The organism is Kosakonia sp. BYX6 (assembly GCF_038449125.1).
GTDB classification, from domain to species: Bacteria; Pseudomonadota; Gammaproteobacteria; order Enterobacterales; family Enterobacteriaceae; genus Kosakonia; species Kosakonia calanthes.
Map to the genome: position 1 here is coordinate 3,781,378 of NZ_CP151800.1, position 57,671 is coordinate 3,839,048.

General features: G+C 54.5%; 49 protein-coding genes (1 of these 49 running past the window's edge). 17 read left to right on the forward strand and 32 right to left on the reverse strand.

Features of this window, described 5'->3' with window-relative positions; genetic code table 11:
- The 20 genes from tilS to rpsB all read right to left on the reverse strand — a co-directional run.
- On the reverse strand, positions 1-270 hold the start of the coding sequence (gene tilS, locus AAEY27_RS17815; protein ID WP_342325629.1) for a tRNA lysidine(34) synthetase TilS. 1,026 nt of this gene lie to the left of the window's left edge; only the first 270 of its 1,296 coding nucleotides appear in the window; it begins with the start codon at positions 268-270; its stop codon lies off the left edge, out of view.
- Positions 271-333: 63 nt separating this feature from the next.
- Complete coding sequence (locus AAEY27_RS17820) at positions 334-723, reverse strand: VOC family protein (RefSeq protein WP_342322136.1); 390 nt, start codon at positions 721-723, stop codon at positions 334-336.
- Positions 724-781: 58 nt separating this feature from the next.
- A complete protein-coding gene (locus AAEY27_RS17825) occupies positions 782-2,920 on the reverse strand; it encodes a lysine decarboxylase LdcC (RefSeq protein WP_342322137.1) in 2,139 nt (712 codons plus the stop codon).
- Positions 2,921-3,029: 109 nt separating this feature from the next.
- Entirely contained in the window at positions 3,030-3,989 is a 960-nt protein-coding gene (accA, locus tag AAEY27_RS17830) for an acetyl-CoA carboxylase carboxyl transferase subunit alpha (protein ID WP_342322138.1), read from the reverse strand.
- Positions 3,990-4,001: 12 nt separating this feature from the next.
- The gene (gene dnaE, locus AAEY27_RS17835) at positions 4,002-7,484 is read right to left on the reverse strand and encodes a DNA polymerase III subunit alpha (RefSeq protein ID WP_342322139.1); all 3,483 of its coding nucleotides are present in this window, start codon (positions 7,482-7,484) and stop codon (positions 4,002-4,004) included.
- 38 nt (positions 7,485-7,522) lie between these two features.
- Positions 7,523-8,119: a ribonuclease HII gene (rnhB, locus tag AAEY27_RS17840; RefSeq protein WP_342322140.1), complete on the reverse strand. Its 597-nt coding sequence runs from the start codon at positions 8,117-8,119 to the stop codon at positions 7,523-7,525.
- Entirely contained in the window at positions 8,116-9,264 is a 1,149-nt protein-coding gene (gene lpxB, locus AAEY27_RS17845) for a lipid-A-disaccharide synthase (RefSeq protein WP_342322142.1), read from the reverse strand. Before lpxB ends, rnhB begins: the two co-directional genes overlap by 4 nt.
- Complete coding sequence (lpxA, locus tag AAEY27_RS17850) at positions 9,264-10,052, reverse strand: acyl-ACP--UDP-N-acetylglucosamine O-acyltransferase (RefSeq protein WP_342322144.1); 789 nt, start codon at positions 10,050-10,052, stop codon at positions 9,264-9,266. The genes lpxB and lpxA overlap by 1 nt, the downstream gene beginning before the upstream one ends.
- A 3-nt stretch (positions 10,053-10,055) precedes the next feature.
- The gene (fabZ, locus tag AAEY27_RS17855; protein WP_007373234.1) at positions 10,056-10,511 is read right to left on the reverse strand and encodes a 3-hydroxyacyl-ACP dehydratase FabZ; all 456 of its coding nucleotides are present in this window, start codon (positions 10,509-10,511) and stop codon (positions 10,056-10,058) included.
- A 172-nt stretch (positions 10,512-10,683) separates the two neighbouring features.
- Positions 10,684-11,712 carry a UDP-3-O-(3-hydroxymyristoyl)glucosamine N-acyltransferase gene (gene lpxD / locus AAEY27_RS17860; protein ID WP_342322145.1) on the reverse strand — a complete coding sequence of 343 codons (1,029 nt, stop codon included), beginning with the start codon at positions 11,710-11,712 and terminating at the stop codon, positions 10,684-10,686.
- A gap of 3 nt (positions 11,713-11,715) precedes the next feature.
- Positions 11,716-12,210, reverse strand: a complete 495-nt coding sequence (gene skp, locus AAEY27_RS17865) for a molecular chaperone Skp (protein ID WP_342322147.1) — start codon at positions 12,208-12,210, stop codon at positions 11,716-11,718.
- A 117-nt stretch (positions 12,211-12,327) separates the two neighbouring features.
- Entirely contained in the window at positions 12,328-14,742 is a 2,415-nt protein-coding gene (gene bamA, locus AAEY27_RS17870) for an outer membrane protein assembly factor BamA (RefSeq protein ID WP_342322148.1), read from the reverse strand.
- Positions 14,743-14,773: 31 nt separating this feature from the next.
- On the reverse strand, positions 14,774-16,123 hold the full coding sequence (gene rseP / locus AAEY27_RS17875) for a sigma E protease regulator RseP (protein ID WP_342322149.1): 1,350 nt from the start codon (positions 16,121-16,123) through the stop codon (positions 14,774-14,776).
- Positions 16,124-16,134: 11 nt separating this feature from the next.
- Complete coding sequence (gene cdsA, locus AAEY27_RS17880; protein WP_342322150.1) at positions 16,135-16,992, reverse strand: phosphatidate cytidylyltransferase; 858 nt, start codon at positions 16,990-16,992, stop codon at positions 16,135-16,137.
- A 12-nt stretch (positions 16,993-17,004) separates the two neighbouring features.
- Positions 17,005-17,763 (reverse strand): (2E,6E)-farnesyl-diphosphate-specific ditrans,polycis-undecaprenyl-diphosphate synthase, encoded by a 759-nt coding sequence (gene ispU, locus AAEY27_RS17885; protein WP_342322151.1) that lies wholly within the window; start codon positions 17,761-17,763, stop codon positions 17,005-17,007.
- A gap of 186 nt (positions 17,764-17,949) precedes the next feature.
- A complete protein-coding gene (gene ispC / locus AAEY27_RS17890; protein ID WP_342322152.1) occupies positions 17,950-19,146 on the reverse strand; it encodes a 1-deoxy-D-xylulose-5-phosphate reductoisomerase in 1,197 nt (398 codons plus the stop codon).
- Positions 19,147-19,243: 97 nt separating this feature from the next.
- Positions 19,244-19,801, reverse strand: a complete 558-nt coding sequence (gene frr, locus AAEY27_RS17895) for a ribosome recycling factor (protein WP_342322153.1) — start codon at positions 19,799-19,801, stop codon at positions 19,244-19,246.
- Positions 19,802-19,950: 149 nt separating this feature from the next.
- Positions 19,951-20,676 carry a UMP kinase gene (pyrH, locus tag AAEY27_RS17900; protein ID WP_342322154.1) on the reverse strand — a complete coding sequence of 242 codons (726 nt, stop codon included), beginning with the start codon at positions 20,674-20,676 and terminating at the stop codon, positions 19,951-19,953.
- 146 nt (positions 20,677-20,822) lie between these two features.
- Positions 20,823-21,674, reverse strand: coding sequence for a translation elongation factor Ts (tsf, locus tag AAEY27_RS17905; RefSeq protein WP_342322155.1), 852 nt, complete (start codon positions 21,672-21,674; stop codon positions 20,823-20,825).
- A gap of 140 nt (positions 21,675-21,814) precedes the next feature.
- On the reverse strand, positions 21,815-22,540 hold the full coding sequence (gene rpsB / locus AAEY27_RS17910; RefSeq protein ID WP_342322156.1) for a 30S ribosomal protein S2: 726 nt from the start codon (positions 22,538-22,540) through the stop codon (positions 21,815-21,817).
- Between the two features lie 309 nt (positions 22,541-22,849).
- Between rpsB and map the strand changes: the two genes are divergently transcribed.
- The 4 genes from map to AAEY27_RS17930 all read left to right on the forward strand — a co-directional run bounded on the left by map (position 22,850) and on the right by AAEY27_RS17930 (position 27,843).
- Positions 22,850-23,641, forward strand: a complete 792-nt coding sequence (gene map / locus AAEY27_RS17915) for a type I methionyl aminopeptidase (RefSeq protein ID WP_342322157.1) — start codon at positions 22,850-22,852, stop codon at positions 23,639-23,641.
- A gap of 156 nt (positions 23,642-23,797) precedes the next feature.
- Positions 23,798-26,473 (forward strand): bifunctional uridylyltransferase/uridylyl-removing protein GlnD, encoded by a 2,676-nt coding sequence (glnD, locus tag AAEY27_RS17920; protein WP_342322158.1) that lies wholly within the window; start codon positions 23,798-23,800, stop codon positions 26,471-26,473.
- Positions 26,474-26,507: 34 nt separating this feature from the next.
- Positions 26,508-27,332, forward strand: coding sequence for a 2,3,4,5-tetrahydropyridine-2,6-dicarboxylate N-succinyltransferase (gene dapD / locus AAEY27_RS17925; RefSeq protein WP_342322159.1), 825 nt, complete (start codon positions 26,508-26,510; stop codon positions 27,330-27,332).
- 121 nt (positions 27,333-27,453) lie between these two features.
- Positions 27,454-27,843 (forward strand): DUF3461 family protein, encoded by a 390-nt coding sequence (locus tag AAEY27_RS17930; RefSeq protein ID WP_017457991.1) that lies wholly within the window; start codon positions 27,454-27,456, stop codon positions 27,841-27,843.
- Positions 27,844-27,927: 84 nt separating this feature from the next.
- Here AAEY27_RS17930 and cdaR read toward each other — a convergent pair whose 3' ends face one another.
- From cdaR to dgt, 3 genes are all read right to left on the reverse strand, one after another.
- Positions 27,928-29,085 (reverse strand): DNA-binding transcriptional regulator CdaR, encoded by a 1,158-nt coding sequence (cdaR, locus tag AAEY27_RS17935; protein ID WP_342322160.1) that lies wholly within the window; start codon positions 29,083-29,085, stop codon positions 27,928-27,930.
- A 160-nt stretch (positions 29,086-29,245) separates the two neighbouring features.
- Positions 29,246-30,679, reverse strand: a complete 1,434-nt coding sequence (degP, locus tag AAEY27_RS17940; protein ID WP_342322161.1) for a serine endoprotease DegP — start codon at positions 30,677-30,679, stop codon at positions 29,246-29,248.
- A 135-nt stretch (positions 30,680-30,814) separates the two neighbouring features.
- Positions 30,815-32,329: a dGTPase gene (gene dgt, locus AAEY27_RS17945; RefSeq protein WP_342322162.1), complete on the reverse strand. Its 1,515-nt coding sequence runs from the start codon at positions 32,327-32,329 to the stop codon at positions 30,815-30,817.
- Between the two features lie 105 nt (positions 32,330-32,434).
- Here dgt and mtnN point away from each other — a divergent pair, with 105 nt between their 5' ends.
- From mtnN to AAEY27_RS17960, 3 genes are read left to right on the forward strand one after another with little or no spacing between them, the layout of a single operon-like run.
- Positions 32,435-33,133, forward strand: coding sequence for a 5'-methylthioadenosine/S-adenosylhomocysteine nucleosidase (gene mtnN, locus AAEY27_RS17950; RefSeq protein ID WP_342322163.1), 699 nt, complete (start codon positions 32,435-32,437; stop codon positions 33,131-33,133).
- On the forward strand, positions 33,126-33,926 hold the full coding sequence (btuF, locus tag AAEY27_RS17955; protein WP_342322164.1) for a vitamin B12 ABC transporter substrate-binding protein BtuF: 801 nt from the start codon (positions 33,126-33,128) through the stop codon (positions 33,924-33,926). Before mtnN ends, btuF begins: the two co-directional genes overlap by 8 nt.
- 14 nt (positions 33,927-33,940) lie before the next feature.
- Complete coding sequence (locus AAEY27_RS17960; RefSeq protein ID WP_342322165.1) at positions 33,941-34,564, forward strand: TRIC cation channel family protein; 624 nt, start codon at positions 33,941-33,943, stop codon at positions 34,562-34,564.
- Positions 34,565-34,633: 69 nt separating this feature from the next.
- Here AAEY27_RS17960 and erpA read toward each other — a convergent pair whose 3' ends face one another.
- Positions 34,634-34,978, reverse strand: a complete 345-nt coding sequence (gene erpA, locus AAEY27_RS17965; RefSeq protein ID WP_039057398.1) for an iron-sulfur cluster insertion protein ErpA — start codon at positions 34,976-34,978, stop codon at positions 34,634-34,636.
- Positions 34,979-35,059: 81 nt separating this feature from the next.
- Positions 35,060-36,466 carry a H(+)/Cl(-) exchange transporter ClcA gene (clcA, locus tag AAEY27_RS17970; protein ID WP_342325630.1) on the reverse strand — a complete coding sequence of 469 codons (1,407 nt, stop codon included), beginning with the start codon at positions 36,464-36,466 and terminating at the stop codon, positions 35,060-35,062.
- Between the two features lie 146 nt (positions 36,467-36,612).
- Here clcA and hemL point away from each other — a divergent pair, with 146 nt between their 5' ends.
- The gene (gene hemL, locus AAEY27_RS17975; protein ID WP_342322166.1) at positions 36,613-37,893 is read left to right on the forward strand and encodes a glutamate-1-semialdehyde 2,1-aminomutase; all 1,281 of its coding nucleotides are present in this window, start codon (positions 36,613-36,615) and stop codon (positions 37,891-37,893) included.
- Positions 37,894-38,006: 113 nt separating this feature from the next.
- Here the strand turns inward: hemL and fhuB are convergent, their stop codons facing one another.
- The 6 genes from fhuB to hrpB form a co-directional block, all read right to left on the reverse strand.
- The gene (fhuB, locus tag AAEY27_RS17980; protein ID WP_342322167.1) at positions 38,007-39,989 is read right to left on the reverse strand and encodes a Fe(3+)-hydroxamate ABC transporter permease FhuB; all 1,983 of its coding nucleotides are present in this window, start codon (positions 39,987-39,989) and stop codon (positions 38,007-38,009) included.
- Positions 39,986-40,876 carry a Fe(3+)-hydroxamate ABC transporter substrate-binding protein FhuD gene (gene fhuD, locus AAEY27_RS17985; protein ID WP_342322168.1) on the reverse strand — a complete coding sequence of 297 codons (891 nt, stop codon included), beginning with the start codon at positions 40,874-40,876 and terminating at the stop codon, positions 39,986-39,988. Before fhuD ends, fhuB begins: the two co-directional genes overlap by 4 nt.
- Positions 40,876-41,673, reverse strand: a complete 798-nt coding sequence (gene fhuC / locus AAEY27_RS17990) for a Fe3+-hydroxamate ABC transporter ATP-binding protein FhuC (protein WP_342322169.1) — start codon at positions 41,671-41,673, stop codon at positions 40,876-40,878. Before fhuC ends, fhuD begins: the two co-directional genes overlap by 1 nt.
- A 47-nt stretch (positions 41,674-41,720) precedes the next feature.
- On the reverse strand, positions 41,721-43,895 hold the full coding sequence (gene fhuA / locus AAEY27_RS17995; RefSeq protein ID WP_342322170.1) for a ferrichrome porin FhuA: 2,175 nt from the start codon (positions 43,893-43,895) through the stop codon (positions 41,721-41,723).
- Between the two features lie 281 nt (positions 43,896-44,176).
- Positions 44,177-46,693: a bifunctional glycosyl transferase/transpeptidase gene (gene mrcB, locus AAEY27_RS18000; protein ID WP_342322171.1), complete on the reverse strand. Its 2,517-nt coding sequence runs from the start codon at positions 46,691-46,693 to the stop codon at positions 44,177-44,179.
- 117 nt (positions 46,694-46,810) lie between these two features.
- Positions 46,811-49,240, reverse strand: a complete 2,430-nt coding sequence (hrpB, locus tag AAEY27_RS18005) for an ATP-dependent helicase HrpB (protein ID WP_342322172.1) — start codon at positions 49,238-49,240, stop codon at positions 46,811-46,813.
- A 73-nt stretch (positions 49,241-49,313) separates the two neighbouring features.
- On the opposite strand from hrpB, the gene thpR reads away from it, so the two are divergent.
- From thpR to panD, 9 genes are all read left to right on the forward strand, one after another.
- Entirely contained in the window at positions 49,314-49,844 is a 531-nt protein-coding gene (gene thpR / locus AAEY27_RS18010; RefSeq protein ID WP_342322173.1) for an RNA 2',3'-cyclic phosphodiesterase, read from the forward strand.
- Between the two features lie 9 nt (positions 49,845-49,853).
- A complete protein-coding gene (gene sfsA, locus AAEY27_RS18015) occupies positions 49,854-50,579 on the forward strand; it encodes a DNA/RNA nuclease SfsA (protein WP_342322174.1) in 726 nt (241 codons plus the stop codon).
- Between the two features lie 152 nt (positions 50,580-50,731).
- Positions 50,732-51,187 (forward strand): RNA polymerase-binding protein DksA, encoded by a 456-nt coding sequence (gene dksA, locus AAEY27_RS18020; protein ID WP_012016093.1) that lies wholly within the window; start codon positions 50,732-50,734, stop codon positions 51,185-51,187.
- Between the two features lie 91 nt (positions 51,188-51,278).
- Complete coding sequence (gene gluQRS / locus AAEY27_RS18025; RefSeq protein ID WP_342322175.1) at positions 51,279-52,175, forward strand: tRNA glutamyl-Q(34) synthetase GluQRS; 897 nt, start codon at positions 51,279-51,281, stop codon at positions 52,173-52,175.
- Positions 52,176-52,229: 54 nt separating this feature from the next.
- Positions 52,230-53,627 (forward strand): polynucleotide adenylyltransferase PcnB, encoded by a 1,398-nt coding sequence (gene pcnB / locus AAEY27_RS18030; RefSeq protein WP_342325631.1) that lies wholly within the window; start codon positions 52,230-52,232, stop codon positions 53,625-53,627.
- Positions 53,624-54,103 (forward strand): 2-amino-4-hydroxy-6-hydroxymethyldihydropteridine diphosphokinase, encoded by a 480-nt coding sequence (gene folK, locus AAEY27_RS18035; RefSeq protein WP_342322176.1) that lies wholly within the window; start codon positions 53,624-53,626, stop codon positions 54,101-54,103. The genes pcnB and folK overlap by 4 nt, the downstream gene beginning before the upstream one ends.
- 108 nt (positions 54,104-54,211) lie before the next feature.
- A complete protein-coding gene (panB, locus tag AAEY27_RS18040) occupies positions 54,212-55,003 on the forward strand; it encodes a 3-methyl-2-oxobutanoate hydroxymethyltransferase (RefSeq protein WP_342322177.1) in 792 nt (263 codons plus the stop codon).
- An 11-nt stretch (positions 55,004-55,014) separates the two neighbouring features.
- Positions 55,015-55,869 (forward strand): pantoate--beta-alanine ligase, encoded by an 855-nt coding sequence (gene panC, locus AAEY27_RS18045; RefSeq protein WP_342322178.1) that lies wholly within the window; start codon positions 55,015-55,017, stop codon positions 55,867-55,869.
- A gap of 125 nt (positions 55,870-55,994) precedes the next feature.
- On the forward strand, positions 55,995-56,375 hold the full coding sequence (gene panD / locus AAEY27_RS18050) for an aspartate 1-decarboxylase (RefSeq protein ID WP_342322179.1): 381 nt from the start codon (positions 55,995-55,997) through the stop codon (positions 56,373-56,375).
- A 4-nt stretch (positions 56,376-56,379) separates the two neighbouring features.
- Here panD and AAEY27_RS18055 read toward each other — a convergent pair whose 3' ends face one another.
- On the reverse strand, positions 56,380-57,624 hold the full coding sequence (locus AAEY27_RS18055; protein WP_342322180.1) for a polysaccharide deacetylase family protein: 1,245 nt from the start codon (positions 57,622-57,624) through the stop codon (positions 56,380-56,382).
- Positions 57,625-57,671 lie beyond the last annotated feature (47 nt).

Consider the following 57,671-nt stretch of genomic DNA (forward strand, 5'->3'; position numbering starts at 1 on the left):
TATCCCTTCCCCTCCATCCACCAGCGTGACGCGAACAATAGACAGCGGAATCTGCCAATGCTCGCAAAGGCGCTGGCAATGCGCAGCCCAGCTATCGGCATGCGGACTCAGCCCGTGATGGACATGAATCGCCCGCAACTGGATATCAGGTTGTTGCGCTCGCCAAAGCATCAGCTTATGCAGCAGAACGGTGGAATCCAGCCCGCCGCTAAACGCCACCAGAAACTGGCGCGAAGAGGTCGGCAACGGCGTGAAAAATGGCGTGGTCATAGCGGTTATCAAAACGGAAGCAATGCCCGGCACGTTACCGGGCATTCGCAGAAGTGGCAAGTGTTACTGCTGGTAAAGCTCCAGCGGCAGGCCATCCGGATCGTTAAAGAAGGTGAAACGTTTGTCGGTGCAAGGGTCGATGCGAATCTCTTCACACTTCACACCGTGCGCTTCGAGATGCGCCACCGCTTGGTCAAGATCATCGACGCTGAAGGCCAGATGGCGCAGCCCACATGCTTCCGGGCGACTGGGGCGCACAGGCGGGAACGGGAACGAAAACAGTTCAATCACATACTGCCCGTTTAACGCAAGATCCCCTTTCCAGGAGTCGCGCTCTTCACGATACACCTCGCTTTGCAGCGTCAACCCGAGGATATCGCAGTAGAAGGCTTTGCTTACGGCATAATCCGTAGCAATGATGGCAATGTGATGTACCTGTTTTAGACCCAGCATAATCTCTCCTTTTCGTCATGCCAGAACGTTACCCCCGCCCGCGTTGACCCGCAATAGTTCAGGGCGTTTTTAGGACTCGTACGTGGTATACGCCCTCTTCATCCCGTTTCGCGCCGTGGATATCCGTTTCGAACCCCGGATAGTGGCGGCCAATCGCGCACAGCATCAAAAGAAAATCGAGCACCGCGCGGCTGGCATCGGTGATCATTTCGCCCGGCATCACCAACGGCACGCCAGGCGGGTAAGGCAGGATCATATTGGCCGAAATGCGCCCGATAAGCTGTTCTAGCGCGATGGTTTCCACTTCGCCCTGAATCTGCCGCTGCCAGGCCTGGTGCGGTGTCAGTTTCATCTCCGGCAAGACGTCAAAGGCTTGCAGCATCAGGCGAGGGAGATCGTGCTGACGGATCAATTTGTGGATCCCCTGCGCCAGATCCTGAATGCGCATATTGCGGTAGAAGTCAGGATCTTCGGCATAGAGATCCGGCAGCATGTTTTTCACCCGCAGATTGAGATCGTAAGCGCGTTTGAACTCCATTAGCCCGCGCAGCAGCCCCATCGCACGGGTTTTATCGATGCCAATACTAAACAAAAACAGCAGGTTGTACGGACCGGTTTTCTCAACCACCACGCCGCGCTCGTCGAGGAACTTCGCCACCAACGCCGCCGGGATCCCCTCTTCGCTCATATTGCCCGCTTCATCCATGCCAGGCGTCAGAATGGTGACTTTGACCGGATCGAGGAACATATGATCGTTATCCGCTTCACGGAAACCGTGCCAGCGCTCGCCGGACGCCACCGGCCAGCAGGCGGCTTCATCGATCTCTTCCGGTTGCCAGATATCAAAGAACCAGCCGTCAGCTTCCTCTTTAAGGCGCTGCACCTCTTTGCGAAAGTGTAACGCGCGCTCCACCGAACGGTTGATCAGCCGCTTGCCGGGGTTACCGCGCAGCATCGCCGCCGCCGTTTCGATGGAGGCCACCAGCGGATAGCTCGGTGATGTGGTGGTGTGCATCATAAACGCTTCGTTAAAGGCATCTTCATCGTATTCGCCCTTAATATGGATAAGCGAAGCCTGGGAAAATGCAGCCAACATTTTGTGGGTCGACTGGGTTTCATAAAACACTTTCCCGGCGATGCGCTCGCCGCTCATACCGCTTTTCCCGGCGTAGATCGGATGGAAATTGGTGTACGGCACCCAAGCCGAATCGAAGTGGATCGACGGCACATCCAGCGTCTTTTTGATCCAGTCCGTGTTATACAGCAGCCCGTCATAAGTGGAGTTGGTGATCACCGCATGCACCGGCCAGCGTGCGCCGTCTGTTTTCGCGATCTTCTGCTCAATGCTGACTTGAGTAAATTCGCGCCGCGGAATGCCGCCGAGAATACCCAACGCGTTGCGTCCCGGTTTCAACCACAGCGGTGTGATATCACTCATCATCAGCAAATGGGCGAGGGATTTATGACAGTTACGATCGATAAGCAGCGTGCTCCCGGCGGGCGCGGCGTACATGCCGACAATCTTATTCGAGGTGGACGTGCCATTGGTGACCATATAGCTTTGCTCGGCCCCAAATGTGCGGGCTATGTACTCTTCGGCCTCCAGATGCGGGCCGGTATGATCAAGCAGCGAACCCAATTCGGTGACCGAAATCGAGACGTCCGCTTTTAAGGTGTTGCCGCCGAAAAAGTCGTAAAACAGGCAACCCACCGGGCTTTTTTGGTACGCCGTGCCCGCCATATGCCCTGGCGTACAGAAGGTATATTTCCCCTCTTTGACATAGGTAAACAGCGCCCGGGTGAACGGCGGCGTAATGTTTTCCAGGTACTCTTTGGTGTACTGATCGATGCGCGTCGCAATATCACTGGCCACGCCAAGTGAATACTCGAAAAACCACAGCGCCATGCGCATATCGTGGGCGCTAACATCCAGTGTCGAATGTGTATTGATAAAAGCATACAGCGGAAGATATTCGTTAAGCTGATTGATCTCGCTGCATAGATCGAGGTTGTACTCGTCCCAGTCAAAGATCACGCCGCAAATGCGCGGGTTATGCTCAATAAATTTCAGTAAGTCGGTGCTGTTTCTGGGCCAGATAATTTGAAACCCTTGCGCGTGTAACGCCTGCTCCAGCTCCTTAATTGGCTCATCTTTATAGAAAACGCCATGGGGTCCCATGATGGCAATAATATTCACAGCTACCTCCGTTAAAAACCTACGCTAAGCATAGCTGAGGGAAACGGCAGACATAAAAAAAGCCGCACCTGAGGTGCGGCTCATCATATCTTGTCGGATGGCGCTTCGCTTAGGCGTAGCCGTAGCTCATCAGACGCTGGTAACGGCGGTTACGCAGATCTTCTTTGCTCAGCACATCCAGATCGGCCAGATCGGCCAGCAGTTGCGCTTTCAGTGAAGCGGCAATCGCTTCCGGGTTACGGTGAGCGCCGCCCAGTGGTTCTGGAATAATGGAGTCGATCAGTTTCAGCTCTTTCAGACGTGGCGCGATGATACCCATCGCATCAGCAGCCAGCGGTGCTTTGTCGGCGCTTTTCCATAGGATCGACGCACAACCTTCCGGGGAGATAACGGAATAGGTGCTGTATTGCAGCATATTCACTTTATCGCCCACGCCAATCGCCAGCGCGCCACCGGAGCCACCTTCGCCAATCACGGTGCAGATAACCGGCACGCTCAGGCGAGACATTTCACGCAGGTTGCGGGCGATCGCTTCAGACTGACCACGTTCTTCCGCACCGACGCCCGGGTAAGCACCAGGGGTGTCGATAAAGGTGATGATCGGCATATTAAAGCGTTCTGCCATTTCCATCAGACGCAGCGCTTTGCGGTAGCCTTCCGGTGCCGGCATACCAAAGTTGCGGCGAATTTTCTCTTTGGTTTCGCGGCCTTTCTGATGACCAATGATCATCACCGGGCGATCGTCCAGACGCGCGATGCCGCCAACAATGGCTTTATCGTCTGCATAGGCGCGGTCGCCAGCCAGTTCGTCAAATTCATCGAAAGCCAGGCGGACATAATCCAGGGTGTATGGACGCAGCGGATGGCGAGCCAACTGAGCAACCTGCCATGCGCCAAGATCGGCGAAAATTTTGCGTGTCAGCTCGACGCTTTTTTCACGCAGACGATGCACTTCTTCGTCGATGTTAATATCCAGTTTTTCATCCTGACGGCCAACGGCGGTCAGAGAATCGATTTTCGCTTCCAGCTCAGCAATAGGCTGTTCGAAATCAAGGAAATTCAGACTCATAGTATTCCTGTATTAGTCAAACTCCAGTTCCACCTGCTCCGAACCAATGAGGCCACGCAGATCGTTAAGTAAACGATCGCTCGGAGAGACACGCCACGTTGCGCCGAAACGTAACCGCGCGCGCGCATCCGCCCTCTGATAGTAGAGATGTACTGGAATGGTTCCCGAACGGTGGGGTTCCAGAGACTGACGGAGTCGGTTTAAAAGCTGGTCATCAATTTGCCTGTCCGTCAGCGAGATAGCAAGCCCGCGGGCATATTTTTCCCGGGCTTCGTCAATGTCCATAACTTCGCGGGCGGTCATTTTAAGCCCCCCGCTGAAGTCATCAAAGCTGACCTGTCCGCTGACGATGAGTATGCGGTCTTTTTCCAGCAACTGCTGGTATTTATCCAGCGCGTCAGTGAACAACATCACTTCCAGACGCCCGGAACGGTCATCCAACGTACAGATGCCGATACGATTGCCGCGCTTGGTGACCATAACCCGCGCGGCAATGACGAGCCCCGCCGCCGTGGTGACTTTCCCACGGTCGGTCGGATGCATGTCTTTCAGCCTGTAGCCTCCGACATAGCGCTCAATCTCTTTTAAATACTGGTTAATCGGATGGCCCGTCAGGTACAAACCTAACGTTTCGCGTTCGCCATCCAACTGCACTTGTTCCGGCCACGGCTGACAATTGGCGTAAGACTGCTCTATTTGCTCCGGTTCTTCCGCCAGCACACCGAACATATCCGCCTGGCCGATCGCTTCCGCTTTCGAATGCTGATCGGCGGCTTTTAATGCATCGCCCAGCGAATTCATCAGCGCCGCGCGATGCGGTCCGAGGCGGTCAAACGCCCCGGACATAATCAGTTTTTCCAGCACCCGGCGATTGAGCTTTTTGATATCGGTCCGTGCGCAGAGATCAAACAGTTCGCGGAAATAGCCGCCGTTGTTACGCGCTTCAATGATCGCTTCAATCGGCCCTTCGCCCACGCCCTTAATCGCGCCGATACCGTAAACAATTTCCCCGTCATCGTTGACGTGGAAATGGTACAAACCGGAGTTGATATCAGGCGGCAGGATTTTCAGGCCCATGCGCCAGCACTCATCCACCAGGCCAACCACTTTCTCGGTGTTGTCCATATCGGCAGTCATGACCGCCGCCATAAATTCGGCCGGATAATGCGCTTTCAGCCACAGCGTCTGGTATGAAACCAAAGCATAGGCGGCGGAGTGCGATTTGTTAAACCCGTATCCGGCGAATTTTTCCACCAGATCGAAGATTTTCATCGCCAGTTCGCCGTCGACGCCGTTTTTCTTCGCGCCTTCTTCAAACGTACCGCGCTGCTTCGCCATCTCTTCCGGCTTTTTCTTACCCATTGCGCGACGCAGCATATCCGCGCCGCCGAGGGTGTAGCCAGAAAGCACCTGGGCAATCTGCATCACCTGTTCCTGATACAGGATGATGCCGTAGGTCGGCTCCAGTACCGGTTTCAGGCTTTCGTGCTGCCATTGTACGTCCGGATAAGAGATCTCTTCGCGACCATGCTTACGGTCGATAAAGTTATCTACCATGCCGGATTGCAGTGGCCCAGGGCGGAACAGCGCCACCAGTGCGATCATATCTTCGAAGCAGTCTGGCTGCAGACGCTTGATCAAATCTTTCATGCCGCGCGATTCAAGCTGGAACACCGCAGTGGTTTCCGAGCGTTGCAGCATGTCGAAACTTTTCTTGTCATCCAATGGGATGGCGGCGATATCCAGTGGCGGCTCGCCCTGTTTCTCGCGGCGAGCGTTGATCATCTCCAACGCCCAGTTGATGATGGTCAGCGTACGCAAACCGAGGAAGTCGAACTTCACCAGGCCCGCGTATTCCACGTCGTTTTTATCAAACTGGGTGACCGGATGCTGACCGGCTTCATCGCAGTAGAGCGGCGCAAAATCGGTGATTTTGGTCGGCGCGATCACCACACCACCGGCGTGTTTACCGGCGTTTCGCGTTACCCCTTCCAGCTTGCGCGCCATATCAATCAGCGCTTTGACTTCTTCGTCCGCTTCGTAGATTTCCGGCAATTGCGGTTCGGCTTCAAACGCTTTGGCCAGCGTCATCCCCGGATCCGGCGGCACCAGTTTGGAAATCCGATCGACAAAGCCGTACGGATGACCCAAAACGCGGCCCACGTCGCGGATAACTGCTTTCGCCGCCATCGTACCGAAGGTGATGATCTGCGAAACCGCGTCGCGCCCGTACATATCCGCCACATGTTCGATAACCTGGTCGCGCTTCTCCATACAGAAGTCGACGTCGAAGTCGGGCATGGATACGCGTTCCGGGTTAAGGAAACGTTCGAACAGCAGGTCAAACTCCAGCGGATCAAGGTCGGTAATTTTCAGCGCATACGCCACCAGCGAACCCGCACCGGAACCACGTCCCGGGCCTACAGGTACGCCGTTATCTTTCGACCACTGGATAAATTCCATCACGATGAGGAAGTAGCCAGGGAACCCCATCTGGTTGATAACTTGCAGTTCAATATCCAGACGCTCGTCGTAAGGCGGGCGTTTTTCGGCGCGCACGGCCGGATCCGGGAAGAGGAATTCCAGACGCTCTTCCAGACCCTCTTTGGATTTCACAACGAGGAAATCTTCGGTGGTCATGTCCCCGGTCGGGAACTGCGGCAGGAAGTATTCGCCCAGCCGCACAGTGACGTTGCAGCGTTTGGCGATTTCGACCGTGTTTTCCAGCGCTTCCGGAATATCGGCAAACAGCTCGCACATCTCCTCTTCGCTGCGCATATATTGCTGCGGCGAGTAGTTGCGCGGACGTTTGGGATCGTCGAGGGTAAAGCCGTCGTGGATGGCAACGCGGATTTCATGCGCATCGAAATCACCTGCATCGATAAAACGCACATCGTTGGTAGCGACCACGGGCACGCCGTGTTCTTCCGCTAGCGCGACGGCGGCGTGCAGATAATTCTCTTCGTCGGTGCGGCCGGTACGGATCAATTCCAGATAGTAGCGATCGCGGAAATGCTGTTTGTAGAAATCGAGGCACTGTTCGACCAGCGCGCTGTTACCGCGTATCAGGCTTTTGCCGACGTCGCCCATGCGACCGCCTGACAACAGAATCAGCCCTTCGTTAAGCTCCACCAGCCAGTCGCGGTCGATCCACGGGCCTAACGCGCCGTAACCGCGCTGATAAGCACGCGAGATAAGCAATGTCAGATTCTGATAGCCGGTATTGTTGGCGGCGAGAACGGTCAGTTGCGTGAACTCATCGCCGAACAGATCGCTTTGCACATGGAAGTCGGCACCGACGATCGGCTTGATCCCGGCACCGTGCGCTGTTCCGTAAAACTTCACCAGACCACACAGGTTGGTGAAATCCGTGATCGCCAGCGCGGGCGAGCCAAGCGCGGCCGCTTTTTTCACCAGCGGCCCGGTTTTCGCCAGCCCGTCAATCATGGAATAATCGCTATGCACCCGTAGGTGTACGAAACGTGGTTCAGCCATTTTTAGATTCCAGCCTGGTTATTTCACGTTCTCAAGGATCAGGACACGAGGCCTAACGCGCGTTTCACCGGCGCGAAACTGCGTCGGTGATGCTCGGTTGCACCGTGTTCCGTCAGCTTCTCCAGATGGAAAGCAGTGGGATAGCCTTTGTGCTGCGCAAAGCCATATTGCGGAAAGACCAGATCAAGCGCAGCCATCTCTGCATCTCGCGTGACCTTGGCGAGGATCGACGCCGCGCTGATTTCTGCCACCCGGCTATCGCCTTTGACCACCGCCAGCGAAGGCATCGCCAACGTCGGGCAGCGGTTGCCGTCAATCAGCACATATTCCGGTGTGATGGTCAGCCCAGCGATAGCGCGCTGCATCGCCAGCATGGTGGCATGCAGAATATTGAGTTCATCAATTTCATGCGGCTCTGCGCGGCCCAGGCTCCAGGCCAGCGCTTTCTCTTTGATCTCATCGTAGAGCGACAAACGGCGTTTTTCGGATAATTTTTTTGAATCGTTAAGGCCGAAAATCGGGCGCTCAGGGTCGAGGATCACCGCAGCCGTCACGACCGCGCCCACTAATGGGCCACGCCCTACTTCATCCACACCCGCCACTAAATGCGTATGCGGATAAACAAACTCGATCATTTTGCTAACTCCAGTACGGCGTCAGCCGCCTGCTCATCGGCGTTGCAGCGAATCTGCTGATGCAGCTCACGAAAAATGTCATGCATCTGATGGCTGGTTTTGCCATTCGCCAACAGCGGATCTAACGCGGCAGCCAGCGCCTGCGGCTGACATTCGTCCTGCAACAGTTCTTTCACCAGTTCGCGCCCGGCCAGCAAGTTTGGCAGCGAAACATACGGCGTTTTCACCAGCCGTTTCGCCAGCCAGAACGTGAACGGTTTCATGCGGTAACCGACCACCATCGGACATTTCGCCAGCATGCACTCCAGCGCGGCGGTGCCTGAAGCCAGCAGTGCGGCGTCTGCGGCAATCATCGCTTCGCGCGCCTTGCCGTCGAGCATATGCACCGGCAACTCTGGCGCAACCTCTGCTTTGATATGCTCAAACTGCTCACGGCGTTTCGCATTCACCAGCGGCACAACCACTTCAAGATCGGGGTAACGCTCGCGCAATAGTTGTGCAGTGCGCAGGAAGTCCGCGCTAAGCATTTCCACTTCCGCGCCGCGACTTCCGGGCAGCAGCGCCAGGCAGTGCACATCCCGGCTGATACCGAGATGATCGCGCGCCGCGCCTTTGTCCGGATCCAACGGCATGGCATCCGCCATGGTATGGCCGATAAACCGGCACGGTACGTTAAATTTGTCGTAAAACGCTTTTTCGAAAGGCAGAAACGCCAGCACCAGATCGGTGGCTCTGCCAATTTTGAAAACGCGTTTTTGTCGCCACGCCCAGACGGACGGACTGACGTAATGAATGGTTTTGATACCCTGCTTTTTCAGATTGCCTTCGAGGGTAATGTTGAAATCCGGCGCGTCGATACCGACGAAAACATCCGGTTTCAGTTCGCTAAAGCGACGGGTCAGATCGGCGCGGATATGCAGCAAACGGCGCAAACGGCCCAGCACCTCAACGATGCCCATTACCGCCAACTCTTCCATTTCATACCAGGCTTCACACCCTTCAGCCTGCATACGTGGCCCGGCAACGCCGACAAAACGGGCGTTGGGGACGCGCACTCTCAATGCGCGGATAAGACCGGCACCAAGAATATCGCCGGAGGTTTCTCCGGCGACCAAGGCTATCGTAAGAGGACGATTGTCGCCCATTAACGAATCAGACCACGCGTTGAACGCGCGAAGAACTGCATAAACGCGTCAACTTCCGGATGCTTCGCGGCAAGCTCAGCGATTTCCGGTTTTGCCTCTTCCAGCGTTTTACCGCTGCGGTACAACAGTTTGTACGCGTTACGGATAGCCACTAACGCTTCTCTGCTAAACCCGCGACGTTTCAGGCCTTCAATGTTCACACCAAACGGTGTGGCATGGTTGCCCTGAGCGATAACGTATGGCGGAACGTCCTGCGCAACACCGGAGCAGCCACCAACCATCACGTGCTCGCCGATAATGCAGAACTGGTGTACAGCGGTCATGCCGCCGATGATAGCAAAGTCACCGACGGAGACGTGCCCCGCCAGCGTCGCGTTATTCGCGAGGATACAGCGATCGCCAATCGTGCAGTCATGAGCGACGTGCGCGTTGATCATCAGCAAGTTATCGCTGCCCACCTTCGTCAGTCCAGCGTCCTGTACTGTGCCACGGTGAATGGTGACGCTTTCGCGAATGCGGTTGCGATCGCCAATTTCCACACGGGTCGGTTCACCAGCATATTTCAGATCCTGGTTAACTTCGCCGATGGAGGCGAACTGATAAATCTCGTTATCGCGACCGATTTTTGTGTGGCCATTTACGACAACGTGAGATTTCAGTACGGTGCCCTCACCAATTTCTACGTGAGGTCCCACAATACAAAACGGGCCAATATGAACGTTAGCGCCAATAACGGCACCCTCTTCAACAATGGCAGTAGGATGAATAAAGGCGGTTTTATCAATCACGTATCAGGCCTCCCGGCTACGTGCACACATCATAGTAGCTTCACAAACAACTTTGCCGTCTACCAGCGCAACACCTTTGAAACGGGTGAGGCCGCGGCGCGTTTTCTCGAAAGTGACTTCCATGATCATCTGATCGCCTGGTACAACAGGACGCTTGAAGCGCGCTTCGTCGATACCGGCGAAGTAATACAACTCACCCGGTTCCAGTTTGCCAACGCTTTTAAACGCCAGAATACCGGTTGCCTGCGCCATTGCTTCAAGGATTAGCACGCCGGGGAAAATCGGTTTGCCAGGGAAGTGTCCCTGGAAAAACGGTTCGTTTACCGAAACATTTTTGACTGCGCGCAGAAAACGACCCTCTTCAAAATCCAGCACACGGTCTACCAGTAAGAATGGGTAGCGGTGCGGCAGAAGTTCCAGGATCTCTTCAATGTGCAGAGTATGAGTGTCAGTAGTCAAAATACTCTTCCTGTCTAAATATACTAAAAAGCAATAATAACACGGCCCGCGGCAGTCTTTAGAATGCCCACAGGCCGGGAAGTATATACACTTTGTTCTTCGAGTTGCAGAGGCGTTACGCCGCTTTTTCTGTCACTCGAATTCTTTTGTGTACAAGTGTCAGGCGGATGAATTATTCGTCTTTCTGATTAACCTTGCGCTCGACAGCTTTCAAACGCTTGCTCATATCATCGATATTCATCACCAAGGCCGCGGTTTTGCGCCACACTTTGTTCGGTTGTAACGGAATACCCGAGGAGTAAATTCCTGGCTCGGTGATAGGTCGCATAACCATCCCCATCCCCGTTACGGTAACCTTGTCGCAAATTTCCATATGCCCGTTGATTACGCTGGCGCCACCAATCATGCAATAGCGGCCAATTTTCAAACTACCCGCCATGATGACGCCACCGGCAACCGCGGTATTGTCGCCAATCACAACGTTATGTGCAATCTGACACTGGTTATCGATAATCACGCCGTTGCCAATAATGGTATCGTCGAGCGCACCACGGTCAATCGTTGTACACGCACCGATTTCGACGTTATTACCAATGATCACGCGACCAAGTTGTGGGATTTTAACCCAATTACCGCGATCGTTGGCATAACCAAAGCCATCAGAACCAATAACCGTACCTGATTGAACCAGGCAATTTTCACCGATCTCAATCTCGTGGTAAATGGATACATTGGCCCACAGACGCGAACCCGCGCCAATTTTCGTCTTTTTCCCAACGAAGCAACCCGCGCCGATAACGACGTTGTCACCCAGGGTAACGCCCGATTCAATCACGGCGTTCGCGCCAATTGCCACGTTGTTGCCAAGCTGAGCCGTCGGGTCAATCACCGCGCCTGGCGCGATGTTTTGCGCCGGCTGCGGCGTGGTATCAAGAATTTGTGCCATGCGCGCGTAAGTCAGGTACGGATTTTTCACGACCAGAGCGGCGGTATTGGCAAAAGGAAGATCGTCCTGCGTCATTACAACGGCAGAGGCCTGACATGCGGTCAGGTGTTCACGGTATTTGGGATTTACCATGAAAGTGATGTGACCTGCTTCGGCAGATTGCATGGACGCAACACCGGTGATGACGATATCGCCATCACCGTGTAATTCTGCATCCAACTGTTGAGCTAAATCAGCCAGTCGAATTGAAGGCATTACTTATTTAACCTGTTTCAGTACATCAGCGGTGATGTCTTTTACATCGTTGCTGTTGTAAATAACGGCGTTGGAAGGAATAACCAGATCAACACCCTGGTCAGCAGCCACTTTTTTCACTGCAGTCTGAATGCGAGTGACCAGCTTGCCACGCTCTTCGTTAGAACGACGCGCCTGATCCTGCTCGAAAGCCTGTGCTTTCTGGGCGAATGCCTGGCGACCGGAAGTGATATCTTTTTCCAGTTTGCTGCGCTCGCTCGCCTTCATCGTGGAACCGTCACGCTGCAAACGCTGTGCTTTTGCTTGCAGGTCGGATTCCATGCTCTGCAGTTCGTTGGCACGGCCACCGAATTCGTTTTTCATGGTTTGAGAAACGCCGGAAGTCTGCGCGACCTGCTGTAACAGGTTACCCATATCAACAATCGCAATCTTGTCAGCTGCCTGAGCAGACGCTGCCATTGCCAGACTGAAACCTGCAGCTAATAACAACTTTTTCACAATTTACTCCTTACCATCCCGTTTGTACCCGGAGGTACAGTTCTTTGCGTGGCTGGGCCTTCTCGTGAAAGCCGCAGCCATCACTACACTGCTTGCGCATTCCATTGCAGTGCGGCGTTACCAGGTTTTACCGATGTTAAACTGGAACTGCTCCGCTTTGTCTCCATCGTACTTTTTAAACGGCTGGGCGTAGGAGAAGACCAACGGCCCCAATGGGGACATCCATTGTAATGCGATACCCGCAGACATACGGATATTGCTCGGATCGCTGTAATCCGGAATGCCCAACTCTTTCATCTGCTGGGTATTATCCCAATTTGTATCCCACACGCTACCCGCATCCCAGAAGAACGAGGTACGTACAGAGTTCGCATATTTTTCGCTGATGAACGGCGTTGGTGTAATCAGCTCTACGCTGGCAACGCCCATGGCGTTACCGCCCACCGCATCATCAGATTTACAGAACTTTTCTGTAGTAGAATTGCAGTTATCCAGGCCAGAACCGCCGTAGTAAACCGCTTTCGGACCAATGTTGTTGGACTGGAAGCCACGAACGGTGCTTGAACCACCTGCGTAGAAGTTCTCATAGAACGGCAGTTCTTTACCACCTAAACCGTCACCATACCCCCAACGTGTACGACCCAGAACCACCCATTTGTGATCGTCGTCAATTGGGAAGTAGGACGCGGTGTCGACGGTCACTTTATAGAACTCGTTATCGGAGCCCGGAATGGTGACTTTACCGTTCAGGTTGACGCGCGAACCTTTCGTCGGGAAGTACCCACGGTCAAGGTTGTTATACGTCCAACCATAGTTGAAGGTGAAATCGTCCGCCGAATAGCCGTTGTCATCACTCGTGGTACTGGCGTTCTGCCCCACGGAGTCCAGATAACGCCACATCGCAACCTGCGGTTCCATACTCGACAAGCTGTTATGAACGTAACCTAAACCTGCACGCAGCGTATTGTACTCGTTAATCGGGAAGCCAAGCGTGCCATCAAGACCGTAGCTCTTGTTGGTGTACGAGGACAGATCCGCGTCATCAGCTTTAAAGTCGTTATAGAAGATACGACCACCGAGGCTGACACCATCAACAGTGAAGTACGGGTTTGTGACGGAGAACTCAGAATAAGTCTGGTAATCATTTTTGGTGCCGCTGATACCGACAGAGTAACCGGTACCTAACCAGTTATCCTGCTGCACGCCAACCTGGAAGCTGACGCCGCTTTCGGTACCGTAACCCACACCAAAGTTGAAGCTACCGGTGTTGCGTTCTTTGACCTTGTAGACAACATCTACCTGATCCGGGCTGCCTGGAACGCGTTGAGTTTCAGTATCAACAGTTTCGAAATAGCCCAGACGGTTCAAACGCTCTTTACCCTGATCAACCAGATCACTGCCCAGCCACGCGCCTTCCATCTGGCGCATTTCGCGACGCAGTACGGAGTCTTTGGAGGTGTCGTTGCCTTCGAAGCGGATCTTACGCACGTAGAAGCGGTTGCCGGCATCAACATTGATGTGCAGCTTAACCGTTTTATCGGCGTCGTTGATTTCAGGCTGAGACTGAACGCGCGGATAAGCATAACCATAGCGACCAAGAAGCTTTTTAATGTCATCTTCCATTTTGGTCACTTTAGTGCCGTTATACAGCTCGCCCGGCTCGATTTTAGTCAGGCTTTCAATCTCGGCAGAGTGCCCTGCCAGATTACCGCTCACCTGCACACCGGAAAGCTTGTATTGCTCGCCTTCGGTCACGTTAACGGTAATGTAAATGCCTTTTTTGTCCGGCGTCAGACTCACCTGCGTCGAATCAATGTTGAAACGCGCGTAACCGCGATCCAGATAGTAACTGCGCAGGGTTTCAAGGTCGCCCGCCAGCTTCTGTTTCTGATATTTGCGATCGCCAACCACGTTCCACCATGGCACTTCATCGCGCAGCTGGAAGTTGGAGATCAGCTGTTCAGTTGAGAATGCGTGGTTACCGACGATATTGATCTGTTGGATTTTCGCGGAAACACCTTCCTGGAAGACCAGCTTCAGGTCGACGCGGTTACGCGGCAGCGGGGTCACGACAGCTTTTACGCTGGCGCTATATTTACCGACGCTGTAGTAGAAATCTTCCAGTCCTTTTTCGATATCGGACAGAGTGGTGCGATCCAGTGATTCGCCAACACGCACGCCAGAAGCCTCAAGGTTCTGTTTCAGCATGTCATCTTTGACCGACTTGTTGCCGGAGAAAGTGATGCTGGCTATTGTCGGGCGTTCCTTCACCTGAACGAGGAGGGTATCGCCATCACGCAGGACACGAACATCCTCGAAGTTGCCGGTGGCAAACAACGCGCGAATGGTGTTACTGATGTCTTCATCATTCACCGTATCGCCAGGACGTACTGGCATACTGAGGAGGGCCGCACCAACGGCGACACGCTGTAGGCCTTCGAAATGAATGTCCTTCACTACGAACCCTTCAGCACCGTATACGGTGGCGCTGCTAAACAGCAGCGACGCTATGAGCAACTTTTTCATCGCCATCGTTATTATGCGTTCTTCCTAACAAACTCTCTTACAAGCGAGAGAAATCATTGAAAAGTGCAAGCCCCATTAACAGCACCAGCAAAATAGAGCCAATGCGATAACTAAAGTCTTGAACTCGCTCGGATACCGGTCCGCCCTTCAGCTTCTCAATCGCTAAAAACAGCAGATGCCCGCCGTCAAGAACGGGTAATGGGAACAAGTTGATGATGCCTAAGTTCACGCTTATCAAAGCAAGGAACATCAGGTAGTAAATCAACCCGAACTCCGCTGACATCCCAGCCCCCTGAGCAATCGAGATCGGCCCACTGAGGTTGTTCAGTTTTACATCACCGGTGATCAATTTCCCCAACATACTGACCGTCAGCTTCATCAACTGCCAGGTTTTATCCGTGGCTTCCACGATGGCGCTAAAGGGCCCGTACTGGCGTACTGTCTTGTATTCATCTGGCAGTGGGATAATTTTGGGCACCACGCCCGCGAACCCCTCTGCCTTGTTACCGGGTTTAGTATCCGGTATCAGTGTCAAGGACAAGGGAGCCCCTTGTCTCTCAACTTCCAGCGCTAACGATGTACCTGGGTTATCCCGTACCAGCGTAACGAATGTCATCCACTGCGTTAACTGCTGACCATCGACTTTAACGATCCTGTCGCCAGCTTGCAAACCCGCTTTACTGGCTGCGGAGCCAGCTTGCACCTCTGCAAGCACCGGTTCAAGCTGCGCCGCACGGGGACGAATGCCCAAAGACATTACCGGATCGTCCTTGTCCGGTGCAAAGGCCCAATGACGCAGGTCCAGCACTTTTTCCTGACGATTGTTATTGCCAAATGGCGCTACGCTGACGGTCGTCTGGCTATCGCCGATTTTTGACACCAACTGTAAGCGCACAGCATCCCAATCAGGCGTTTCGATACCGTCAATTGCTTTAAGTTCCGTGCCTGGTGCAATTTGCGCGTTTGCAGCGATAGAGTTGGGCGTTATTTCACCAACAACCGGACGAACGCCAGGGACGCCGATGATAAACACCAGCCAGTAAGCGAAGATGGCAAAGATGAAGTTGGCGATGGGACCCGCCGCGATAACGGCGGCGCGCTGGCCGACCGTTTTATTATTGAAAGCGTAGTGACGCATTTCCGGCGTAACCGCCTCAACGCGTTCATCCAGCATTTTTACATAACCGCCCAGGGGGATCAGGGCGATGACAAACTCGGTGCCATGTTTGTCTGTACGGCGCCATAGCGCTTTCCCAAAACCAATGGAGAAGCGCTCAACGCGGACACCGCAACGGCGAGCAACCCAGAAATGGCCAAATTCATGCACCGTGATCAACACACCAAGCGCAATGATGAACGCCGCCAGATTCCAGAGAATGCTCAGCATAAAACCTTCCGTCAAATCGTCCTGAAAACCAGCAATAACAGGCAGGCAAATACAGGAACTGCCGCTGTCAGGCTGTCAATGCGATCCAGTATACCGCCATGACCCGGAATAAGATGACCACTATCTTTGATTCCGGCTTCACGTTTAAACATGCTTTCTGTTAAATCACCTAACACCGACGCCAGAGCAGCAACCACTGAACAAATCAGCAGCGTAGACGGTGCGACATCCAGATTCGCCCATGCGCTGTAACCCCAAGAAATAACGCCAGCGGTCAGCAAGCCGCCCAAAAAACCCTGCCAGGTTTTGCCCGGCGAAACTTTTGGTGCCAGTTTATGCTTGCCAAACAATTTGCCAAACATGTATGCACCTGAATCTGCACCCCAAACGAGGATCATCACGTACAGCAGCCACAAGGAGCCGCTGTAAGGATTAGCATCGTAATGCCAGACTCGCAGCGCCAGCATTCCCCAGAAAAAAGGGATAATCGTCAGCACACCAAAAATCAGACGCAGTATTTTCGAATTACGCCACAGCGCTGCAGATGCCGGATAAGCCAGCACCAGCACCAGGGCGGCCAGCCACCAGACCAGCGAGGCCCAAAGAGAAATCTCCACCAGCGGCTGATGAATGTCGTGATGATATTCCGGCAGCGTAAACAACATGAGCGCTAACAGAAGCCCGCATAATACTGCCAGCCAAACCCGCTGTGTGCGTGACGTAAAACCGCTCAGTTGCCCCCATTCCCATGCGGCAAGCATGCAAACGGCGAGCGTAACAATTGCAAATCCCACCGGCGGCAGCAAAAAAAGCGCTGCAATAACAATGGGTATCAATACAAACGCAGAAATCAGGCGATACTTCAGCAAAAGCAACCCCCATCAGGCTTTGTCGCCACCAGGCTCGGTACCGCCGAAACGACGCTCTCGATTAGCAAAGGCATTCAGCGCACCTTCAAAGTCTTGTTCATCAAAATCGGGCCAAAGAACATCAGTAAAGTAAAGTTCGGCATAGGCAATTTGCCAAAGTAAAAAATTACTTATGCGATGTTCCCCACCAGTCCTAATCACTAAATCAACGGGAGCCAGCTCATGCATGCAGATTTGCTTGTTCAGCGTTTCTTCATCTATTTGATCCGGACGCAATAGCCCTTCCTGCACTTGCTCAGCTAAATGCCGGACTCCCTGAACGATATCCCAGCGACCACCATAGTTCGCCGCGATATTCAGCGTCAGCCCGGTATTCTGGGCGGTTAACGCTTCCGCTTTGCGGATTCGATCCTGCAAACGCGAATTAAAACGACTGGTATCGCCAATGACGCGTAAACGTACATTATGGCGGTGCAGGCTTTTCACTTCGCTGTCCAGCGCCCACACAAACAATTCCATCAGCGCGCTAACTTCCTGCGCTGGACGATTCCAGTTCTCGCTACTAAAAGCATAAAGCGTCAGCGCATCGATACCACTATTGGCGGCAAAAGAGACCGCACGGCGGACAGACTTCGCACCCGCTCTGTGTCCAAAGGCACGGAGCTTACCTTGTCTTTTCGCCCAGCGACCATTGCCATCCATAATTATCGCTACATGGCGGCAGCCATGCGTTGGCAAACTTTCGCTCATCGGTTGGTTAGCAGACAACATAACGCGTTTTAGTCCCTGAAAAGGATTTAGCGGTACTCAGGAATACAAAAGCCTTTACGCAAAAAAGCCGTGTAAACCACGGCCTACACAATACGCCATAATACAAACTGGCAATTTTGTGGCGCAGACTATATCACCGAAGCCCAACGCTAACAAATAGCACCGTCACGCAGGGCAGTAATATCACTAGCTTGCGAGGCGCATCACTTGTTTTTGCGCAATTTCACGAGCCAGTGCATCCACTGCCAGAACGTCGTCGATGCTCTGTGGTTCTCGTAAATCCATCTGCTCCAGTACAGACAGATTAAGGGCGGCAATATCCGTGAAACGAATAGCGGATGCCAGGAAAGCCGACACGGACACCTCGTTTGCCGCATTCAGCGCCGTTGTCGCCGCCTGCCCCTCACTGGAAGCATCAATAGCCAGCTTCAGGCAAGGGTAACGATCGTAATCGGGGGCAGCAAAACTCAACGAGCTTAGTTTGCAAAAATCGAGGGCATTAACACCAGACGGCACACGCTCTGGCCAGGCCATGGTGTGTGCAATGGGTGTACGCATATCCGGCTCGCCCAACTGCGCCAAAACACTGCCATCCTGGTAACGTACCATGGAGTGGATCACCGATTGCGGGTGGATCAGCACTTCCATCTGGCGGGCAGAGGCATTGAACAACCAGCGCGCTTCAATGTATTCCAGACCTTTATTCATCATGGTGGCGGAATCAACGGAGATCTTACGCCCCATTGACCAGTTCGGATGACGACATGCCTGATCCGGCGTCATCAAGGCCAGATCCGCTAATGACGTCTCCCGAAATGGGCCACCTGACCCGGTAAGCAAAATAGACGAAACACCATTTTGCTCAAGATCAGCGTACCCCAGGTTATGCTGGATTGGTTCCGGTAAACTCTGAAAAATAGCGTTGTGCTCGCTATCGACCGGCAAAAGCTGCGCCCTGCTCTCTTTCACCGCCTCCATAAACAGGCGGCCACAGGTCACCAGCGACTCTTTATTGGCCAGCAAAACCGTTTTACCAGCGCGAATCGCCGCCAGCGTCGGTAACAATCCGGCTGCGCCAACTATCGCGGCCATAACCTGATCAACTTCGCCGAGCGCAGCCATTTCACAAGCGGCCTGCTGACCACTCAGCACCTCAGTGCGACTGCCGTGCTCCCGCAGGGTTTGTCTGACTTGCTGCGCGCTGTCGGCATCATCCATCACCGCAAATCGAGGGGAGAACTCAAGGCATTGCTCGACCATGCGGGCAACATTTTTGCCTGCGACTAACGCAGTGACGGTAAAACGATCGGGGTTGTGACGAACCACCGCCAGCGTGCTGCAACCTATAGAACCCGTTGAGCCCAGAAGGGTTAAATGCTTCATGAAACGCTCGTAACGTTGCAAGTATAAAAAGCAAAAACGCCGTCAGCGAAGCCACTCTCGCGGCTCTCTGTACGGCGTTTTTATCGGTTTTTTAGAATCAGAACTGCATCAGTTCCGCTTCTTTATCCGCCAGCGCCGCATCCACTTTTTTAATTGCAGCGTCAGTCAGCTTTTGCACGTCATCCTGTGAACGACGGTCGTCATCTTCGCTGATTTCTTTATCTTTCAGCAGCGCTTTTACTTTGTCATTCGCGTCACGGCGAACGTTACGTACGGCAACGCGCGCTTGTTCAGCTTCACCACGGACGACTTTGATCAGGTCTTTACGACGTTCTTCAGTCAGCGCCGGCAGCGGAACACGGATATCGCTACCCGCAGAACTCGGGTTCAGACCCAGGTCAGAAGTCAGAATCGCTTTCTCAACGGCCGGGCTCATAGAGCGATCGAAGACGTTGATTTTCAGCGTGCGAGAGTCTTCCACGGTAACACTAGCCAGCTGACGCAACGGCGTCGGCGTACCATAATATTCCACAACGATGCCATCCAGCAGGCTCGGGGAAGCGCGACCGGTGCGCACTTTGCTGATTTGAGTTTTGAACGATTCTACGCATTTGTCCATGCGCACTTCAGCATCTTTTCTGATATCGCTTATCACGTTACGGATCCTTGAAATCTTGTCGCAGGCAGGCCATACGGCGGGTGTGCTAAGTATAGCCTGTTCAATTTTTGGCACCGTAAAGGCACCAAAAAGAACTGCTCAATAAATTAAAGCGGAATCTTACCTTTATTTACTGCTTACGGGAATTATTCCGTAATCAATGTGCCTTCTTTTTCGCCCATGACCACGCGACGCAGTGCGCCTGGTTTGTTCATATTGAACACGCGAATCGGTAATTTGTGATCACGAGCCAATGTGAAGGCCGCCAGATCCATCACTTTCAGTTCTTTCTCCAGCACTTCGCTGTAGGAGAGTTGTTCACACAGGGTGGCGGTCGGATCTAACACCGGATCGGCGGTAAACACGCCGTCAACTTTGGTCGCTTTCAACACGACTTCGGCTTCGATTTCGATACCGCGCAGGCATGCTGCGGAATCAGTGGTAAAGAACGGGTTGCCGGTACCGGCGCTGAAAATCACCACGCGGTTGTTACGCAGCAGGCTGATAGCCTCTGCCCAGCTGTAGTTGTCACAAACCCCGTTTAACGGGAATGCGGACATCAAACGCGCGTTCACATAGGCACGATGCAGAGCATCACGCATTGCCAGGCCGTTCATGACTGTTGCCAGCATACCCATGTGATCGCCCACAACGCGGTTCATCCCCGCTTTCGCCAGGCCCGCCCCACGGAACAAGTTACCACCACCAATGACCACACCAACCTGAATACCCAGTTCAACCAGCTCTTTGATTTCCTGCGCCATGCGGTCAAGAATGCTTGCGTCAATACCGAAACCTTCGGATCCCTGGAGTGCCTCGCCGCTCAGCTTGAGCAAAATGCGTTTGTAGATAGGTTTTGCATTGGTAGCCATGTTTCTTTCCTGAGACTGTGAACAAATGGACGGGTTTAATACTGGCGCTATGATACGTCGCCTGTCAGCGCAAACACTAGCGTATCGGCTGATTTTCAGATGAAGGACATAAAAAGAAGCCGCCCTCAGGCGGCTCCTTTTATTGATTAAGACTGCTTGGACATTGCAGCAACTTCTGCTGCGAAGTCAGTCTCAACTTTCTCGATGCCTTCGCCCACTTCGAAGCGGATGAAGCCAGTCACGTCAGCGTTGTGCTCTTTCAGCAGCTGGCCAACAGATTTGCTCGGATCCATAACGAAAGGTTGGCCAGTCAGAGAAACTTCGCCGGTGAATTTCTTCATGCGGCCTTCAACCATTTTCTCTGCGATTTCTTTCGGCTTGCCAGACTGCATGGCGATGTCCAGCTGAACCTGGTACTCTTTTTCTACCACTTCAGCAGACACATCTTCCGGTTTAACGAATTCCGGCTTGCTTGCAGCAACGTGCATTGCCAGTTGTTTAACCAGCTCCTGATCAGCGCCTTTCGCCGCAACCAGAACACCGATACGCGCACCGTGCTGGTAGGAACCCAGAACTTCGCCTTCCAGGGAAGCAACACGACGGATGTTGATGTTCTCACCGATTTTAGCAACCAGCGCAACGCGTTCTTCTTCGAACTGCGTTTTCAGAACGTCAACGTCAGTGATTTTGCCAGCAACAGCGGCGTCCAGGACTTTGTTAGCAAATGCCTGGAAACCAGCATCTTTCGCGACGAAGTCAGTCTGGCAGTTTACTTCCAGAATGATGCCGTAGGTGCCGTCGATCTTAGTGATGATCACGCCGTCAGCAGCAACGTTGCCTGCTTTTTTCGCTGCTTTGATAGCACCGGACTTACGCATGTTTTCGATTGCCAGCTCGATGTCGCCGTTCGCTTCAGTCAGTGCTTTTTTGCAATCCATCATGCCTGCGCCAGTACGTTCACGCAGCTCTTTTACCAGGGATGCGGTAATTTCAGCCATTCTTTAATCCTCGGGAGAGATATGACCTGCCCGGTTCCAGGAACCAAACAGGCTTAAAAGTGAAAAAGGGGGCCATAGACAGGCCCCCTAACCAAACTCGGTACTACCTGCTCAATAAGGGGCTCAAAGAGCGTGCCTTATTACTCAGCTTCTACGAAGCTTTCTTCCGCCTGAGTAGCCAGATCAGAAGAACGACCTTCACGAACGGTAGCAGCAACGGCATTCAGGTACAGGCTAACAGCACGGATTGCGTCGTCGTTACCCGGGATAACGAAGTCAACGCCGTCCGGATCGGAGTTGGTATCAACGATAGCAAATACCGGGATACCCAGGTTGTTTGCTTCTTTGATTGCGATGTGCTCGTGGTCAGCGTCGATAACGAACAGAGCGTCCGGCAGACCGCCCATGTCTTTGATACCGCCCAGGCTGTTTTCCAGCTTGTCCAGCTCACGAGTGCGCATCAGCGCTTCTTTCTTGGTCAGCTTGTCGAAGGTACCGTCCTGAGACTGAGTTTCCAGGTCTTTCAGACGTTTGATGGACTGACGAACGGTTTTCCAGTTAGTCAGCATGCCGCCCAACCAGCGATGGTTCACGAAGAATTGGTCGCAGTTCTGAGCAGCTTCTTTCACCGCTTCGCTTGCAGCGCGTTTAGTACCAACGATCAGAATTTTGCCTTTACGGGAAGCAATTTTGTTCAGCTCAGCCAAGGCTTCGTTGAACATCGGTACAGTTTTCTCAAGGTTGATGATGTGAACTTTGTTACGCGCACCGAAGATGAACGGCTTCATTTTCGGGTTCCAGTAACGGGTCTGGTGACCGAAGTGAACACCAGCCTTGAGCATGTCGCGCATGGAAACAGTTGCCATGATTAAAACCTCTATATAAAAGTTGGGGTTATGCCTCCACGTATCCCATATTACCGACCCCGAAGGGCACCCCGGAATATGTGCCGATACGTGTGTGTTATTACACAAAGTGAGATTTGTGGCTCCCATCCCAAAACAGGAACGGAAGTCCGGCGCGCTTTATACCACAAAACACTACCGGAAACCAATAGTTGTTGACGCAGTGTGCTGTTAATGATTCTCAATTTGGCACAAAGCTTGCCTGACTGTTACCATTGACAGCACTAATCCTGGTATAGTCGAAAAATTCGACACTGATGGGCACATTCCATGGCTATCTCTATTAAAACTCCTGAAGAAATCGAAAAAATGCGCGTCGCCGGGCGTCTTGCCGCCGAAGTGTTGGAAATGATCGAGCCGCATATCAAGCCGGGCGTCAGCACTGGCGAACTGGATCGCATCTGCAATGATTACATCGTCAACGAGCAGCACGCCATCTCTGCTTGCCTTGGCTATCACGGTTTTCCGAAGTCCGTTTGCATCTCTATTAATGAAGTGGTTTGTCACGGCATTCCGGATGATGAAAAACTGCTGAAAGACGGCGACGTGGTAAACATCGACGTCACCGTGATTAAAGACGAATACCACGGCGATACGTCCAAAATGTTCATCGTGGGTAAACCGACGATCCTCGGTGAGCGCCTGTGCCGTGTCACGCAAGAGAGCCTCTACCTGGCGTTGCGTATGGTAAAACCGGGTATTCGTCTGCGCACGCTCGGCGCGGCTATTCAGAAATATGTCGAAGGCGAAGGTTTTTCCGTGGTGCGCGAGTATTGCGGTCACGGTATCGGTCGCGGTTTCCACGAAGAGCCGCAGGTGCTGCATTATGATGCGGATGATGGCGGTGTGGTGTTGAAAGCGGGCATGACCTTTACCGTTGAACCGATGGTGAATGCCGGTGATTACCGCATTCGTACCATGAAAGATGGCTGGACAGTCAAAACCAAAGACCGCAGCCTGTCGGCGCAATATGAGCACACTATCGTGGTCACTGAAACCGGCTGCGAAATCCTGACGCTGCGTAAAGACGACACCATCGAGGCTGTACTTACCGCCGCCTGATCCAAGCTTTACTCAATGTTATCGACGGTCCGCTATGCGGGCCGTTTTTTTAGCTGCCCTTTCCGCCCGGGTCATACATATAAACGACTTTTCATTTCTCATTATCTCTTTTAATTTGTTTCGCAGTGTATTCACACGCCAAATGGGTGGCAAATAATGAGCAATCTCTCTTCCGAACAATTCGTCAGCACCGTAAAACCCACCCTTCCCGGTCAGCCTGAACATCCAGGCGTTTGGCCGAAAGACGAACTCAATTGCGCGAGCATTAAAGCGCGTATTGATACTTTTCAGCAGTGGCTGGGGCATGTGTTTGACGCCGGGATTTCGGCCGAGCAATTGATTGAAGCGCGCACCGAGTTTATCGATCAACTCTTGCAGCGTTTATGGCTGGAATACGGTTTTGGTGACGTTGGGGATACCGCGCTGGTTGCGGTCGGCGGTTATGGTCGTGGCGAGTTGCATCCATTATCCGATATCGACTTGCTGATTCTCAGCCGGACAAAATTGCCGGATGAGCAGGCGCAGAAAATCGGTGAGCTACTGACCTTATTGTGGGATGTGAAGCTGGAAGTTGGCCACAGCGTCCGCACGTTTGACGAATGCTTACAGGAAGGTTTATCGGATCTTACCGTCGCTACCAACCTTATCGAATCACGTCTTTTAGTGGGTGATGTTGCACTGTTCCTGGAACTGCAAAAGCACATTTTCAGCGATAATTTCTGGCCTTCCGAAACGTTCTTCCCGGCCAAAGTGGTGGAGCAAAACGAACGTCACCAACGCTATCACGGCACCAGCTATAACCTTGAGCCGGATATAAAAAGCAGCCCCGGCGGCCTGCGCGATATCCATACGTTGCAGTGGGTGGCTCGCCGCCATTTTGGCGCAACTTCGCTGGATGAGATGGTGGGTTTTGGTTTTCTGACCGAAGCCGAACGCAATGAATTGAATGAGTGTCTGCATCTGCTGTGGCGTATTCGCTTCGCGCTGCATTTAGAGGTCAATCGCTACGATAACCGGCTGCTGTTCGACAGGCAGTTAAGCGTCGCTCAGCGTCTGAATTATGTCGGCGAAGGCAACCAGCCCGTTGAACATATGATGAAAGATTTCTTCCGCGTCACCCGCCGCGTGGCGGAACTGAATCAGATGCTGCTCCAGTTGTTCGACGACGCGATTCTGGCGCTGACCACCGATGAGAAACCCCGCCCAATTGATGATGAATTCCAGCTGCGCGGCACGCTGATTGACCTGCGTGATGAAACGCTGTTTATCCGCGAGCCGCAGGCGATTTTACGCATGTTCTACATTATGGTGCGCAACAGCACCATTACCGGCATCTACTCCGCCACGTTGCGCCATCTGCGCCACGCGCGCCGCCATCTGACACAGCCGCTTTGCTACATTGCCGAAGCGCGTTCGATTTTCCTCAGCATGCTGCGCCACCCCGGCGCGGTCAGCCGCGGTTTGCTGCCCATGCACCGCCACAGCGTGTTGTGGGCCTATATGCCGCAGTGGTCGCACATTGTCGGCCAAATGCAGTTCGATCTTTTCCACGCCTACACCGTTGATGAACACACCATTCGCGTGTTGCTGAAGCTGGAGAGTTTTGCCAAAGAGGAGACGCGTAATAAGCATCCGCTCTGTGTCGAGTTGTGGCCGCGCCTTACCCACCCGGAGCTGATTCTGATTGCGGCGTTGTTCCACGATATCGCCAAAGGCCGTGGCGGCGATCACTCGGTGTTAGGTGCGCAGGACGTGCTGAAGTTCGCCGAACTCCACGGGCTGAATTCCCGGGAAACCCAACTGGTGGCCTGGCTGGTGCGTCATCACTTGTTAATGTCGGTAACCGCGCAACGCCGCGATATTCAGGATCCGGAAGTGATCAAACAGTTCGCCGAAGAGGTGCAAACGGAAAACCGCCTGCGCTTCCTCGTCTGCCTGACGGTCGCGGATATCTGCGCAACCAATGAAACGCTGTGGAACAGCTGGAAGCAGAGCCTGTTGCGCGAACTCTATTTCGCCACTGAGAAGCAGCTGCGCCGGGGAATGCAAAACACGCCGGATATGCGCGAGCGCGTGCGCCATCATCAGTTGCAGGCGTTGGCATTACTGCGCATGGATAATATTGATGAAGAGCTGTTGCATCAGATTTGGGCGCGCTGTCGCGCCAACTATTTTGTGCGCCACAGCCCAAACCAACTGGCCTGGCATGCGCGGCATCTGCTGCAACATGATCTCAGTAAGCCGATGATTTTACTCAGCCCACAGGCCACTCGCGGCGGTACGGAGATCTTTATCTGGAGTCCAGACAGACCCTATCTGTTCGCTGCGGTGTGTGCCGAACTCGATAGGCGTAATCTCAGCGTGCATGACGCGCAGATCTTTACCACGCGCGATGGCATGGCGATGGATACCTTTATTGTGCTGGAGCCGGACGGCAGCCCGCTGTCCGCCGATCGCCATGACGCGATCTGCTTCGGGCTGGAGCAAGCGATCACGCAACACACCTGGCAGCCACCGCAGCCGCGTCGTCAACCGGCCAAGTTGCGTCATTTCACCGTCGATACCGAGGTGAATTTCCTGCCGACGCATACCGAAAGAAAATCGTTCCTTGAATTGATTGCCCTTGACCAACCGGGGCTGCTGGCGCGGGTCGGCCAGGTTTTTGCCGACCTTGGAATTTCGCTGCATGGGGCAAGAATTACAACCATTGGTGAGCGAGTAGAAGATTTATTCATAATCGCGACTGCCGACCGGCGTGGCCTTAATAATGTGCTGCAAAAGGAGGTACAACAACGGTTGACAGAGGCCCTCAATCCAAACGATAAAGGGTGATTGTTTTTTTACACAAGATGGAAAGAGTTAAACAATGCAGCAGTTACAGAACGTTATTGAGGCCGCTTTCGAGCGTCGCGCAGAGATTACCCCGGCAAATGTAGATACTGTTACCCGCGAAGCGGTGAACCAGGTTATCGCTCTGCTTGATTCAGGCGCACTGCGCGTCGCAGAAAAAATTGAGGGTCAGTGGGTGACCCACCAGTGGTTGAAGAAAGCCGTTCTGCTCTCTTTTCGCATTAACGATAACCAGGTTATCGACGGTGCGGAAAGCCGCTACTTTGATAAAGTGCCGATGAAATTCGCCGACTATGACGACGCGCGTTTCCAGAAAGAAGGTTTCCGCGTAGTACCGCCAGCCGCGGTGCGCCAGGGTGCATTCATCGCGCGCAACACGGTTCTGATGCCGTCTTACGTTAACATCGGTGCTTTCGTTGACGAAGGAACGATGGTTGATACCTGGGCGACTGTCGGTTCTTGTGCGCAGATCGGTAAAAACGTGCACCTTTCCGGTGGCGTAGGGATTGGTGGCGTTCTGGAGCCATTGCAGGCAAATCCGACTATCATTGAAGATAATTGTTTCATCGGCGCGCGCTCCGAGGTTGTGGAAGGCGTTATCGTTGAAGAAGGTTCTGTGATTTCGATGGGCGTTTATATCGGTCAGAGCACCCGTATTTACGATCGCGAAACCGGTGAAGTGCATTACGGTCGCGTACCGGCTGGCTCCGTGGTTGTTTCCGGCAACCTGCCGTCAAAAGATGGCAAATACAGCCTGTACTGCGCTGTTATCGTGAAAAAAGTGGATGCTAAAACGCGCGGTAAGGTAGGCATTAACGAGTTGCTGCGTACCATCGACTAAGCCTTTCCCTCTCCCTGTTTGGGAGAGGGTGATATATCCCGCCTTTTTTGCATTCATAGGTGGCAAAAATAGATTTTTTCGTTAATTATTCATAGGTTATGTTGAGCTTAAGGGTACCGCTATGTACGATAATCTGAAAAGTTTAGGCATTACCAATCCCGATGAAATCGATCGCTATAGCCTCCGCCAGGAAGCCAATAACGATATCCTGAAAATCTATTTTCATAAGGACAAAGGCGAGTTTTTTGCCAAGAGCGTCAAATTCAAATACCCACGCCAGCGCAAAACGGTGGTCGCCGACGGTGTTGGTCAGGGGTATAAAGAAGTGCAGGAAATTAGCCCGAACCTACGCTATGTCATTGATGAGCTTGATCAAATATGCCAACGCGATCGTACTGAAGTCGATCTGAAACGTAAGATCCTTGACGATTTGCGCCACCTTGAAAGCGTCGTGACCAATAAGATCAACGAAATCGAATCCGATCTTGAGAAATTGACGCGCGGGAAATAACAGCATTACGCCAGATGGCGCTTCGCTTATCAGACCTACACAGCGTTGTAGGCTGGGAAAGCGAAGCCGCCACCCGGCAAAAAATCAGCGTTGCTCGTCCAACTGCAGCGCCACATACAGCAGCAATCTGTCGTCGAAATTCCCCAAATCCAACCCTGTCAGTTCAGAGATCCGATTCAGGCGATATTCCAGAGTATTACGGTGAATAAATAGCGCCTTAGACGTTGCGAGCGGTTGCACATTGTGACGAAACCAAGCCGCCAGCGTCCGGCGCAACAAACCATTATTGTCCATCGCTTTTAAGCGCGATAACGGGCGCGCCAGTTCATTGGCCTGCCAGCCACCACGCAAGCTGTCGAGCAGCACTGGCAACATCAAATCCTGGTAAAAATAACTCCGGCTTTCCGGCATGCGCTGCTTACCCACCATCATGGTGGTGCGCGCCGTACGGTAGGAACGCGCAATGCTGCCTGGGCCAGTAAAGTAGTTCCCCAGCGCGACGCGAAAACGCAACTGGCCATTCTCTTTCATACGCGTGATCAGCTGTTCCACGCGCTTGCGATGATCTTCAGCATCCCAGCGGCCAAACTGATTCAATGCGGGTTTCAGCACCACCATCTCGGTGAGCGAGACAATGGCGATCAAGTTATTACGCTCCGGCGTGGTCAGGGCGTTTTGCAGTTGCTGCAACTCCGCCATTGCGCTGTCTACGCCCAACTGACCGCTGTCGACTTCTACCACCGCGACCACACGCGGCTGGTTTAGATCAATGCCTAAACGCTGCGCCCACTCAGTGAGTGCGGGAGTATGCTCTTCGGCCTGAATCAGGTTCATCACTAGCTCTTCGCGCAGGCGGCTATCCTGCGCCAGCAAATGCATCAGACGGGACTGTTCCAGCATCATTTCGGCGGTCATACAGACTAATTCGCCATATTTGCGCAATGTTTCGGGCTCGCCCGTCAGACCGATAACACCGACAATTTCACCTTCCAGACGCAATGGCAGGTTGATACCCTGACGCACACCATGCAGATGGCGCGCCACGGCGTCATCGATATCGACAACGCGTCCCTGAGAAAGCACCAGCAATGCACCTTCGTGCAATTCCCCAATTCGTTCCCGGTCACCACTTCCGATGATGCGGCCACGTGCATCCATCACGTTAATGTTTGTATCAATGATGCGCATCGTGCGCGCCACGATATCCTGTGCCATTTTGGTATCAAGATGCCAGCCAGCCATGTAACCCTCCCCTGTGCAGAGCCCAAGCATATGGGAGAACACAATAGTCTGCATTGTGCAGATGCACAAAGCGGAGGCGAGAAGTGTGAAGTTGTGGAAGGCCTCACAAAATAAATGGAAAGCCCCTCCTCCCATGAATCGGGAAGAGGGTTTTGAAGGGTTACTGCATCAGAAGATAGATGGAGGTATCACCACGCTGGATGTTCAACGCCAGCACAGAAGGTTTGCTGTCGAGGATTTTGCGCAACTCAGCGATGTTTTTCACCGGCTGCTGGTTCGCACCGAGAATCACATCACCTTTTTTCAGGCCGATTTGCGCAGCCGGGGTGTTGGGTTTCACCGCGTTAACCACTACGCCGCCATCTTTACCTTTGTTGCTCATTTCCGCACCTTCAATACCGCTGAAGATGGTGCTGGATTCCACCTGATTCTGGCTGCTTTGTTGCAGCTCCAGCGTGATATTCACCGGCTTGCCGTCACGCAGCATACCGAGCGCGACTTTGCTACCGATCGGCATAGAACCGACTTCGGCACGCAGCGCCGCAAAGCTGCTGATAGGTTTACCGTTCAGAGAGGTAATCACGTCACCCGCTTTCACACCGGCTTTCGCCGCAGCGGAATTTGGCATCACCTGGCTGACGAACGCACCGCGCTGGGCATCGACTTTCATCGCTTTCGCCAGCTCTGAGTTCAGCTCGGTTCCCAAAATACCCAGTTCACCGCGACGCACCTGGCCGTACTGCACCATCTGCCCAGTAAGGCTTTTCACCATATTACTCGGGATAGCGAAGCCGATACCGATGTTGCCGCCGTCCGGCGCGAGAATAGCGGTGTTGATACCAATCAGTTCACCGTTCAGGTTAACCAGCGCGCCACCGGAGTTACCGCGGTTAATCGCGGCGTCAGTCTGAATAAAGTTTTCGTAGTTTTGCGCGTTCAGACCGCTGCGGCCCAGCGCAGAAACGATCCCGGATGTCACGGTTTCACCCAGACCGAACGGGTTACCAATTGCGACGGTGTAATCACCCACGCGCAGCGCATCGGAATCCGCCAGTTTAATTGCGGTCAGGTTTTTCGGATCCTGGATTTGAATCAGAGCGATATCAGAACGCGGGTCTTTACCCACTACTTTGGCGTCAAATTTACGCCCGTCGCTCAGTTGTACTTTGATGGTGCTGGCGTTATCAACAACGTGATTGTTGGTGACCACATAGCCTTTCGCCGCATCAATAATCACCCCGGAACCCAGCGCCATAAATTTCTGCTGCTGGCCGCCGCCCTGCCCGTCCTGACCACCACCCTGACAGAATGGAGAACTCTGGAACGGTGAACCGTCCTGACAGAACGGTGAATTATCACCAAAGAACTGCTGGAAGTTGCGCGGCATGCGCGGCGTATTTACGGTGGTGCTGCCTTCGACATTAATACTCACGACCGACGGCATAACTTTTTCCAGCATCGGCGCGAGGCTTGGCATTTGCTGCGATGTTGTGGCTGTAGAAGATACTGTTTCCGCTGCCATAGCAGACAGTGGAGACAGCGCTAAACTTAAACTCAAAGCCAGTGCACTCATTGCTAACGTGGTTTTTTTCATGTCTCTCAATCTCATTACTGATTAACGCGAACTGCTGTGTATGTGTCACTCAGAGTCGATTTATAGCGTGAAGTTCAGGCCTTAAGCGTCTGGAAAAAGTAAAAATTTATTGTCGTTCTTTACAATTGAGCGGTGTTATTCCACCGCCATCAAACGACGATATTCATCCCATGAATATAGATCGGTCATGCCGCTGATATAATCCTGAATTAATCGACAACGGTGATAATACTCCAGCACCGGGTACTCTGCCGTGTCAGGCGATAATTTACTTACCGCTTCGACATAGGCCAGCCGGTGGCGCGTCGACAGTTTATGAAACAGGCGCGATTCAATCGGGAAACGACGCAGACGCTCTTTTTCCACCAGCTCGGTAAAGTCCGCCAGCGATAATTGCAACAACGGGCGGTAAATTTCCAGCAATCCACTGATGACGCGGTAACCCTGTAATTCCAGTTGCTCAACATCGGGATGGCTGAACACCTGTTTAATGGCGACGTTTTTATATAATTCAAGGAGCTGGCTAAATCCGCTGTCATCTTCCAACAGCGCATGATTGAATTCGCCGTTAAAAATCTGCGGTAAGTTATCAATAAAACGTTGTGCCGCGTAAGGCACCAGTTTATTGAGCGTGTTGACGCGCAAATACATAAAGAATTGATCTTCTGCGCTGCGGCTCATGGAATTAACGCGCGATTTATCCCAGGCATTTTCCACAACCTGAGCAAACAGCGAGCCTTTTTCATGCGTGCCCCAGGCGTCATAAAGATGCTGATAAAGTTGCTCCGCCGTGAAAATTCGTTTTTCCACCGCATCTTCCAAATCGGCCACGCAATAAGAGATATCGTCTGCGGCTTCCATTATCCACGTCAATGGAAAGCGACTATAAGTGTCGAGGTTTAATTCTTTACGTAACCGCTCAACATAGGCTTCTTCAGAGAAATAATAACCGGGTTTTTTCATTAAATAACTGTGAGATGCCGGCGGTTCACCCACCCACCATGCCGGACGTGTGTATTTTAAAATACAGCCGACCTGCGCCCAGGTCAGATTCATGCGCATGAGGGTGTGCACCATGCGAATACCCTGCGCATTACCTTCAAACTGGCTTAAATCATGGCGCACTTTTCTGCGTAACGTATTGAGACTGTCTTCGCCTTCGCGCAGGCGCAACGCAACCACTTCACAACGATCGTCCGACAACGGTTGGCTAACGGCGTCGTCCGGGGACAAACGCTGGCGGAACCAGTCATTGATCGCCGCTTCGCCAAAATGACCGAACGGTGGGTTGCCGATGTCGTGCATCAGGCAGGCCATCTCAACGATACTTTCAAAAGGCCCCGTCAACTCATCCAGGCCGTACGTTTCCAGCAGGCGCTGCTCTTTCAGGCGGCTGAGGATCTCTTTGGCGATATAGCGCCCAACTTGCTGCACTTCAAGAGAATGTGTCAGACGCGTGCGCACCGCCGCGTTGCGCTCCAGAGGAAAAACCTGGGTCTTTTGCTGCAATCGTCGAATGGCGGGAGAATTGATGATGCGTCCACGATCGCTTTCAAAAATACGCAGGATTTCGTGCTCGGTTTTCACGCCCTGCGGCGAACGATAACGACGATGCCAGTTTATCTTGTTGCGAAAATCGATCTCGGCCATTTCCTCTCCTGTGCATAGCCTCACGGGTATCATGCAATTGTGTATGCCATGATAGACTATGCCTCGAAAACGTAATCCTGTCTTATCACATTAGCGAGTATCTCCATGAAAATTGGCATCATTGGTGCAATGGAAGAAGAAGTTACGCTGCTGCGTGACAAAATCGAGAACCGTCAAACGCTGAATATTGGCGGGAGCGAAATCTACACCGGTACGCTAAATGGTACAGAAGTCGCACTGCTGAAATCAGGTATTGGCAAAGTGGCCGCCGCGATGGGCGCAACCTTGCTGCTGGAACGTTGTAAGCCGGATGTGATTATCAACACAGGCTCTGCGGGCGGTCTGGCCGCGACACTGAAAGTGGGTGATATCGTGGTTTCCGACGAAGCGCGTTATCACGATGCCGATGTTACCGCTTTTGGCTATGAATATGGCCAGTTGCCAGGTTGCCCGGCAGGCTTTAAAGCCGACGGCAAACTGGTTGCGGCGGCAGAAGCCTGCATCGGCGAGCTGAAACTGAATGCGGTACGCGGGCTGATTGTCAGCGGCGATGCGTTTATCAATGGTTCTGTGGGTCTGGCAAAAATTCGTCACAACTTCCCGCAGGCGATTGCCGTGGAAATGGAAGCGACCGCGATTGCGCATGTCTGCCATAACTTTGGCGTGCCGTTTGTGGTGGTTCGCGCCATTTCTGATGTGGCGGATCAGCAATCCCACCTGAGCTTTGATGAGTTCCTGGTGGTGGCTGCGAAGCAATCCAGCCTGATGGTTGAAACCCTGGTGCAGAAACTGGCACGTGGCTAACCCTCTTTTCAGGGCGCTTGTCGCCCTGCTCATTTTTCTGCCGGCGTGGCTTTTCGCCGCACCACGCGTGATCTCCCTCTCTCCGGCCAATACCGAACTGGTGTTCGCGGCGGGTATCACGCCCGTTGGCGTCAGCAGTTATTCGGATTACCCGCCAGAAGCGGCGCATATTGAGCAAGTCGCCAGCTGGCAAGGGATGAACCTCGAACGCATTGTCGCGCTAAAACCTGACCTGGTGCTGGCCTGGCGCGGCGGCAATACGGAACGTCAGGTTAATCAACTCAAGCAGTTTGGTATCACCATAATGTGGGTCGATGCGATCACCATCGAGCAGGTGGCGGAAACGCTGCGTAAGCTGGCGGCTTATAGCCCGCATCCACAGCAGGCTGAACAGGCGGCGCAACAGTTGCTGGCTAAGTACAACGAACTTAAATCCCATTACGCCAGCCTGCCGAAAAAACGCGTGTTTATGCAATTTGGTGCGCAGCCGCTGTTTACCAGTGGAAAAGGATCGATTCAAAACCAGGTGCTGGAGCTGTGCGGCGGGGAAAATATCTTTGCCGCCAGCCACGTGCCGTGGCCGCAGGTCAGCCGCGAGCAAGTGCTGGCGCGTCAACCGCAAGCGATAGTGCTAGCGGGCGATAAACAACAGATTCCTAAAATTAAGCAATACTGGCGAAATCAGCTGGATGTACCGATTATTTCTCTGCACGGCGACTGGTTTGAACGGGCAAGCCCGCGTATTATCCTCGCCGCTCAACAACTCTGCACTGCCCTTGCGCAGGTGAAATAACCGGGGAATCAACCATGCTGGTCTACTGGCTGGATATTATCGGTACCGCTGTTTTTGCCATCTCAGGCGTTCTGCTTGCCGGAAAATTACGGATGGATCCGTTCGGCGTGCTGGTGCTAGGCGTGGTGACGGCGGTCGGTGGCGGGACGATCCGCGATATGGCGCTGGCGCACGGTCCGGTTTTCTGGGTGAAAGATCCCACCGATTTAGTGGTTGCAATGGTGACCTGCATGTTGACCATCGCGCTGGTGCGTCAGCCGCGCCGCTTGCCGAAATGGGTGTTGCCGGTGCTGGATGCCGTGGGTCTGGCGGTGTTTGTCGGGATTGGCGTGAATAAAGCGTTTATGGCGGAAACCGGCCCGCTGGTCGCCATTTGTATGGGTGTCGTGACCGGTGTCGGCGGCGGGATAATTCGTGATGTACTGGCGCGTGAAATACCGATGATCCTGCGTACCGAAATTTACGCCACGGCCTGTATTGCAGGCGGGATCGTGCATGCGTCGGCGTTTTACTTCTTTGGCGTGCCACTGGAATCAGCCAGTATGCTGGGGATGGTAGTGACGTTGGGGATTCGTCTTGCGGCAATTCGCTGGCACCTAAAGTTGCCTACTTTTGCGCTAGATGAGTCGGGACGTTGACGTTTTGAGTACCGGAGCATTATCCGGCCTACGAAGCCCGGTAAGCGAAGCGCCACCGGGCATTACGTATCAGATGCTGAACGAGGAACCACAGCCGCAGGTGCTGGTTGCGTTCGGGTTAGTCACCACAAAGCGGGAACCTTCCAGACCTTCGGTGTAATCCACCGAACCGCCCACCAGATATTGCAGGCTCATCGGGTCGACCACCAGGCCAACGCCCTGCTTCTCAATGGTCATATCACCCTCGTTGATTTGGTCATCAAAGGTAAAACCATATTGGAAGCCGCTGCAACCACCACCGGTGATGTAAACACGCAGTTTCAGATTAGGGTTATCTTCGTCCGCAATCAGGTTTTTTACTTTGCTGGCTGCTGCGTCGGTAAATTGCAGCGGCAGCGCTACGTCATCACTCATGTCTTGCTCCCATTGATACGAAGATCTGGGCAAATATTAACCCGATCATTGCGGCTATTATCCAATACGGTATTAAATCGTTCAAGTATTCTCCCGCCGCTGCTCACTGTCACTGGCGGCTTCCTGCCTGGCAAGTGTACGTGCCAGGATGGCGGAATAGAGCGGTTTCCCGCCCAAAAACTGCGCTAACAGTGTCGCACCAAGACAAGTAATGATCATTGGCAAAATAAGCTGATAATTGTCAGTCATTTCCAAAACTAGCACAATTCCGGTCAACGGCGCACGTAGCGAAGCGGCTAATAACGCCCCCATTCCGGCGATGGCAAACGTCGCGGCATCCAGCTGGTAATGGGGAAAAACCGCGACGCTCGCACTACCAAACGCCATCCCCAACACTGTTCCCAACGCCAGCATTGGCGCGAAAATCCCGCCCGGCGCACCGGAGCTAAAGCACAGCAATGTCGTCGCCACGCGGATAAGAAAAATAAACAGCAACGCGCCAACGGTGTAATTCCCGGCGGAGGCAATGGGGATCAGCGCAAAACCGCCGCCCGAGAGCGCCGGCGCCATCAATCCCAGCACGCCGCAGGTTCCGCCAATCAGCCCGCCGACCAGCACCCATTTCCCGGTACGCCCGCCGTGAATACGCTGAAACAGATCCTGCGTGCGCAATATCAGCGTATTGAACAACGGCCCGATGCAGCCAAATACCATACCCAACAGCAGATAGAGCCACAACGTGTTGACGGGCGCATTGCTCAGCTTACCCACGTCGATAACCGCGGCTTCGCCATTAAACAGGCGAAACACAATGCTCGACATAATCACGCCGGTAAAGACCGCTTTGATGGAGATGAGGTTGTAATGAAACTGCGATCGCATCTCTTCAATGATGAACAAAATGCCTGCCAGCGGAGCGTTGAACGCTGCGGAAAGCCCCGCCGCCGCGCCGGTCGCCAGCAAGGTATGGCGCGCTTCACCGCTGCGTAAGTGAAACAGATCGCCCACCATACGCCCGATATTACCGCCAATCTGTACCGTCGGCCCTTCACGCCCCAGCACCATTCCGGCACCCAGCGTGCCCATACCGCCAAAGAATTTCACCGGTAAAACGCGCCACCAGCGCACCGGGCGCAACTCTTCCAATGCGCCTTCAATTTCAGGGATCCCGGAACCCCCCGCTTCCGGTGCGAATCGTCGCACCAGAAAATAGCCAATCATCGCCAGCACGGCTGAACCCAAAAAGGCGAGCGGCCAGACAATCGCGCTATTCGCCACCTGTGCCAGCGCGCCGATGCGCATGTTTAGCACGGCGTTGACGGCCTTTTCAAAGGCGACGCCCACCAGCCCGGTGAGCGTCCCGACGATGGCCGCAACGACCAGAATCACCAGCGGCGTTTTATCGCGCTGCAACATCTGGCGCAGGATATCTCTGCGTCGCCGCCGCTCAACCTGCTGTTGTTCGAATGAAGGGGTTTTCTCTGACATGGTTTTCAGTAAGTCATACAAAAGAGGCCATTGTAGCCAGCCTTCGCCAGCACGTCGCGGGGAAAATCCCGGCAAAACTTTCATAACATTCCCGTAATCACATAGAATGACCGGCACAGATTTTTCCACGAACCAGGAATGAAAGCATGAGTAAGTCTGAAAACCTCTATAACGCAGCGCGCCAGCTTATCCCCGGCGGTGTCAATTCACCGGTACGCGCCTTCACCGGCGTTGGCGGTACGCCGCTGTTTATCGAGCGTGCTGACGGTGCTTATTTATACGATGCCGACGGCAAAGCCTATATCGATTACGTCGGCTCCTGGGGGCCAATGGTGCTCGGCCACAACCATCCTGCCATTCGTAACGCGGTGATTGAAGCCGCCAGCCGTGGTCTGAGTTTCGGCGCACCGACGGAGATGGAAGTCAAAATGGCGGAACTGGTGACCGAACTGGTGCCGACCATGGACATGGTGCGCATGGTGAACTCCGGTACCGAAGCGACCATGAGCGCCATCCGCCTGGCGCGCGGTTTCACCGGCCGCGACAAAATCATCAAATTCGAAGGGTGTTACCACGGTCACGCCGATTGCCTGCTGGTGAAAGCCGGTTCCGGCGCATTGACCCTCGGCCAGCCTAACTCACCGGGCGTTCCGGCGGATTTCGCCAAGCACACTCTGACTTGCACCTACAACGATCTTCAATCCGTCCGCGCGGCGTTCGAGCAGTATCCGCAGGAGATCGCCTGCATCATCGTTGAGCCGGTCGCCGGGAATATGAACTGTGTGCCGCCGAAGCTTGAGTTCCTGCCGGGTCTGCGTGACTTGTGCGATGAGTTCGGCGCGCTGTTAATTATTGATGAAGTGATGACCGGTTTCCGCGTCGCGCTGGCAGGCGCGCAGGCCCACTATGGTGTGGTGCCGGATCTGACGTGTCTTGGCAAAATCATCGGCGGCGGTATGCCGGTGGGCGCATTTGGCGGTCGTCGCGACGTGATGGAAGCGCTGGCACCGACCGGGCCGGTCTACCAGGCGGGAACACTCTCCGGTAACCCGATTGCGATGGCGGCGGGCTACGCCTGTTTAACCGAAGTGGCGCAGGTGGGTGTACATGAAACCCTGAACGATCTCACCACATTGCTGGCCGACGGCCTGATTGATGCGGCGCAAAGCCAGGGCATTTCGCTGGTGGTGAACCACGTTGGCGGCATGTTCGGCCTGTTCTTTACCGATGCGCAGGAAGTCACCTGCTACCAGGACGTTGTGGCGTGCGACGTGGAACGCTTTAAGCGCTTCTTCCACCTGATGCTGGAAGAGGGTATTTATTTCGCGCCGTCGGCATTTGAAGCGGGCTTTATGTCCGTCGCCCACAGCGAAGAGGATATCCGCAACACGGTTGATGCGGCACGCCGCGTGTTCGCGAAACTGTAACTGTTTACCAGGAACTCCGTAAACATGTAGGCCGGATAAACGCAGTGCCATCCGGCGAATTGCCCGGTGGCGCTAACGCTTACCGGGCCTACACAATCCATACCTCTAATCGCCTAGCGACTCTGCTTTCTCAACAGATAGATAAAGTACGGCGCGCCGATAAAGGTCGACAGCAGCCCCGCCGGGATCTGGAATGGAAACAGCAACATCCGCCCGCACCAGTCCGCGAACACCAGCAATAAACCCCCAACCAGCGCCGACATCACCATATGCGGCATCGTGCGCCGAAAGCCCATCATACGGGCGATATGCGGCGCCATCAGGCCAACAAAACTGAGCGGCCCGATCGTCATTGTCGCCGTCGCCGTCAGTGCCGCCGCCAACAGCAGCAGCGCCACGCGTGACGACGTTAACGCCATTCCCACCGAGCGCGACGTATCACCGCCGAGCGGTAAAATCATCAGCCAGCGGCGACACAGCGGCGTCAGCGCCAGCAAGATAACCATCATCACACTGCTGCGCAGCACCTGTTCACCAGAAGCGTTATAGGTACTGCCGGCGATCCACGTCAGGATCTCCGCCATGCGCGGGTCGCCGCTTGCCTGCAACATCATCAGCAACATGGTAAATGCCGTGCTCAGCGCCATCCCCGCCAGCAACATCCGGTGCGGCGAGAAACCGCCGCGCCCGGCGGCGAGCATGATGATCAATAACGTGCCCGCCGCGCCGAGGCTCCCGGCGGGCATCAACCAACCGAAGGCGTTACCCGGTACAAAGAACAGCATCAGCACCACGCCAAACGCCGCGCCGGAACTGATCCCTAACACTTCCGGGCTGGCCATTGGGTTGCCGGTCAGACGCTGAATAATACAGCCCGCCACCGCCAGCATCACACCGGCGGTCAGCGCGGCGATAATGCGCGGCCAGCGCCACGGCATTAACTCTTCAAGCAACGTGCCGCTGGCCCAGTGCCAGCCTTGCGCATCGCGCCCAAAGCTTAACGCCACGCCCATTGCCAGCAGCAACAACACCAAACCGCCCAGCGCAAACCACAGCACATGCTGGCGTTCAGCCGCCACTTTATCGCCGGCGTCCATCGCCGGTGTGTTCATGCTGCGCAGGCGCGGCAACAACCACAGCAACAACGGTGCGCCAATAAGCGCGGTGATCGACCCGGTGGAGACTTCCATCCACACGCGCGTTAACCACCAAATAACCTGGTCAGAAAGCCAGAGGATCAGCGCACCAATCACCGGCGCCAAAATCAGGCGCGCCAGCAGCCGACGCGCGCCGAGCATTTTCGCGAGCAACGGCGCGAACAGACCGATAAAACCAATAATGCCCACCGCGTTAACCAGCAGCGCACTCAACGCGATCGCCAGCGTCAGCGCCGCCAGCCGCGCCATCGACAGCGCCAGGCCGAGATTACGCGCAACGCCATCGTCCAGCCCCATCAAAGTCAGTGGGCGCAACAGCAACAGCGTCAACACTGCACAGCCGAGCAACTGCGGCCACAGGCTCTGGGCGATGCTCCAGTCCGTTTGCGTGAGCGTACCGGTGCTCCATAAGAACATGCTTTGCAATTGATCGTGATGAAACAGCACCAGCAGCTGATTGATAGCACCGCAATACAAGCTAACAACCAAACCCGCGAGGATCAGCGTGACCGGCGATAAACGCTTACCCCAGGCGACCCCGAACACCAGCGCCCCGACCGCACAGGCCCCGATCAGCGCCGCAAACTGCGAAGCCATCACGCCGGGAATCGCCCACAGCGTGGTAATGGTGATCCCCAGTTGCGCGCCAGTGGCGACACCGAGCGTTGTGGGTTCCGCTAATGGGTTACGCAACACTTGCTGGAACAGAACGCCGACCAGGCCAAGCCCCGCGCCAACCAGCAGCGACACCGCCAGCCGTGGCAGTAGGCTGTAATGGAACAGCATCTGATTAATGAGATTGATGTCGGGCGCACGCAGCGCCTGCCCCCACTGTTCGCGCGGCAAAGCGATATTTAAATTGGCCCAGGTCAGCCAGGCGGCGGCGATAAACAGCACCGCCAGCAGCAACGCCGGGAAACGGGCGATACGTCGGCTCATGCCCGGCCTCCGAGCGCGTTATCCAGCACGCGGGTGAAATGCATCGCCGACAACGTTGCGCCATAGAACCACACCGCAGGCACGCGCTGAAAACGCCCGGCCCGCACAAACGGCATCGCCTGCCACAGCGGCGTTGCCATCAACGTACGCATGTCTTGTTCATTGTTGTGATCGAAGCAAATGACATCGACATCTTTGTATTCGGCAAGCCGGTCGATGCCGATCGCCACACTGCCCCAAAAAGTGGTTTCCCCATGCCAGGCATTGCGGATGCCTACTCTGTCGAGCACTTCCTGAAACAGGCAGTTTTCGGAGAACACCAGCACATGGCGCGGATCGAGCAAGGTGATCATCAACAGCGGGCGATCGCCACGGCGGGCGAAATGCGCTTTTGTGCTATCAACCAGCGCATCAAACGCATCAAGATGTTTTTTTGCCGCCACTTCTTTATTGAGCAGTTGCGCCATCTCGTTCAGGGAACGCCGGGCCATGGTGAGCGGTTTTTTTCCATCGCTGAATGTGAAACCGCGCCCCGGCGCGATGGTCGCCAGTTTGGCTTCCGACGGACCATAACCCGCCGACCACACCAGCAAAGAGGGTTTCATTTGCGTCAGCAATTCGAGGTTCGGTTCGGTGCGCAAACCAACGTCAATCACCGAATCAGGCAAAGAAGGCTCGTTGACCCAGATGTTGTAATCGTGGACATCGGCGACGCCATACGGCATGACGCCGAGCGCCAGCAGCAGTTCCACCGGCAGCCATTCAAGCGCCACAATGCGCTTTGGATCAACCGCCGCCGCATGCGCGCCGCGCAGGTTCCACAGCAACGGAGAGAGTGCCATCGCCGTCAGCAAGCGACGACGGCTAAGAGAAGGTAAACCGGCCATCAGTAGACAAAACTCACCGGAGCCGCACCAGCCGGATGCGGCAGGATCCCCATTGGGATGCCGTAAATTTGTTCCAGCGTCTCGGCGCGCATTAACGCATCCGGTGAGCCTTCTGCAATCATTTCACCGCCGCGCAGCGCCACCAAATAGTCGCAATAGCGCGCCGCCATATTGATATCGTGCAACACCGCAATTACCGTCAGCCCACGCTGTTGGCTCAGGCGATGCACCAGCGCCAGCACATCAACCTGATGGGCGATATCCAGCGCGGAAGTCGGTTCATCTAACAGCAGGCAACGGCTATCTTGCGCCACGAGCATGGCAATCCACGCACGCTGACGTTCGCCGCCGGAGAGGCTATCCACCAGGCGATGCGCCAGCGGTTTCAGCCCCACCAGCGCAATGGCTTCTTCCACTTTTTCCCGGTCGGCGACACCAAAACGCCCCAGCGCACCGTGCCACGGATAACGCCCAATCGCCACCAGTTCGCGCACCGTCATCCCTTCGGCCTGCGGCAACTGCTGCGGCAGGTAAGCCACTTTGCGGGCAAATGCCTTGCTGTTCCAGCTCTCCAGCGGCTGCGCGTCGAGCAGGATATCCCCGTCGGACGGCGGCTGATGGCGGCCAAGCATTTTAAGCAGTGTGGATTTTCCCGAGCCGTTGTGGCCAATCAGGCCGGTCACCTTCCCAACCGGAAAGGTCAACGACAGCGGGTGCAGCAGTGTGCGTCCCGGCACGCGAAAGGTGACATCGGTCAGTTGAAAGGTGGTATCGGGAAGCGTTTTGTTTTCCTGCATGGTAGCCAACTTGTCAGAGGGCACGGCGAACCGTGCCCGAAGAGAGATTAGAAGCGGAAGGTTGCGGTCGCCACCACCTGACGCTCTGCGCCCCAGAAACAGCCGTAAGACTGGAAGCAACTGGAAACGTAATCACGATCAAGTAAGTTATTGACGTTCACAGCAACACTTGAACCAGCCATGCCCAGGCGGGCTAAGTCGTATTTGATAACTGCGTCCATCACCGTCGCGCTACCCACTTTAAATGAGTTATCCGGTGCGCCATAGCTGGAACCGATGAAACGACCGCCTGTCCCCAATGTCAGACCAGACAGCACGCCAGTGTTAAAGGTGTAATCACCCCACAGCGATCCCATATTACGGGGCACCTGCTCAACGTGATTGCCTTTCAGGTTAGTGTCTTTGGTGTATTCGGCATCAATGTATGTGTATGACGCGGTCATATTGATATTGGCATTAAGAGCAGCTTTCGCTTCAAGCTCAATACCACGAGAGCGCACTTCACCTGACGGAACTTGTAATGTCACATTGCTCGGGTCAGTCGTAAGAGTGTTCGTCTTCGTCAGCTGATAAACCGCACCGCTAAGCACGATCGGCATATCTTTCGGTACGTAGCGAACACCCGCTTCATACTGCTCACCTTTAGACGGTGCGAAAGCCATACGCGGCGTGCTGTAAAGATCGAATGCGTTCGGCTCGAAGGACTGGCTGTAGCTGATATAAGGTGCAATACCGTTATCAAACAGATAGTTCACACCGCCACGCCAGGTGAACTGATGATCGTTGCGCTCAACAGAGCCGCCATCAGCACGCACGGTCGTTTGTTGGTTTGACCAGTCGTAGCGACCACCGAGTGTGAAGACCCATTTATCCCACTCGGCCTGGTTTTGCGCATAGATGCCAGTCTGCTTGCTTTCGTTCAATTGATAAGGTGCTGCATCACCAAAATCGAAATCTTCCGGAGAATAAGGATTGTAGAGATCGATTGATGGCGCACTGCCGAAAGTCGCATTGATGTCGTTACGCATACGCATGTAATCAACACCCGTCAAAAGAGTGTGCTCAACTGCGCCCGTCGCAAATTTGCTTTGCAGTTGAGTATCTACACTGAAGTTTTGCAGGCGTTCATTATCAACAACGGTTCCGCGATTGAGGGTGTGCCCGTCAGCTGCAATACCTGTACCGTATACACTCTGTTGCGCCGTTTTCATTTCGGCAAAGCGTAAATTTTGACGCACCGTAAAGGTGTCATCAAAACCATGTTCGAAGCTATAGCCGACCATCTTCTGGTTGCGAGAATACGAGTTATTCTTTGCACCCTCGTTGAAGTCGGTACCAATGCGTGAACCATTTGGCAATGGTTCAACAGTCCCTTCCTTCGGCAACCAGCCGTAATAGCCCGTTTGTGGTTCATTCTGGAAATAGGACAGGAAGGTAAAATTGGTTTTGTCGTCAGGACGCCAGGTGAAAGACGGCGCGATCGCATAGCGTTTCTGCTTTGCATCGACTTGCTGCTGATCGTTAGAACGCGCAACACCGGTCAGGCGATAGGAAAACTCACCGTTATCATCCAGCGCATCGCTGAAATCAAAACCGGTTTGGTACAAATTATCGGTACCCATTTTGAACTGAACTTCATGCAACGGCGTGGTCGTCGGACGCTTGCTGACCATAGAGATAATGCCGCCGGGATTGCTCTTTCCGTACAGGACGGAAGTTGGGCCGCGCATCAATTCAACACGTTCCAGCATGTAAGGGTCGATAACCGCGTCGTTATAGAAATTGCCCTGTAATTTCAACCCGTCCAGGTAATTGTTCTGGCTTAGGCCGACAGAAGTGAAACCACGGATGCTGACAAAATCGTAGGTATTCGATGCACCACGGTTGCTAACAACCACCCCAGGTGTGTAACCCAAAGCTTCTTTCACAGAGGCTGGCTGACGAATTTGCATCTCTTCATTGGTCACCACGGAAATAGACTGCGGGGTCTTTTCAATCGGGGTGTCAGTTTTGGTTGCCGTCGCGGAGTGTTTCGCCGCGATTGTCGGAGCCGGGCCCCAAGCATTTTCTTGCGAAGCAGCAGTGGTAACGGTGATGGTTTCTTCGTTTTGGGTGGTTGCAGCCTGTGCGTAAACAGACATGCCGCTAACCGCTGTGGCTACTACAACTGCAATTTTACGCAGCGTAGTATTGACTGGCTGAGCAGTTTTTGGACGCGCCATTGGTTTATCTCTGATCAATGAGTGAACGATAACGTAAACGAGAATTATTATTATGACCGCAGAATAATATGCGAAGCGTTGTATGCATAGCAAGCGGAATGCCATCTGGCGCCGCTTAAAGGCTGAAGAAATAACCAGCTAAAAAGCAGGTGGTTAATTAGGTATTAAAGGGGTTTTAACGCAACGTTATTCGAATGTTTTAGATAACGGGAAATAAAAAACCCCCAGACTTTTCAGTTGGGGGTTTTTGTCCTTAACAATGACGGCTTATCCGTTATGGCTTAGTTACTGCCGAACATGTCTTTAATCCAACCCGCTACGCCATCACTTTTCTCTTCCTGCTGCGGCGGCTGTTGCTGCGGTTGCTGTTGTGGCTGCGTCGATTGATCAAACGGATTCCCCGTTTGCGGCTGCATCTGATTTTGCTGGCACAGCGCGTCCGGATTGGTGGTCCACACCGGTACCGAACGGACACCGCCGCCACCGCAGACAAAATTACCCATATCGTCAACGCCCATATCGGTAATGTCTTCCGGCGGAGTCAGATCCAGCGGGATCGGCGACTGGTTTTGCAGATAACGCTGGTAAATCGCCATCGCGCCGCTGGCACCGTACAGTTTGGTCGGCTGGTTATTATCGCGGCCCACCCAGGTAATGGTCACTTCGCGCCCGTCGATACCGGCAAACCAGGTATCAACGTTATTGTTGGTGGTGCCGGTTTTACCCGCCAGGTGTAAGCCCGGATATTTCGCGCCAAGCTGGCGGCCAGTACCGCGCTGGATAACCTGTTGCATCGTCCACAGCGTCATATACGCCGCCTGCGCCGGCACTGCGCGCTCGGCCTGCGGGAAGCTCTGGTACAACACCGAACCGTCTTCGGCAATCACCGAACGCAGCGCGGAAAGCGGTGCGCGGTTACCGCCGCTGGCGATGGTCTGGAACGCCTGCGCCACTTCGATCGGCGTCAGGTTCAACGCTCCGAGCAACATCGACGGCATGCCGGTCAGTTGATTTTTCGGTGCGCCGAGTTTCTGCCAGGTATCCGTTACCGCCGGTAAGCCTACCGCCATACCAAGGTTCACGGTCGGCACGTTCATTGAACGGGTCAGCGCGTCGACCAGCATTACCTGGCCGCTAAAACGGCGATCATCGTTCTGCGGAGACCACACCTGGCCGTTGGACAGGCGCAATGAAATCGGCGCATCCGCAATCCAGGTGTTGAGACGATAAATATTCGGCTGGCTCAACGCCGTCAGATAGGTGGCCGGTTTCGCCAGCGAACCAATCGAACGGCGCGCCTGCATCGCACGGTTGTAACCAGCGAACTGCGGCGTTGAACCGCCGACCATCGCCCGAACTTCACCGGTATAGCGGTCAACCACCACCATTGCGGTTTCAAGGTCGGACAATTTACGCTGTTTGATTAGCGCTGGAATGCCTTCCACAGCGGCTTTTTCAGCGGCATCCTGCGCCACGGAATCAAAGGTGGTAAAGATCTTCACGCCGGAGAGATCTTTCACTTTATCGCCCAGTTTGGCCTGCAACTCCTGGCGCACCATCTGCATAAACGCGGGCTGCGGTGAAATCACCCCGCCGCGCGGCTGCACACCCAGCGGGCGAGCACTCAGCATGTCATACAGTTCCTGATCGATGACATTCTGCTGTTGCAGCAGACGCAGCACCAGGTTGCGACGCTCCAGCGCCAATTTCGGATTACGCCACGGGTTATAGACCGACGCCCCTTTCACCATGCCCACCAGCAACGCTTGCTGATCAAGGCTCAACTCTTCAACCGGGCGGCCAAAGTAATAGAGGCTCGCCAGCGGGAAGCCGCGGATCTCATTGTCGCCGCTCTGACCGAGGTAGACCTCGTTCATATACAGCTCAAGAATGCGATCCTTGCTGTAGCGGGCATCGACAATCAGCGCCATATAGGCTTCGTTAGCTTTACGCCAGTAAGAACGCTCGCTGCTGAGGAACAGGTTTTTCACCAGCTGCTGCGTCAGCGTGCTTGCGCCTTGCACCGTGCGACCGGCCGTCAGGTTAGCCAGCACCGCACGGCCAATCGAGTAGAAGCTGATGCCGTCATGCTCATAGAAATGGCGGTCTTCGGTCGCCAGCAGCGTGTCCACCAGCAGATCCGGGAAGCCATTGCGCGCCACAAACAGGCGCTGTTCGCCGTTTGGCGACGAGAGCATCGTAATCAGGCGCGGATCGAGACGGAAGAAACCGAACTGGCGGTTGCTGTCCATGTTCTCAATGGTTTCCAGGCGATCGCCATCAAAGGTCAGACGCGCGCGTACCTGCCCTTCTTTACTGTCCGGGAAATCAAACGGACGGCGGATCATCTCAATGCTTTGCGCCTGCACGGTAAATTCGCCGGGACGCGTCATCTTCGTCACCTGGCGATACTGTGTGGCTTCCAGCAGTTTCACCATCTCATTTTTACTGATGGCCATATCCGGTTCGAGGTTGACCATTCGGCCATACACCGCAGCCGGCAGTTGCCAGACTTTACCGTCGATACGGGCACGGATTTTTTGATCCAGATAGACGCCATAAATGGCGATCAATACCGCTAAGACGATGGAAATTTTTAACAACAGCCAGAACCAGCCGCGTTTACCGCGTGGCTTCTTGCCTTTGCCTCTCCCCTTTTTCGGCATGGGTTCTCCCTCGTTGTCATCTTCGTAATCGTCGTACTCCTCTTCCCGAAGTCGACGACGACTCACTTTTTCTTTCGCCGGACGCGCAGGTTTACCTTTACGTCCAATTGGCTCGCGGTCATTCCCCGCCATGCTTTACTCTCCGCAACGTTCAGGCGCAAGGGCCTGATTCTCAGTTCTTCTGCGCGCGGGCAGAAGAAGAAATCTCTCAATTTATAGCATTGCTGAATGACGCTACGCGCGTCAGCGCTATGAATACTTTTTGGTACGCCGCGTGGGAGCGGTGTTCGCCGGATCGTCCGGCCAGACATGTTTTGGGTAACGCCCTTTCATCTCTTTTTGCACTTCGCGGTAGGCTCCCGCCCAAAACGCGCTTAAATCACGCGTAATTTGTAATGGCCGTTGCGCAGGTGAAAGCAGCTCCAGTACCAGCGCCACGCGCCCTTGCGCAATGGTCGGCGTGGTCGCCTCGCCAAACATCTCCTGCATCCGCACCGCCAGCGCAGGTGGGTTATCTTCGTGATACCGAATAGCTATCCGGCTTCCCGTCGGCACAGTGTAATGCCCAGGCAGCTCACTATCCAGCCGTTGACGTAACGACCACGGCATCGCGTTTTGTAACGCCTGCGTAACATCAAGCGCCTTGAGATCGCGCAGCGAGCGAATGCCGCCCATTTGCGGCAGCAGCCACTGCTCAAGATTGTCCAGCAGCGACGCGTCATCGACCGCCGGCCAGTCGTTTTCCGGTAGCCATTTCGCCGCGCAGTGTAAACGTAAACGCAGCTGCTCAGCGTCCGCCGTCCAGTTCAGCACCCGCAAGCCTTTATCGCGAATACCGTTCAGCATCGCCTGGTGCAACTCCGCTTCCGAGGGTTTCGCCAGCGGCTGCGCGCTCAGCGTCAGTTGCCCAATCTGGCGGCGGCGAAAGGCTTTCAGCGTGCCTTGCGCATCGTCCCATTCAACGGTGTCCGACTGCTGTAACAACTGCGGGCAGCGGGCGACCAGCGCCTCTATATCCAGCGGCAGCGCCAGTAAAATGCGCGCATCCGGCGACTGGCTGCCTTGCAACAATAGCGGTGCGACCAGCCATTCATGGCGGTTGAGCGCATCATCGGCATCCAGCGTCGCGCCCATACCATTTGCCAGTTGATAACGCCCCTGTTGACCACGCCGCCGCGCGATGCGATCGGCAAATGCGCTGGCTAACAGCTCTGCCAGCGCTGCACTGTCCGGCTCACCGCCGTTGCTTTTCAGCCTTCGCGCAAGCTGGCGCGCGCGCTGTTGCCAGTTCGCCTGATCGCGTGAAAATGCCGCGCTTAAATCGCTGTTCCCGGCGCGGGGCGGCTCTTCCAGGATGGCGGCAAGCTTCGCCGCCGTCGCGATTTCATCGACACCCTGGGCCCTCACCAGCATGGCGGCAAGACGCGGATCGTTACCGAGCGCCGCCATTTTCATGCCAAACGGCGTTAACCTTTCGTCTTCCAGCGCCTGAAGCTGGCTTAGCAGCTTACGCGCGGCTGCCAGATTGGCCGCTGGAGGCATATCCAGCCAGCTCAGCTGTGCGGGATCCTGGCATCCCCACTGCAACAGTTCCATCAACAAGCCGGATAAATCACTGTGCCGGATTTCCGGGCTACTTTGCGCCGCTGCGCGCTCCGCCTGCTCTTTGCCGAGTAAATGCAAGCAAATCCCCGGCTCAAGGCGACCAGCACGCCCGGCACGCTGGGTCATCGACGCTACGCTGACCCGCTGCGTGATCAGCCGCGTTAGCCCACTGCGGGCATCAAAACGCGCCACACGCTCCTGGGCGCTGTCCACCACCAGGCGAATCCCTTCGATGGTCAAACTGGTTTCGGCAATATTCGTTGCCAGCACCACTTTTCGCTGCCCGGCAGGTGCGGGCAAAATCGCTTTGCGCTGCTCACTGAGCGGCAATGCGCCATATAAAGGGCAAAGCAGCGTATCGCTGCCGACGCGCGACGCGAGCTGCTCCTGCACGCGCTGGATTTCGCCAACGCCTGGCAAAAACAGCAATAGCGAACCGGTTTCGCTGCGCAATAATTCGGCAGTCGCTTGCGCCACCGCTTCATCAAAACGCAGATGGGTAGGTAAAGCCTGGTAACGTTGATCAACCGGAAAGGCGCGGCCTGCGGAAACAATCGTTGGCGCGTCCGGCAACAGCGCCTGCAAACGGTCGTTATCCAGCGTCGCGGACATGATCAGCAATTTGAGGTCGTCCCGCAGCCCTTGCTGCACGTCCAGCAGCAGCGCCAGCGCGAGATCCGCCTGCAAGCTGCGCTCGTGGAATTCATCAAGGATCACCAGCCCCACGCCGCTGAGCTCAGGATCGTTCTGGATGAGACGCGTCAGAATCCCCTCGGTGACCACTTCAAGGCGTGTGTTCGGCCCAACACACGTTTCCGCACGCATGCGGTAACCGACCGTTTCGCCAGGCTGTTCATTGAGGATTTCCGCCAGCCGCTGCGCGACATTACGCGCCGCCAGACGCCGGGGTTCGAGCAATAAAATTCGCCCGCGGATATCGCCTTGTTGCAGCAGTTGCAGCGGTAACCATGTGGATTTCCCCGCACCGGTCGGGGCGCTTAACAGCACCTGCGACGCGCTTTGCAGCGCAGCAAGAATATCGGGTAGAACAGCGGCAACCGGCAGTGAGGACACGAAAGCTCCAGGGGGGTTAACAGAAGGCGGCCAGCAGTATAACATCGCCACAAATCATTACCGAGGCCACTTCATGCCCGAATCCAAAAGGCTGTTTTTTGCCCTCGAACTGCCCGCCGATATCCAAACGCAGGTGGTTCAGTGGCGCGCACAGCACTTTTCACCAGAAGCCGGACGCCCAATTGCCACGGCGAATTTGCATCTGACGCTGGCGTTTCTTGGCGATATCAGTGCGGAAAAACAGCGGGCGCTGGAATCCCTTGCCGGGCGAATCCGCCAGGCAGGTTTCACGCTCAATCTGGATGACGCCGGGCACTGGCTGCGCTCAAGGGTGGTATGGCTGGGTTCTCGCCAGCCGCCGCGCGGGCTATTGCAACTGGCTGATATGCTGCGCGCGCAAGCTTCACGCAGCGGCTGTTACCAAAGCCCGCAGCCGTTTCACCCGCATATTACGTTGCTGCGCGATGCCAGCCACGCGGTCACCATCCCGCCGCCGGGGTTTCGCTGGTCTTTTCAGGTCAGCGAATTTGTTTTGTATGAATCGCAATTTATCCAGGGCCGTACTCGCTATACGCCGCTGAATCGCTGGACGCTAAAAATATAAGGATTTCATATGGAGTTCGTCCCGCCGCTTAAATCCGCCACGCTTATTTTGCGCTATAAGCGTTTTCTGGCGGATGTGGTAACACCAGAAGGTGAAACCCTGACATTACACTGCCCGAATACCGGCGCAATGACCGGTTGCGCTACGCCTGGCGACACGGTTTGGTATTCCGTTTCGAATAATCCTAAGCGCAAATATGCTCACACTTGGGAATTAACTCAAACGCAAAAAGGCGCATTTATTTGCGTTAATACGCAACGGGCAAATATGTTGACGAAGGAAGCGATACTCGCTGACCGCCTGCCGGAGCTGACTGGCTATAGCTCGCTGAAAAGCGAAGTAAAATATGGTGCGGAGCGTAGCAGAATTGATTTTCTGTTGCAGGCGGACGGCAGGCGCAACTGCTATATTGAAGTGAAATCGGTCACGCTCGCCGAGCAGCAGTCAGGTTATTTCCCGGATGCAGTAACGCTTAGAGGCCAGAAGCATTTACGGGAATTAATGAGCGTAGCGGCCAATGGCGATCGCGCGGTTATTCTGTTTGCCGTTTTGCATTCCGCCGTTGAACATTTTTCTCCCGCACGCCATATTGACGAGGAATACGCACGATTATTATGTGAAGCACAACGCCGGGGGGTAGAAGTTATTGCTTATAAAGCGGAACTTTCTGCTCGTAATATCACTCTTAGCTTGCCGCTACCTTTTACGCTCGAAAGGCAAGCGATTGACGAATAAGTGTTTTGGTCGCGTGCGCAAATACGCTTTTCTTCACAGGGTTGTCAAGTGTTACGTTTAGATATTTGCCATCCGTAAAAGCATCTGCTATTTATAGCGGCCTGATTTTTCCCCCACACGGGGATCGATAGTGCGTGTTAAGGAGAAGCAACATGCAAGAAGGGCAAAACCGTAAAACATCGTCCCTGAGTATTCTCGCCATCGCTGGGGTGGAGCCGTATCAAGAGAAACCGGGCGAAGAGTATATGAACGAAGCCCAGCTGTCGCACTTCAAGCGAATTCTTGAAGCATGGCGTAATCAACTTAGGGATGAAGTCGATCGCACCGTCACGCATATGCAGGACGAAGCAGCTAACTTCCCGGATCCGGTTGACCGTGCCGCTCAGGAAGAAGAGTTCAGTCTGGAACTGCGAAATCGTGATCGCGAGCGCAAGCTGATTAAAAAGATCGAAAAAACGCTGAAAAAAGTAGAAGACGAAGATTTCGGTTTCTGCGAGTCCTGCGGCGTTGAAATCGGTATCCGTCGTCTGGAAGCGCGTCCGACTGCCGATTTGTGCATCGACTGCAAAACCCTGGCGGAAATCCGCGAAAAACAGATGGCGGGTTAATCCCCCGACATCTCTGATGGCGCATCGCTAAGGCGTGGTGCGTCTTATACGGCGGGAGTGATTCCCGCCCTATATTTTTTTGCCCGTCGACATGCCTGAATCACACTATATCGGGCGCTTTGCGCCATCCCCATCCGGTGAACTGCATTTTGGTTCATTAATTGCCGCTCTCGGCAGCTACCTGCAAGCGCGCGCGCAACAAGGCGTGTGGCTCGTACGCATCGAAGATATTGATCCCCCTCGCGAAGTTCCCGGCGCGGCCAACACTATTTTACGTCAGCTCGAACACTATGGTTTACAGTGGGACGGTGATGTGCTGTGGCAATCCCAACGGCATAACGCCTACCGCGAGGTGCTGGAAACGCTGCAACGTGAAGGGTTAAGTTATTTTTGCACCTGCACACGGGCGCGCATTCAAAGCGTCGGCGGCATTTATGACGGCCATTGCCGCCTGCTGTATAACGGCCCGCAAAACGCTGCGGTACGTCTGCTGCAACGCCAGCCGGTACTGGAATTTCAAGATCGCTTGCTTGGCCGTATCGTCGCCGATGAAAAACTGGCGCGCGAAGATTTCATTATTCACCGCCGTGATGGGCTGTTTGCTTACAACCTGGCCGTTGTGGTCGATGACAATTATCAGGGCGTGACGGAAATTGTGCGCGGCGCGGATTTGATTGAGCCAACAGTGCGGCAAATTTCGCTCTATCAACAGCTTGGTTGGACGGTTCCGGGGTATATTCATTTACCGCTGGCGCTTAACGAACAGGGCAATAAGCTCTCCAAACAGAATCACGCGCCTGCCTTACCGGCTGGCGATCCGCGGCCCATATTAATCAGGGCTTTACAATTTTTGAACCAGGATGTAACAAAAGAGTGGCAGGATCTGCGCATCGATGCATTGCTGGAAAAGGCAGCGGCGAACTGGACGCTTTCTCGTGTACCTGTAACGCGGGATGCGAATACGGCATTCTCAAATGCCTCGCGCTGAGCTATGATTAGCCGCTATTTTTTGTCCTGACGTCTGACACTACCGAGGTGTACTATTTTTACCCGAGTCGCTAATTTTTGCCGTAAGGTGCTGAGCCGCGAAGAAAGCATGGTTGTTGAGGCGATGGCCCAATCGCAAATGACGGTTATTCCGCGTGAGCAGCACGCTATTTCCCGCAAAGATATCAGTGAAAATGCGCTCAAGGTGCTCTATCGTCTGAACAAAGCGGGCTATGACGCTTACCTGGTAGGCGGCGGTGTGCGCGACTTATTGCTGGGCAAAAAACCAAAAGATTTTGACGTGACGACCAGTGCGACGCCGGATCAGGTGCGTAAACTGTTCCGCAACTGCCGTCTGGTTGGCCGTCGTTTCCGCCTGGCGCATGTCATGTTCGGGCCGGAAATCATCGAAGTCGCCACTTTCCGTGGTCACCATGATGATCAACAAACCGATCGCACCATCTCCCAACGCGGGCAGAACGGCATGCTGCTGCGCGATAACATTTTCGGCTCGATTGAAGAAGATGCTCAACGTCGCGACTTCACCATCAACAGCCTTTATTACAGCGTCGCTGATTTTACCGTGCGCGATTACGTCGGCGGTATGCGCGACCTCGAAGAGGGCGTTATCCGTCTGATTGGCGACCCGGAAACCCGCTACCGCGAAGATCCAGTGCGCATGCTGCGCGCGGTGCGTTTCGCCGCCAAGCTCGGTATGCAAATCAGTGAAAAAACCGCCGAACCGATTCCTCGCCTTGCAACCTTAATTAACGATGTGCCGCCGGCGCGTCTGTTTGAAGAGTCCCTTAAGCTGCTGCAAGCGGGTCACGGATACGACACTTGCCAGTTGCTGCGCCAGTATGGCCTGTTCCAGCCCCTGTTCCCGACCATCACCCGCTATTTCACCGAAAAAGGTGATAGCCCGATGGAGCGCATTATCGATCAGGTGCTGAAGAACACCGATAACCGCATTCGTAATGATATGCGCGTTAACCCAGCGTTCCTGTTTGCCGCGATGTTCTGGTATCCGCTGCTGGAGAACGCGCAGCGTATTACGCAAGAAGGCGGGCTGGCCTATTACGATGCTTTCGCGCTGGCGATGAATGACGTGCTCGACGAAGCCTGCCGTTCGCTGGCGATCCCGAAACGCATTACCACGCTGATTCGCGATATCTGGCAGTTGCAACTGCGGATGTCCCGCCGCCAGGGTAAACGTGCGTGGAAGCTGATGGAGCACCCGAAATTCCGCGCCGCCTATGATTTGCTGGCGCTGCGGGCCGAAGCGGAAAACAACAGCGAACTGCAACGCCTGGCGAAATGGTGGGGTGAGTTCCAGGTTTCCGCGCCGCCAACGCAAAAACATATGCTGGACGATTTAGGCGAAGAACCGGCTGAACGCCGTCGCCACCGCCGCCCGCGTAAACGCACCCCGCGCCGCGAGGGCAGTGCGTGACCCTCGCGTATATCGCGCTGGGCAGCAATCTGGCCTCACCGCTCGATCAGGTTAACGCCGCGATTGCTGCCATTGGCGAGATCCCCAACAGCCGTATCGTGGCGGTGTCCTCGCTGTACCGCACTCCCCCGCTCGGGCCACCGGATCAACCGGATTATCTCAATGCCGCCGTGGCGCTGAAAACCGACCTTGCGCCAGAAGCCCTGCTCGACCATACCCAACGCATTGAATTGCAACAGGGCCGCGTTCGCAAAGCCGAACGCTGGGGACCGCGCTCGCTCGACCTCGACATCATGCTGTTTGGCGATATCACGCTGAACACCGAGTGCCTCACCGTTCCCCATTACGACATGAAAAACCGCGGGTTTATGCTGTGGCCGCTGTTTGAAATCGCCCCTGATCTGCACTTCCCGGATGGCGAATCCTTGCAGGCCATTCTTGCGCGCCTGAACGCGCCAAAACCCGATGCCTGGTAATTCCGTCCTTTCTTTGTGACCCGCGCCAATGGGTTGCCTAAAATCATTGCCCGTCTGAATGTTGCTGATAGAATGCGCCAGAATCGCTTTCGACTATCAGGAAACGCTATGAAACCCACTACCCTTTCGTGGCTGCTCAAATGCAAGCAAGAGAAAAAACGCTTCGCCACTATCACCGCATACGACTACAGCTTCGCAAAACTGTTTGCCGAAGAAGGGATTAACGTCATGCTGGTTGGTGATTCGTTAGGAATGACGGTTCAAGGTCATGACTCTACCCTGCCGGTGACGGTGGCGGATATCGCTTATCACACGCAGGCCGTGCGCCGTGGCGCGCCCGCTTGCCTGCTGCTCGCCGATCTCCCCTTCATGGCTTATGCCACACCGGAACAGGCGTTTGAACACTCCGCCACGGTGATGCGTGCCGGGGCCAATATGGTGAAAATCGAAGGCGGTCGCTGGCTGGCGCCGACGGTGAAAATGCTCACCGAACGCGCCGTTCCGGTGTGCGGTCATCTCGGATTAACGCCGCAGTCGGTGAATATTTTCGGCGGCTATAAAGTCCAGGGGCGCGGTGAAGCGGCTCAAGGGCTTTATGACGATGCGTTGGCGCTGGAAGCGGCAGGCGCGCAGTTGCTGGTGCTGGAGTGCGTACCGGTTGAGTTGGCAGAGCGCATTACCGCAGCATTAACCATTCCGGTAATCGGGATTGGCGCAGGCAATGTGACCGACGGGCAGATCCTGGTGATGCACGACGCGTTTGGCATTACCGGCGGGCATATCCCTAAATTTGCCAAGAATTTCCTCAGTGAAGCAGGCGACATGCGCGCCGCCGTCAGGCAGTATGTGGCGGAAGTCGAGTCCGGGGTTTATCCGGGCGAAGAGCACAGTTTCCATTAAGGAGCCAAGGTGTGTTGATTATTGAAACCCTCCCGCTGCTGCGTCAGCATATCCGCAGATTGCGCCAGGAAGGAAAACGCATTGCGCTGGTGCCAACGATGGGCAACCTGCACGATGGTCACATGAAACTGGTCGACGAAGCCAAAGCCCGCGCCGATGTGGTGGTGGTGAGCATTTTCGTCAACCCGATGCAGTTCGACAGGCCAGACGATCTGGTGCGCTACCCGCGTACGCTGCAACAAGATTGCGAAAAACTGAATAAACGCAAAGTTGATTTCGTTTTTGCTCCCGCACCTGCGGATATCTACCCGCAGGGCACCGATAGCCAAACCTATGTCGATGTGCCGGGCATTTCGACGATGCTGGAAGGCGCAAGCCGTCCTGGCCATTTTCGCGGCGTGTCGACCATCGTCAGCAAACTGTTTAACCTGGTACAGCCAGATATCGCCTGCTTCGGCGAGAAGGATTACCAGCAGTTGCAGTTGATCCGCAAAATGGTCGCTGATATGGGCTACGACATTGAGATTGTCGGCGTACCGACCGTGCGGGCGAAAGATGGCCTGGCGCTCAGTTCGCGCAACGGTTATCTCACCGCCGATCAGCGCAAAATCGCCCCGGCATTAAGCAAAGTGATGAATGCCATCGCCACAAAATTGCAGGCGGGCGAGCGCAATGTTGAAGAGTTGGTGGTCATTGCGGAGCAGGAAATCAACGACGCCGGTTTGCGCGCCGATGATATTCAAATCCGCGACGCGGACACCCTGCAAGCGCTGTCCGAAAGCAGCCAACGTGCGGTCATTTTGATGGCGGCCTGGCTTGGTCAGGCGCGGCTTATCGACAATAAAGTGGTCGAATTCGCCCGCTAGACAGGGCGAATAAATCGGGCAATACTCCTCTGCACGCCGGTTCGGGCGTACGGAAAACAGACGGGGAATATGCATGGAGCTGCCCCCCGTTTTCAGGTTAATTATCAGCAATAAAGGTTTAATTTATGATCCGCACTATGCTGCAAGGCAAGCTCCACCGCGTCAAAGTGACGCAGGCAGACCTGCATTACGAAGGTTCCTGCGCCATTGACCAGGATTTCCTTGAGGCGGCTGGTATTCTGGAATACGAAGCCATCGATATTTATAACGTGACCAACGGCAAACGCTTTTCAACTTACGCGATTGCTGGCGAGCGCGGTTCCCGAATCATTTCTGTTAACGGCGCGGCGGCACACTGCGCGGACGTGGGCGATATCCTGATTATCGCCAGCTACGTCACCATGCCGGATGAAGTTGCCCGTAGCTGGCAGCCGAAAGTGGCCTATTTTGATGGCGACAACGAGATGAAACGCACCGCGAAAGCCGTGCCGGTTCAGGTTGCCTGATGCCCTACCCCTGCGGCTGATTACTGATCAGCCGCGACATTGTCTCCAGCGAATCCGTTTTCAACACATACACTCGCTTCAGTAAAAACGGGTTATCGCCCGGCTTCACTTTTCCCCGCACTGTGGTAACCGCCAGATGGAAACCCGCGTCATTCGCCGCTTTCACCGCGTTATCGTTATAGCCGCCAAACGGATACGACAGATAGAGTACATGTGGGTTGAACTGCGCCAGCGCACGGCGCGAGTGTTTAAAATCAAACAAAATATTGTGATAACTGCGGCTGAGCAGAATCGGGTGCATCGCCGCATCAACCCTGTGCAGAAAATGGGTGTGCGACTGCACATCAAACACATCCTGAATGCTGTTCAGTTCCGACACGCTCATAAACTGCAATGACTGTGGATCCCACTTCTGCGGTAGTAATTTAATGCGCGACGAGATAATAAACGCCGTCGCCTTAAAACCGTAGCCATGCAGGATCGGATACGCGTAACGGCTGACGGATTTCAGTCCATCATCAAAGGTGATAACCACCGATCGCGCGGGCAAATTCATGCGGTTACGCACGTAGCCTTCCAGTTGGTACATCGACAACGTGGTGTAACGCTGGTCGCGCAGCCAGGTCATCTGGTTAGTGAAGGCGCGCACCGAGGTCGTGGTCGAGGTGTGACGAAAACGCGTGTTCTCTTCATCGCGCAGAATATGGTGATAAGTCAGCACCGGCAGGCCATTATCTTCTTGCGCGTCAAGACTGCTGACCCATGCCAGCCGGTTGCCGATGCGGATCTGAAACCAAGTCAGGTTCAGTCTGTCTTTCAGCTTATTGATAATGGGGTAACGCAGATTTTCCGCCAACGTACCAAACTGCGGGCTGGTGTTATCCGGGGCGTTATACAGCGGCGTGTCCTGCCAGGTGATCAGATTCTGGTTACTGAGCGGCTTATGCAGATCGCCCAGGCTATCTTCCACGCGTTGGTCGCCCGATACCGCCTCCAGATGGCCTTTGTCGATAAACCCGCTGCCAAAACCGAAACGAAACGCGTAGTCATCATCCGCACCCGGCACCACGGCGAGGATTTGTCCGGCGCGGATATTGCCGACAGTCACCACTCTGTCGCCCACCTGCGCCCAGATATCGGCATTTTCGGTGGTTTGCATATAACGGGCAGGAACACGTTGTTCACTGACAATACTGGCAGATGCGCCGCACGTAACGAGCAGCAGCAGAAGGGTAATCAAACGAGACATGAGACGAACCGGGTTGAGAAACTGTCATAATTGTAACAAAGCCTGGC

What these genes read in the sequence shown, in the direction of transcription:
- AAEY27_RS17820 (WP_342322136.1), bottom strand. Translation starts at nt 723, where the DNA reads ATGCTGGGTCTAAAACAGGTACATCACATTGCCATCATTGCTACGGAT.
- accA (WP_342322138.1), bottom strand. Translation starts at nt 3,989, where the DNA reads ATGAGTCTGAATTTCCTTGATTTCGAACAGCCTATTGCTGAGCTGGAA.
- dnaE (WP_342322139.1), bottom strand. Translation starts at nt 7,484, where the DNA reads ATGGCTGAACCACGTTTCGTACACCTACGGGTGCATAGCGATTATTCC.
- rnhB (WP_342322140.1), bottom strand. Translation starts at nt 8,119, where the DNA reads ATGATCGAGTTTGTTTATCCGCATACGCATTTAGTGGCGGGTGTGGAT.
- lpxB (WP_342322142.1), bottom strand. Translation starts at nt 9,264, where the DNA reads ATGGGCGACAATCGTCCTCTTACGATAGCCTTGGTCGCCGGAGAAACC.
- lpxD (WP_342322145.1), bottom strand. Translation starts at nt 11,712, where the DNA reads ATGCCTTCAATTCGACTGGCTGATTTAGCTCAACAGTTGGATGCAGAA.
- bamA (WP_342322148.1), bottom strand. Translation starts at nt 14,742, where the DNA reads ATGGCGATGAAAAAGTTGCTCATAGCGTCGCTGCTGTTTAGCAGCGCC.
- rseP (WP_342322149.1), bottom strand. Translation starts at nt 16,123, where the DNA reads ATGCTGAGCATTCTCTGGAATCTGGCGGCGTTCATCATTGCGCTTGGT.
- ispU (WP_342322151.1), bottom strand. Translation starts at nt 17,763, where the DNA reads ATGTTGTCTGCTAACCAACCGATGAGCGAAAGTTTGCCAACGCATGGC.
- ispC (WP_342322152.1), bottom strand. Translation starts at nt 19,146, where the DNA reads ATGAAGCATTTAACCCTTCTGGGCTCAACGGGTTCTATAGGTTGCAGC.
- pyrH (WP_342322154.1), bottom strand. Translation starts at nt 20,676, where the DNA reads ATGGCTACCAATGCAAAACCTATCTACAAACGCATTTTGCTCAAGCTG.
- tsf (WP_342322155.1), bottom strand. Translation starts at nt 21,674, where the DNA reads ATGGCTGAAATTACCGCATCCCTGGTAAAAGAGCTGCGTGAACGTACT.
- rpsB (WP_342322156.1), bottom strand. Translation starts at nt 22,540, where the DNA reads ATGGCAACTGTTTCCATGCGCGACATGCTCAAGGCTGGTGTTCACTTC.
- map (WP_342322157.1), top strand. Translation starts at nt 22,850, where the DNA reads ATGGCTATCTCTATTAAAACTCCTGAAGAAATCGAAAAAATGCGCGTC.
- glnD (WP_342322158.1), top strand. Translation starts at nt 23,798, where the DNA reads ATGAGCAATCTCTCTTCCGAACAATTCGTCAGCACCGTAAAACCCACC.
- dapD (WP_342322159.1), top strand. Translation starts at nt 26,508, where the DNA reads ATGCAGCAGTTACAGAACGTTATTGAGGCCGCTTTCGAGCGTCGCGCA.
- AAEY27_RS17930 (WP_017457991.1), top strand. Translation starts at nt 27,454, where the DNA reads ATGTACGATAATCTGAAAAGTTTAGGCATTACCAATCCCGATGAAATC.
- cdaR (WP_342322160.1), bottom strand. Translation starts at nt 29,085, where the DNA reads ATGGCTGGCTGGCATCTTGATACCAAAATGGCACAGGATATCGTGGCG.
- degP (WP_342322161.1), bottom strand. Translation starts at nt 30,679, where the DNA reads ATGAAAAAAACCACGTTAGCAATGAGTGCACTGGCTTTGAGTTTAAGT.
- dgt (WP_342322162.1), bottom strand. Translation starts at nt 32,329, where the DNA reads ATGGCCGAGATCGATTTTCGCAACAAGATAAACTGGCATCGTCGTTAT.
- mtnN (WP_342322163.1), top strand. Translation starts at nt 32,435, where the DNA reads ATGAAAATTGGCATCATTGGTGCAATGGAAGAAGAAGTTACGCTGCTG.
- AAEY27_RS17960 (WP_342322165.1), top strand. Translation starts at nt 33,941, where the DNA reads ATGCTGGTCTACTGGCTGGATATTATCGGTACCGCTGTTTTTGCCATC.
- erpA (WP_039057398.1), bottom strand. Translation starts at nt 34,978, where the DNA reads ATGAGTGATGACGTAGCGCTGCCGCTGCAATTTACCGACGCAGCAGCC.
- clcA (WP_342325630.1), bottom strand. Translation starts at nt 36,466, where the DNA reads ATGTCAGAGAAAACCCCTTCATTCGAACAACAGCAGGTTGAGCGGCGG.
- hemL (WP_342322166.1), top strand. Translation starts at nt 36,613, where the DNA reads ATGAGTAAGTCTGAAAACCTCTATAACGCAGCGCGCCAGCTTATCCCC.
- fhuB (WP_342322167.1), bottom strand. Translation starts at nt 39,989, where the DNA reads ATGAGCCGACGTATCGCCCGTTTCCCGGCGTTGCTGCTGGCGGTGCTG.
- fhuD (WP_342322168.1), bottom strand. Translation starts at nt 40,876, where the DNA reads ATGGCCGGTTTACCTTCTCTTAGCCGTCGTCGCTTGCTGACGGCGATG.
- fhuC (WP_342322169.1), bottom strand. Translation starts at nt 41,673, where the DNA reads ATGCAGGAAAACAAAACGCTTCCCGATACCACCTTTCAACTGACCGAT.
- fhuA (WP_342322170.1), bottom strand. Translation starts at nt 43,895, where the DNA reads ATGGCGCGTCCAAAAACTGCTCAGCCAGTCAATACTACGCTGCGTAAA.
- mrcB (WP_342322171.1), bottom strand. Translation starts at nt 46,693, where the DNA reads ATGGCGGGGAATGACCGCGAGCCAATTGGACGTAAAGGTAAACCTGCG.
- thpR (WP_342322173.1), top strand. Translation starts at nt 49,314, where the DNA reads ATGCCCGAATCCAAAAGGCTGTTTTTTGCCCTCGAACTGCCCGCCGAT.
- sfsA (WP_342322174.1), top strand. Translation starts at nt 49,854, where the DNA reads ATGGAGTTCGTCCCGCCGCTTAAATCCGCCACGCTTATTTTGCGCTAT.
- dksA (WP_012016093.1), top strand. Translation starts at nt 50,732, where the DNA reads ATGCAAGAAGGGCAAAACCGTAAAACATCGTCCCTGAGTATTCTCGCC.
- gluQRS (WP_342322175.1), top strand. Translation starts at nt 51,279, where the DNA reads ATGCCTGAATCACACTATATCGGGCGCTTTGCGCCATCCCCATCCGGT.
- panB (WP_342322177.1), top strand. Translation starts at nt 54,212, where the DNA reads ATGAAACCCACTACCCTTTCGTGGCTGCTCAAATGCAAGCAAGAGAAA.
- panD (WP_342322179.1), top strand. Translation starts at nt 55,995, where the DNA reads ATGATCCGCACTATGCTGCAAGGCAAGCTCCACCGCGTCAAAGTGACG.
- AAEY27_RS18055 (WP_342322180.1), bottom strand. Translation starts at nt 57,624, where the DNA reads ATGTCTCGTTTGATTACCCTTCTGCTGCTGCTCGTTACGTGCGGCGCA.